Origin of the sequence: Pseudomonas sp. CFII64, from assembly GCF_000416235.1 — a bacterium.
Classification (GTDB): domain Bacteria; phylum Pseudomonadota; class Gammaproteobacteria; order Pseudomonadales; family Pseudomonadaceae; genus Aquipseudomonas.
This window is the reverse complement of the sequence record NZ_ATLO01000019.1, coordinates 1-48,458: the sequence shown is the minus strand read 5'-3', so window position 1 is coordinate 48,458 and position 48,458 is coordinate 1. Positions and strand designations below refer to the sequence as shown.

At 55.6% G+C, this 48,458-nt stretch carries 57 protein-coding genes and 4 tRNA genes; 52 read left to right on the top strand and 9 right to left on the bottom strand.

Features of this window, described 5'->3' with window-relative positions; genetic code table 11:
* The first annotated feature begins 145 nt into the window (after positions 1-145).
* The 49 genes from birA (at position 146) to bfr (ending at position 35,672) form a co-directional block, all read left to right on the top strand.
* Positions 146-1,105: a bifunctional biotin--[acetyl-CoA-carboxylase] ligase/biotin operon repressor BirA gene (birA, locus tag CFII64_RS10350; RefSeq protein WP_020290718.1), complete on the top strand. Its 960-nt coding sequence runs from the start codon at positions 146-148 to the stop codon at positions 1,103-1,105.
* Complete coding sequence (locus CFII64_RS10345; RefSeq protein WP_020290717.1) at positions 1,095-1,844, top strand: pantothenate kinase; 750 nt, start codon at positions 1,095-1,097, stop codon at positions 1,842-1,844. Before birA ends, CFII64_RS10345 begins: the two co-directional genes overlap by 11 nt.
* Before the next feature lie 7 nt (positions 1,845-1,851).
* Positions 1,852-2,283, top strand: a complete 432-nt coding sequence (locus CFII64_RS10340) for a hypothetical protein (RefSeq protein WP_020290716.1) — start codon at positions 1,852-1,854, stop codon at positions 2,281-2,283.
* A gap of 143 nt (positions 2,284-2,426) precedes the next feature.
* Positions 2,427-2,511: transfer RNA gene (locus CFII64_RS10335), tRNA-Tyr, on the top strand.
* A gap of 25 nt (positions 2,512-2,536) precedes the next feature.
* Positions 2,537-2,610, top strand: a tRNA-Gly gene (locus CFII64_RS10330).
* Between the two features lie 26 nt (positions 2,611-2,636).
* Positions 2,637-2,712, top strand: a tRNA-Thr gene (locus CFII64_RS10325).
* 306 nt (positions 2,713-3,018) lie between these two features.
* Positions 3,019-3,094 (top strand) — tRNA-Trp (locus CFII64_RS10320).
* A gap of 46 nt (positions 3,095-3,140) precedes the next feature.
* Positions 3,141-3,509, top strand: coding sequence for a preprotein translocase subunit SecE (gene secE, locus CFII64_RS10315; protein WP_020290715.1), 369 nt, complete (start codon positions 3,141-3,143; stop codon positions 3,507-3,509).
* 9 nt (positions 3,510-3,518) lie between these two features.
* Positions 3,519-4,052, top strand: coding sequence for a transcription termination/antitermination protein NusG (nusG, locus tag CFII64_RS10310; protein ID WP_020290714.1), 534 nt, complete (start codon positions 3,519-3,521; stop codon positions 4,050-4,052).
* Positions 4,053-4,170: 118 nt separating this feature from the next.
* Positions 4,171-4,602, top strand: a complete 432-nt coding sequence (gene rplK / locus CFII64_RS10305) for a 50S ribosomal protein L11 (RefSeq protein WP_020290713.1) — start codon at positions 4,171-4,173, stop codon at positions 4,600-4,602.
* A complete protein-coding gene (gene rplA, locus CFII64_RS10300) occupies positions 4,602-5,297 on the top strand; it encodes a 50S ribosomal protein L1 (RefSeq protein WP_020290712.1) in 696 nt (231 codons plus the stop codon). The genes rplK and rplA overlap by 1 nt, the downstream gene beginning before the upstream one ends.
* A gap of 194 nt (positions 5,298-5,491) precedes the next feature.
* Positions 5,492-5,992 (top strand): 50S ribosomal protein L10, encoded by a 501-nt coding sequence (gene rplJ / locus CFII64_RS10295; RefSeq protein ID WP_020290711.1) that lies wholly within the window; start codon positions 5,492-5,494, stop codon positions 5,990-5,992.
* Between the two features lie 78 nt (positions 5,993-6,070).
* Positions 6,071-6,436: a 50S ribosomal protein L7/L12 gene (rplL, locus tag CFII64_RS10290; RefSeq protein WP_020290710.1), complete on the top strand. Its 366-nt coding sequence runs from the start codon at positions 6,071-6,073 to the stop codon at positions 6,434-6,436.
* Between the two features lie 221 nt (positions 6,437-6,657).
* Complete coding sequence (gene rpoB, locus CFII64_RS10285; protein ID WP_020290709.1) at positions 6,658-10,731, top strand: DNA-directed RNA polymerase subunit beta; 4,074 nt, start codon at positions 6,658-6,660, stop codon at positions 10,729-10,731.
* A 63-nt stretch (positions 10,732-10,794) separates the two neighbouring features.
* On the top strand, positions 10,795-14,994 hold the full coding sequence (gene rpoC, locus CFII64_RS10280) for a DNA-directed RNA polymerase subunit beta' (RefSeq protein WP_020290708.1): 4,200 nt from the start codon (positions 10,795-10,797) through the stop codon (positions 14,992-14,994).
* A gap of 200 nt (positions 14,995-15,194) precedes the next feature.
* Complete coding sequence (gene rpsL, locus CFII64_RS10275) at positions 15,195-15,566, top strand: 30S ribosomal protein S12 (protein WP_002555494.1); 372 nt, start codon at positions 15,195-15,197, stop codon at positions 15,564-15,566.
* A gap of 124 nt (positions 15,567-15,690) precedes the next feature.
* A complete protein-coding gene (rpsG, locus tag CFII64_RS10270; RefSeq protein WP_002555493.1) occupies positions 15,691-16,161 on the top strand; it encodes a 30S ribosomal protein S7 in 471 nt (156 codons plus the stop codon).
* A gap of 30 nt (positions 16,162-16,191) precedes the next feature.
* On the top strand, positions 16,192-18,294 hold the full coding sequence (gene fusA / locus CFII64_RS10265) for an elongation factor G (RefSeq protein WP_020290707.1): 2,103 nt from the start codon (positions 16,192-16,194) through the stop codon (positions 18,292-18,294).
* A gap of 32 nt (positions 18,295-18,326) precedes the next feature.
* Positions 18,327-19,520, top strand: coding sequence for an elongation factor Tu (gene tuf, locus CFII64_RS10260; RefSeq protein WP_020290706.1), 1,194 nt, complete (start codon positions 18,327-18,329; stop codon positions 19,518-19,520).
* Between the two features lie 139 nt (positions 19,521-19,659).
* Complete coding sequence (gene rpsJ, locus CFII64_RS10255; protein ID WP_003186070.1) at positions 19,660-19,971, top strand: 30S ribosomal protein S10; 312 nt, start codon at positions 19,660-19,662, stop codon at positions 19,969-19,971.
* An 81-nt stretch (positions 19,972-20,052) separates the two neighbouring features.
* Positions 20,053-20,688, top strand: coding sequence for a 50S ribosomal protein L3 (gene rplC, locus CFII64_RS10250; protein WP_003186059.1), 636 nt, complete (start codon positions 20,053-20,055; stop codon positions 20,686-20,688).
* Between the two features lie 12 nt (positions 20,689-20,700).
* A complete protein-coding gene (rplD, locus tag CFII64_RS10245) occupies positions 20,701-21,303 on the top strand; it encodes a 50S ribosomal protein L4 (protein ID WP_020290705.1) in 603 nt (200 codons plus the stop codon).
* On the top strand, positions 21,300-21,599 hold the full coding sequence (gene rplW, locus CFII64_RS10240; protein WP_002555488.1) for a 50S ribosomal protein L23: 300 nt from the start codon (positions 21,300-21,302) through the stop codon (positions 21,597-21,599). Before rplD ends, rplW begins: the two co-directional genes overlap by 4 nt.
* Before the next feature lie 14 nt (positions 21,600-21,613).
* Positions 21,614-22,438: a 50S ribosomal protein L2 gene (rplB, locus tag CFII64_RS10235; RefSeq protein ID WP_020290704.1), complete on the top strand. Its 825-nt coding sequence runs from the start codon at positions 21,614-21,616 to the stop codon at positions 22,436-22,438.
* Positions 22,439-22,454: 16 nt separating this feature from the next.
* Complete coding sequence (gene rpsS / locus CFII64_RS10230) at positions 22,455-22,730, top strand: 30S ribosomal protein S19 (RefSeq protein WP_003232420.1); 276 nt, start codon at positions 22,455-22,457, stop codon at positions 22,728-22,730.
* 13 nt (positions 22,731-22,743) lie between these two features.
* Positions 22,744-23,076 carry a 50S ribosomal protein L22 gene (gene rplV, locus CFII64_RS10225; RefSeq protein WP_020290703.1) on the top strand — a complete coding sequence of 111 codons (333 nt, stop codon included), beginning with the start codon at positions 22,744-22,746 and terminating at the stop codon, positions 23,074-23,076.
* Between the two features lie 13 nt (positions 23,077-23,089).
* Entirely contained in the window at positions 23,090-23,776 is a 687-nt protein-coding gene (rpsC, locus tag CFII64_RS10220) for a 30S ribosomal protein S3 (protein ID WP_003176422.1), read from the top strand.
* A 12-nt stretch (positions 23,777-23,788) separates the two neighbouring features.
* Positions 23,789-24,202: a 50S ribosomal protein L16 gene (rplP, locus tag CFII64_RS10215; RefSeq protein WP_003444372.1), complete on the top strand. Its 414-nt coding sequence runs from the start codon at positions 23,789-23,791 to the stop codon at positions 24,200-24,202.
* Complete coding sequence (rpmC, locus tag CFII64_RS10210) at positions 24,202-24,393, top strand: 50S ribosomal protein L29 (protein ID WP_002555481.1); 192 nt, start codon at positions 24,202-24,204, stop codon at positions 24,391-24,393. The genes rplP and rpmC overlap by 1 nt, the downstream gene beginning before the upstream one ends.
* A 2-nt stretch (positions 24,394-24,395) precedes the next feature.
* Positions 24,396-24,662, top strand: coding sequence for a 30S ribosomal protein S17 (gene rpsQ, locus CFII64_RS10205; RefSeq protein WP_020290702.1), 267 nt, complete (start codon positions 24,396-24,398; stop codon positions 24,660-24,662).
* A gap of 23 nt (positions 24,663-24,685) precedes the next feature.
* The gene (gene rplN, locus CFII64_RS10200; protein WP_002555479.1) at positions 24,686-25,054 is read left to right on the top strand and encodes a 50S ribosomal protein L14; all 369 of its coding nucleotides are present in this window, start codon (positions 24,686-24,688) and stop codon (positions 25,052-25,054) included.
* Between the two features lie 11 nt (positions 25,055-25,065).
* A complete protein-coding gene (gene rplX / locus CFII64_RS10195; RefSeq protein WP_020290701.1) occupies positions 25,066-25,380 on the top strand; it encodes a 50S ribosomal protein L24 in 315 nt (104 codons plus the stop codon).
* A 20-nt stretch (positions 25,381-25,400) separates the two neighbouring features.
* Positions 25,401-25,940, top strand: coding sequence for a 50S ribosomal protein L5 (rplE, locus tag CFII64_RS10190; RefSeq protein WP_020290700.1), 540 nt, complete (start codon positions 25,401-25,403; stop codon positions 25,938-25,940).
* A 13-nt stretch (positions 25,941-25,953) separates the two neighbouring features.
* The gene (rpsN, locus tag CFII64_RS10185) at positions 25,954-26,259 is read left to right on the top strand and encodes a 30S ribosomal protein S14 (RefSeq protein WP_020290699.1); all 306 of its coding nucleotides are present in this window, start codon (positions 25,954-25,956) and stop codon (positions 26,257-26,259) included.
* A 214-nt stretch (positions 26,260-26,473) separates the two neighbouring features.
* Entirely contained in the window at positions 26,474-26,866 is a 393-nt protein-coding gene (gene rpsH, locus CFII64_RS10180) for a 30S ribosomal protein S8 (RefSeq protein ID WP_020290698.1), read from the top strand.
* A gap of 12 nt (positions 26,867-26,878) precedes the next feature.
* Positions 26,879-27,412 (top strand): 50S ribosomal protein L6, encoded by a 534-nt coding sequence (rplF, locus tag CFII64_RS10175; protein ID WP_020290697.1) that lies wholly within the window; start codon positions 26,879-26,881, stop codon positions 27,410-27,412.
* A gap of 10 nt (positions 27,413-27,422) precedes the next feature.
* Entirely contained in the window at positions 27,423-27,773 is a 351-nt protein-coding gene (rplR, locus tag CFII64_RS10170; RefSeq protein WP_020290696.1) for a 50S ribosomal protein L18, read from the top strand.
* 3 nt (positions 27,774-27,776) lie between these two features.
* Positions 27,777-28,277, top strand: coding sequence for a 30S ribosomal protein S5 (gene rpsE, locus CFII64_RS10165; protein ID WP_003186035.1), 501 nt, complete (start codon positions 27,777-27,779; stop codon positions 28,275-28,277).
* A 2-nt stretch (positions 28,278-28,279) separates the two neighbouring features.
* Positions 28,280-28,456, top strand: a complete 177-nt coding sequence (gene rpmD / locus CFII64_RS10160; RefSeq protein ID WP_003186033.1) for a 50S ribosomal protein L30 — start codon at positions 28,280-28,282, stop codon at positions 28,454-28,456.
* 3 nt (positions 28,457-28,459) lie between these two features.
* Complete coding sequence (gene rplO / locus CFII64_RS10155) at positions 28,460-28,894, top strand: 50S ribosomal protein L15 (protein ID WP_020290695.1); 435 nt, start codon at positions 28,460-28,462, stop codon at positions 28,892-28,894.
* Positions 28,895-30,223: a preprotein translocase subunit SecY gene (gene secY / locus CFII64_RS10150; protein WP_020290694.1), complete on the top strand. Its 1,329-nt coding sequence runs from the start codon at positions 28,895-28,897 to the stop codon at positions 30,221-30,223.
* Between the two features lie 28 nt (positions 30,224-30,251).
* Positions 30,252-30,368, top strand: a complete 117-nt coding sequence (gene rpmJ, locus CFII64_RS29295) for a 50S ribosomal protein L36 (protein ID WP_002555468.1) — start codon at positions 30,252-30,254, stop codon at positions 30,366-30,368.
* A 128-nt stretch (positions 30,369-30,496) separates the two neighbouring features.
* Positions 30,497-30,853 (top strand): 30S ribosomal protein S13, encoded by a 357-nt coding sequence (gene rpsM, locus CFII64_RS10145; protein WP_020290693.1) that lies wholly within the window; start codon positions 30,497-30,499, stop codon positions 30,851-30,853.
* Positions 30,854-30,883: 30 nt separating this feature from the next.
* Positions 30,884-31,273: a 30S ribosomal protein S11 gene (rpsK, locus tag CFII64_RS10140; RefSeq protein ID WP_002555466.1), complete on the top strand. Its 390-nt coding sequence runs from the start codon at positions 30,884-30,886 to the stop codon at positions 31,271-31,273.
* 18 nt (positions 31,274-31,291) lie between these two features.
* The gene (gene rpsD, locus CFII64_RS10135; RefSeq protein WP_020290692.1) at positions 31,292-31,912 is read left to right on the top strand and encodes a 30S ribosomal protein S4; all 621 of its coding nucleotides are present in this window, start codon (positions 31,292-31,294) and stop codon (positions 31,910-31,912) included.
* Positions 31,913-31,934: 22 nt separating this feature from the next.
* Positions 31,935-32,936 carry a DNA-directed RNA polymerase subunit alpha gene (gene rpoA / locus CFII64_RS10130; RefSeq protein WP_003176403.1) on the top strand — a complete coding sequence of 334 codons (1,002 nt, stop codon included), beginning with the start codon at positions 31,935-31,937 and terminating at the stop codon, positions 32,934-32,936.
* 42 nt (positions 32,937-32,978) lie between these two features.
* Positions 32,979-33,365, top strand: coding sequence for a 50S ribosomal protein L17 (gene rplQ, locus CFII64_RS10125; protein ID WP_008145500.1), 387 nt, complete (start codon positions 32,979-32,981; stop codon positions 33,363-33,365).
* A 237-nt stretch (positions 33,366-33,602) separates the two neighbouring features.
* Positions 33,603-35,051 (top strand): catalase, encoded by a 1,449-nt coding sequence (locus CFII64_RS10120; protein WP_020290691.1) that lies wholly within the window; start codon positions 33,603-33,605, stop codon positions 35,049-35,051.
* Between the two features lie 156 nt (positions 35,052-35,207).
* Entirely contained in the window at positions 35,208-35,672 is a 465-nt protein-coding gene (bfr, locus tag CFII64_RS10115) for a bacterioferritin (RefSeq protein WP_020290690.1), read from the top strand.
* Positions 35,673-35,750: 78 nt separating this feature from the next.
* Here bfr and uvrA read toward each other — a convergent pair whose 3' ends face one another.
* A complete protein-coding gene (gene uvrA, locus CFII64_RS10110) occupies positions 35,751-38,585 on the bottom strand; it encodes an excinuclease ABC subunit UvrA (RefSeq protein WP_020290689.1) in 2,835 nt (944 codons plus the stop codon).
* Positions 38,586-38,763: 178 nt separating this feature from the next.
* Here uvrA and CFII64_RS10105 point away from each other — a divergent pair, with 178 nt between their 5' ends.
* Both CFII64_RS10105 and CFII64_RS10100 read left to right on the top strand, forming a co-directional pair.
* Entirely contained in the window at positions 38,764-40,158 is a 1,395-nt protein-coding gene (locus CFII64_RS10105) for an MFS transporter (protein ID WP_020290688.1), read from the top strand.
* A gap of 9 nt (positions 40,159-40,167) precedes the next feature.
* The gene (locus tag CFII64_RS10100; RefSeq protein WP_020290687.1) at positions 40,168-40,704 is read left to right on the top strand and encodes a single-stranded DNA-binding protein; all 537 of its coding nucleotides are present in this window, start codon (positions 40,168-40,170) and stop codon (positions 40,702-40,704) included.
* Positions 40,705-40,758: 54 nt separating this feature from the next.
* Here the strand turns inward: CFII64_RS10100 and CFII64_RS10095 are convergent, their stop codons facing one another.
* The 8 genes from CFII64_RS10095 to CFII64_RS10060 form a co-directional block, all read right to left on the bottom strand.
* Positions 40,759-41,472 carry an RES family NAD+ phosphorylase gene (locus CFII64_RS10095; RefSeq protein WP_020290686.1) on the bottom strand — a complete coding sequence of 238 codons (714 nt, stop codon included), beginning with the start codon at positions 41,470-41,472 and terminating at the stop codon, positions 40,759-40,761.
* Entirely contained in the window at positions 41,472-41,876 is a 405-nt protein-coding gene (locus CFII64_RS10090) for a hypothetical protein (RefSeq protein WP_020290685.1), read from the bottom strand. Before CFII64_RS10090 ends, CFII64_RS10095 begins: the two co-directional genes overlap by 1 nt.
* 107 nt (positions 41,877-41,983) lie before the next feature.
* Complete coding sequence (locus tag CFII64_RS10085) at positions 41,984-42,463, bottom strand: nuclear transport factor 2 family protein (RefSeq protein ID WP_020290684.1); 480 nt, start codon at positions 42,461-42,463, stop codon at positions 41,984-41,986.
* 10 nt (positions 42,464-42,473) lie between these two features.
* Positions 42,474-43,076 carry a TetR/AcrR family transcriptional regulator gene (locus tag CFII64_RS10080; protein WP_044901285.1) on the bottom strand — a complete coding sequence of 201 codons (603 nt, stop codon included), beginning with the start codon at positions 43,074-43,076 and terminating at the stop codon, positions 42,474-42,476.
* Positions 43,077-43,126: 50 nt separating this feature from the next.
* The gene (locus CFII64_RS10075; RefSeq protein ID WP_020290682.1) at positions 43,127-44,080 is read right to left on the bottom strand and encodes a 2-hydroxyacid dehydrogenase; all 954 of its coding nucleotides are present in this window, start codon (positions 44,078-44,080) and stop codon (positions 43,127-43,129) included.
* Between the two features lie 35 nt (positions 44,081-44,115).
* Positions 44,116-44,880 (bottom strand): SDR family oxidoreductase, encoded by a 765-nt coding sequence (locus CFII64_RS10070; RefSeq protein ID WP_020290681.1) that lies wholly within the window; start codon positions 44,878-44,880, stop codon positions 44,116-44,118.
* A 29-nt stretch (positions 44,881-44,909) separates the two neighbouring features.
* Entirely contained in the window at positions 44,910-45,611 is a 702-nt protein-coding gene (locus CFII64_RS10065) for a fumarylacetoacetate hydrolase family protein (protein ID WP_044901287.1), read from the bottom strand.
* 171 nt (positions 45,612-45,782) lie between these two features.
* Positions 45,783-47,123, bottom strand: coding sequence for an MFS transporter (locus CFII64_RS10060; RefSeq protein WP_020290679.1), 1,341 nt, complete (start codon positions 47,121-47,123; stop codon positions 45,783-45,785).
* 375 nt (positions 47,124-47,498) lie between these two features.
* Between CFII64_RS10060 and CFII64_RS10055 the strand changes: the two genes are divergently transcribed.
* Positions 47,499-48,368, top strand: coding sequence for an AraC family transcriptional regulator (locus CFII64_RS10055; RefSeq protein ID WP_156883159.1), 870 nt, complete (start codon positions 47,499-47,501; stop codon positions 48,366-48,368).
* Positions 48,369-48,458 lie beyond the last annotated feature (90 nt).

Genomic DNA, 48,458 nt, shown 5'->3' with positions numbered 1-48,458 from the left:
TTCAGGGGTTTTGTTTGTCTGCTCGGAAAGTCGTTGTTATTGCTGGGTCATATCGGATGGCCTCTATCTAAAACTCATCTTGAGTTTCTATGCTTTGCTGGCGAGCATGGCTATGATGCGTGCCTCATTAACAGGCGATTTCTAAATGCTGACGTTGTTGAAGCTTCTTAAAGATGGAAAATTTCATTCCGGGCAGGACCTGGGGGCGGCTCTTGGAGTCAGTCGGAGCGCCGTTTGGAAGCAGTTGCAGCAGTTAGAGGTCGCTCTAGGCATTGAAGTGCATAAGGTGCGAGGTCGAGGTTACAAGTTGGTATACCCGATCTCCCTGCTTGATGAAGCCAAGATCCAGGCAGCGGCACCGCATCTGGGGTGGCCGGTTCAGCTATTTGATTCGGTGGACTCGACGAACGCAGAGGCCATGAGGTTAATCGCTTCCAGGTCTCCATTGCCCCTGGTTGTATTGGCTGAACGCCAGACTGCAGGAAGGGGGCGGCGAGGGCGAAAATGGGTAAGTCCGTTCGGCGAGAACATCTACTACAGTCTCGCCCTCAGGATCGAGGGCGGGATGCGTCAGCTCGAAGGCCTTAGTCTGCTTGTTGGGTTGGCAGTCCTGAAAGCCCTCCGGGAGAGCGGCGTGAAAGCCGCTGGCCTCAAGTGGCCTAATGACGTACTGGTGGGTCGGCGCAAGATCGCTGGGGTTTTGCTGGAGCTATTGGGTGATCCTGCGGACGTATGTCACGTAGTCGTCGGTGTGGGAATCAATGTGAACATGCGCGCCACCGATGAAGTTGATCAGGAATGGACGTCTGTTCATCTCGAGACTGGGGTTCCCTCTGACCGAAACGAGTTGGCGGCCAGGTTAAGCACCAACATCGCTGCGTATTTGGCTGTGCATCAGGTACAAGGGTTTGGCGCGTATATGGAAGAATGGGAAGAGAATCACCTCTGGCAAGGCCGCGCAGTGACTCTTCTAGCGGGTGCTGAGGCGATAGAAGGCGTTGTGCTGGGGATCGATGCTCGGGGAGCCCTGCAGTTGCAGGTTGGCGACGATAAGAAAAGCTACAGTGGTGGCGAGCTCAGCCTGAGGTTGCGTAATGATACTTGAGCTTGATTGTGGGAATAGTTTCATAAAATGGCGAGTTATTGTCAGTGATGACCCAAAGTCCTCTGTGGGTGGGGTCGCGGACTCTGACGATGCGCTCATTGCTACGCTTTCTGAGCTTTCTGCTGTGACACTGACTCAGTGTCGGCTGGTGAGTGTTCGCACTCGCGAAGAGACGGATAAGCTGATTTTAGCGCTCGCTTCGCGGTTTGCAATTGAAGTGGTATGCGCGGTGCCAGCTCAAGCGCTTGCGGGTGTCCAGAACGGATACGACGACTATCAGCTTTTAGGTCTGGATAGATGGCTGGCATTGGTAGGGGCATACAACCTTGCAGGAAAAGCCTGCCTGGTTCTGGATCTAGGCACTGCCGTGACTAGCGATTTCGTTGCCGCTGGTGGTCAGCATCTCGGTGGGTTCATTTGCCCGGGTATGACGTTGATGCGAAGCCAGCTCAAGAATCATACCCGCCGGATTCGCTACGATGATGCGGATGCCAAGCGCTCACTGGATAGCCATTCCCCTGGGCACTCGACAGTTGAGGCGGTGGAGCGTGGTTGCCATCTGATGCTGAAGGGGTTCGCCATCACTCAGTTGGAGCTGGCGCACCAATATTGGGGGGATGATTTCTTGGTTTTTGTAACCGGCGGGGATGCGGGGCTGGTGAGTGAATCATTGCCGGGGGCGCTGACTGTGCCGGATCTTATCTTTGTCGGACTTGCGCTGGCCTGCCCTTTGTCTTGAGGTTTTTATGCGTTGGTTGTTTCTGTTATTGCTGATGTTAAATGCCTTCTACTATATCTGGCATCAACAAGAGGCGCCGTTGCGAGCCAAGGAAGTGCTGCCTTTATCTTTGTATCGGGCTGAGCGGCAAGATATCCATCTTCTCAGCGAGTCAGATGCTTCGGGTGTGGCGCAAAATAATCCTGAAGAAAAATGCCTCTATCTTGGTGGGTCGAGTGCTCAGGAAGAAATTCGCACCGTCGAGCAGCGTCTGCTCAGCCTGGATATTCAGTCTCAGTTTGAGCCCTTGCAGTCTGGGGGACAAAATACCTTTTGGCTGAAAATCGCTCCAGGGAGCCGGCGCCTGATTAATCAGGAGCTGCTTGCGGGCCTGGTTCACGACTTCCCTCTGCTGAAAAACAAAATTATGTTGTGCTCAGGCATTGCAACGGCGGATTAGTTTGCATAGAATGGCGCCCGCTCAGCAGCGTAGGGTTAACTCCCAACAACTGCAGAGCTGCAGTCAACGTTTGTAACCTCAGGTTTTTAATGAGAAAAAGGTTGACAGAAGGGTAGCATGAGTTGAGAATGCTGCCTCGCTTAGGAGGGGTTCCCGAGCGGCCAAAGGGATCAGACTGTAAATCTGACGTCTACGACTTCGAAGGTTCGAATCCTTCCCCCTCCACCAAATTTAAGCCTGAACAGCAAGTTCAGCGGGTGTAGTTTAGTGGTAGAACCTCAGCCTTCCAAGCTGATGATGCGGGTTCGATTCCCGCCACCCGCTCCAAATTTGCTGTTTGTGCAAAGTGTTACGCTCTTGTAGCTCAGTTGGTAGAGCACACCCTTGGTAAGGGTGAGGTCAGCGGTTCGAATCCGCTCAAGAGCTCCATATAAAGGCAGATATGAAAATATCTGCCTTTGTTTTAATCAGTGTTTCGTTTGTTATTGTGGTTTGCCGAACGCTGAAAGTAAGTTGCTTCAAATCTAATGGTTGCAAAGCGCTCGGCTGTACATTGCTCGATTTTCTGTTGGTGGCGATGTAGGTGTGAGTGGGTTGAGGTCGTGATGGCAGGTGCGACAGGGTGATTAATTGACCCTGGTTATCTGTAGGTCAGGCCTGAATCAGGAAAAGAGTTGTGAGGTTGTTGAAAAATTCTTGTTGGGCTGGCATAGTGGTCGGCCTGATTTTGCTTTTAGGTCAGTAGCTCAATTGGCAGAGCGACGGTCTCCAAAACCGTAGGTTGGGGGTTCGATTCCCTCCTGACCTGCCAGATTCATTAAATTGTGTCTGGCTTTCTTTTCACAGGATCTCCGTAGATGACTCCCAAGACTGAAGTCCAAGAATCACGCTTCGATATGCTTAAGTGGCTGCTCGTGGTCGTGTTGGTGGTCGTAGGCGTCGTCGGTAATCAGTATTACTCGGCTCAACCGATCCTGTACCGTGTTCTTGTACTGCTGGTGATCGCTGCTGCAGCTGCCTTTGTAGGGTTGCAGACGGTCAAGGGCAAGGCGTTCTTTGTTTTGGCAAAGGAAGCTCGCGCCGAGATTCGTAAAGTCGTGTGGCCTACTCGCCAAGAAACCACGCAGACCACGTTGATTGTAGTGGCTGTTGTACTGGTTATGGCGTTGCTGTTGTGGGGGCTTGATTCCCTGCTCGGCTGGCTTGTTTCCTTGATTGTTGGCTAAGGGTGTCCCGTGGCTAAGCGTTGGTACGTAGTGCATGCTTATTCGGGTTACGAAAAGCATGTAATGCGCTCGTTGATCGAGCGTGTGAAGCTGGCTGGCATGGAAGATGGCTTCGGCGAAATTCTGGTTCCCACTGAAGAAGTGGTTGAAATGCGTAACGGCCAGAAGCGCAAAAGTGAACGTAAATTCTTCCCTGGCTATGTATTGGTCCAGATGGACATGAACGAAGGGACTTGGCACTTGGTCAAGGACACCCCTCGCGTCATGGGTTTCATCGGCGGCACAGCTGATAAGCCGGCACCGATTACTGATAAAGAAGCTGATGCTATCCTGCGTCGCGTCGCTGATGGTAGCGACAAGCCGAAGCCGAAAACGTTGTTCGAGCCAGGTGAAGTTGTTCGTGTCACTGATGGTCCGTTCGCCGATTTTAATGGCACGGTTGAAGAAGTTAACTACGAAAAGAGCCGGATTCAGGTCGCAGTGCTCATTTTCGGTCGCTCTACTCCGGTAGAGCTTGAGTTCAGTCAGGTCGAAAAGGTCTAACTGAGCGAGAATCCCACACCCCGTAGCCGTAGGCTGTGGGGTTTTTTCGTCACTGGGATAAACGTGCAAGTAACCGGGGAGCCTTGATTGGCGTTCGAACCCGTAATTGGAGTGCCTCATGGCCAAGAAGATTACCGCTTACATCAAGCTGCAAGTGAAAGCCGCTCAGGCTAACCCAAGCCCACCTGTTGGTCCGGCTCTGGGTCAGCACGGCGTGAACATCATGGAATTCTGCAAGGCTTTCAACGCCCGTACTCAGGGTCTTGAGCCAGGCTTGCCTACTCCTGTGATCATCACTGTTTACAGTGACCGTAGCTTCACTTTCGAAACAAAAAGCACCCCTGCTTCGGTTCTGCTGAAGAAAGCTGCTGGTCTGACTAGCGGTTCGGCACGTCCGAACACCGTTAAAGTTGGCACCGTGACTCGTGCTCAGCTGGAAGATATCGCAAAAGCAAAAAATGCGGATCTGACTGCTGCTGACATGGAAGCGGCCGTGCGTACCATCGCCGGTTCCGCTCGTAGCATGGGCCTTAACGTGGAGGGTGTGTAATGGCTAAGTTGACTAAGCGCCAAAAGGCAATTGCCGAGAAAATCGAGCCGGGCAAATCCTATAACTTCACAGACGCAGCAGCCCTGTTGGCTGAGTTGTCGACTGTCAAGTTCAGCGAATCGGTTGATATCGCGGTAAACCTGGGTGTTGACCCACGTAAATCCGACCAGGTCGTTCGTAGCGCTACTGTGCTGCCACACGGCACTGGCAAGACCGTCCGCGTTGCAGTATTCACCCAAGGCCCGGCTGCTGAAGCTGCCCTGGCTGCTGGTGCTGATCGCGTTGGTATGGACGATCTGGCTGCCGAAATGAAAGCTGGCGACCTGAACTATGACGTTGTTATTGCTTCCCCGGACGCGATGCGTGTTGTTGGTCAGTTGGGTCAGATTCTCGGTCCACGTGGTCTGATGCCTAACCCTAAAGTCGGCACTGTTACTCCTGACGTTGCTAACGCCGTCAAGAATGCCAAGGCTGGTCAGGTTCGTTATCGCACCGACAAAAACGGCATCATCCACACTTCAGTTGGCAAGGTCGGTTTCGACGCAGTCAAGCTGAAAGAAAACGTTGAAGCGCTGATCTCTGATCTGAAGCGTATCAAGCCAGCGTCTTCGAAAGGCATTTACGTCAAGCGCGTTACTTTGAGCACCACCATGGGCCCAGGTCTGGTTATCGACCAGGGTTCGTTGGACGCGTAAGACAAAATTGGCGTGTCAAAGCGCCAATGAAAGATTGGGGTCCCTGCCTGGCGGGGGCTATCCAAGACCGTAGGCGACGCAAGTCTTAAACCTCAAGCCTACGCAGATGGTGCTCCCGGTTCCTTACCGAATCAGACACCAAAACGACTTCCGGCCTCGGTTGGATGAAACGGTAACAAGCAGGAGTTAAACCCGTGGCAATTAAGCTTGAAGACAAGAAGGCCATCGTCGCTGAAGTCAACAAGGCTGCCCAAGTTGCTCTGTCCGCTGTCGTGGCTGATGCCCGTGGCGTAACAGTAAGCGCTATGACCGGACTCCGTAAAGAGGCTCGTGAAGCTGGCGTTTACGTACGTGTTGTACGTAACACCCTGCTCAAGCGCGCCGTTGCTGGCACTCAATATGACGTGCTCAACGACGTGTTCACTGGCCCGACCCTGGTTGCATTCTCTAACGAACATCCTGGCGCTGCTGCCCGTTTGTTCAAGGAATTCTCCAAAGGTCAGGATAAGTTCGAGATCAAGGCAGCTGCGTTCGAGGGCAAGTTCCTCGCGGCTAACCAGATCGACGTACTGGCAACCTTGCCGACCCGTGACGAAGCAATCTCCCAGCTGATGAGCGTGATTCAAGGCGCTACCAGCAAGTTGGCTCGTACTCTGGCGGCTATTCGCGATCAGAAAGAATCCGCAGCAGCCTAAGGCTGAGCGTTCCCTCTCGCGTTTTTTTGTTTATTTTGATGGCCGCCTAGGCTGTCCCCCAATTCAGGAATTAGATTCATGTCTATCTCTCAAGAAGATATCCTCAACGCAGTTGGCGAAATGTCCGTTCTGCAGGTTGTTGAGCTGATCAAAGCCTTCGAAGAAAAGTTCGGTGTTACTGCCGCTGCTGCTTCTGCTGGTCCAGCTGCTGCTGCCGCTGTTGTTGAAGAGCAAACTGAATTCAACGTCATGCTTCTGGAAGCTGGCGAGAAGAAAGTTAACGTGATCAAGGCTGTACGTGAGCTGACCGGTCTGGGCTTGAAAGAAGCCAAGGCTGTAGTTGACGGCGCTCCAGGCATCGTTCTGGAAGCAGTTTCGAAAGACGCTGCTGACAAAGCCAAGGCTACCTTGGAAGAAGCAGGCGCTAAAGTCGAGCTGAAATAAGTACCGACTTTGAGTGTCCAGCCCAAGCGTTAAGCGAAAGGCTGATGGCTGGTGGCTCTTGCCACCGGCCTTTTTCCGTTATAGACGATTGGCTTGTACAACGTCTCTGACGTGCAAAAAAGCCACCGGAATGGTGGAGCAAACCACGGGGTTTGCACGATTTTCTGGCTGCTCCCGTCGGGGGGAGCCAAACAAGCAGGTGACCAAGCTGGGGAACGCTGATGGCTTACTCATATACTGAGAAAAAACGTATCCGCAAGGACTTTAGCAAGTTGCCGGACGTAATGGATGTGCCGTATCTCCTGGCCATCCAGCTGGATTCGTATCGCGAATTCCTGCAAGCGGGAGCTACCAAAGATCAGTTCCGCGACGTCGGTCTGCATGCAGCCTTCAAATCCGTTTTCCCGATCATCAGCTACTCCGGCAATGCTGCGCTGGAGTATGTAGGTTATCGCTTGGGCGAACCGGCATTTGATGTCAAAGAGTGCGTGCTGCGCGGTGTGACTTACGCTGTACCTCTGCGAGTCAAGGTTCGCTTGATCATTTTCGACAAAGAATCGTCGAACAAAGCGATCAAGGACATCAAAGAGCAAGAAGTCTACATGGGTGAAATTCCCCTGATGACTGAGAACGGTACCTTCGTTATCAACGGTACCGAGCGCGTTATCGTTTCCCAGCTGCACCGTTCGCCTGGCGTGTTCTTCGACCACGACCGTGGCAAGACGCACAGCTCCGGCAAACTGCTTTACTCCGCGCGTATCATTCCGTATCGCGGTTCGTGGTTGGACTTCGAGTTCGATCCGAAAGACTGCGTATTTGTTCGTATCGACCGTCGTCGCAAGCTGCCTGCGTCCGTGTTGCTGCGCGCGCTCGGTTATACGACTGAACAAGTGCTCGATGCTTTCTACACCACCAACGTATTCCATGTGCAGGGTGAAAACCTTCGCCTGGAGCTGGTTCCTCAGCGTCTGCGTGGTGAAATTGCCGTTCTGGATATCCTGGACGACAAGGGCAAGGTCATCGTTGAGCAAGGCCGTCGTATTACTGCGCGCCACATCAACCAGCTGGAAAAAGCCGGGATCAAAGAGCTGGAAGTGCCTCTGGACTACGTCCTGGGTCGCACTACCGCCAAGGTCATCGTGCATCCGGCGACTGGCGAAATCATTGCCGAGTGCAACACCGAGCTGAATACCGAGATCCTGGCCAAGATTGCCAAGGCTCAGGTTGTTCGCATCGAAACGTTGTACACCAACGATATCGACTGTGGTCCATTCGTATCCGATACGTTGAAGATCGACTCCACCAGCAACCAACTGGAAGCTCTGGTAGAGATCTATCGCATGATGCGCCCGGGCGAGCCGCCTACCAAGGACGCAGCAGAAACCCTGTTCAACAACCTGTTCTTCAGCCCGGAGCGCTACGACCTCTCGGCTGTAGGCCGGATGAAGTTCAACCGTCGTATCGGTCGCACCGAGATCGAAGGTTCGGGCGTTCTGTGCAAAGAAGACATCGTTGCCGTTCTGAAGACGCTGGTTGATATCCGTAACGGTAAAGGCATCGTCGACGACATCGACCACTTGGGTAACCGTCGTGTTCGTTGTGTTGGCGAAATGGCCGAGAACCAGTTCCGCGTTGGCCTGGTGCGTGTTGAGCGTGCGGTCAAAGAGCGTCTGTCGATGGCAGAAAGCGAAGGCCTGATGCCTCAGGATCTGATCAACGCCAAGCCAGTCGCGGCAGCGGTCAAAGAGTTCTTCGGTTCCAGCCAGCTTTCGCAGTTCATGGACCAGAACAACCCGCTGTCCGAGATCACCCACAAGCGTCGTGTTTCTGCACTCGGCCCTGGCGGTCTGACTCGTGAGCGTGCCGGCTTTGAAGTTCGAGACGTTCACCCGACGCACTACGGTCGTGTTTGCCCGATCGAAACGCCGGAAGGTCCGAACATCGGTCTGATCAACTCCCTGGCAGCCTATGCGCGCACCAACCAGTACGGTTTCCTCGAGAGCCCGTACCGTGTGGTGAAAGACGCGCTGGTTACTGACGAGATCGTGTTCCTGTCGGCTATTGAAGAAGCGGATCACGTCATCGCCCAGGCTTCTGCGGCAATGAACGACAAGAAAGTTCTGATCGACGAGCTGGTAGCTGTTCGTCACCTGAACGAGTTCACCGTCAAGGCGCCGGAAGACGTCACCTTGATGGACGTTTCGCCGAAGCAGGTTGTGTCGGTTGCGGCATCGCTTATCCCGTTCCTCGAGCACGACGACGCCAACCGTGCGTTGATGGGTTCGAACATGCAGCGTCAAGCTGTTCCGACCTTGCGCGCTGACAAGCCGCTGGTAGGTACGGGCATGGAGCGTAACGTAGCGCGTGACTCCGGCGTTTGCGTCGTGGCTCGTCGTGGCGGCGTTATCGACTCGGTTGATGCAAGCCGTATCGTGGTTCGTGTTGCTGATGATGAAGTTGAGACCGGTGAAGCGGGTGTCGACATCTACAACCTGACCAAATACACCCGCTCCAACCAGAACACCTGCATCAACCAGCGTCCGCTGGTGAGCAAGGGTGATCGGGTTGAGCGCAGCGACATCATGGCTGATGGTCCGTCCACCGATATGGGTGAGCTGGCTCTGGGCCAGAACATGCGCATCGCGTTCATGGCATGGAACGGCTTCAACTTCGAAGACTCCATCTGCCTGTCCGAGCGTGTTGTTCAGGAAGATCGCTTTACCACGATCCACATTCAGGAACTGACCTGTGTGGCGCGTGATACCAAGCTTGGGCCTGAAGAAATCACTGCAGACATCCCGAACGTGGGTGAGGCTGCACTGAACAAGCTCGACGAAGCCGGTATCGTTTATGTGGGTGCCGAAGTCGGCGCAGGCGACATTCTGGTAGGCAAGGTCACTCCGAAAGGCGAGACCCAGCTGACTCCGGAAGAAAAACTGTTGCGTGCGATCTTCGGTGAGAAGGCCAGCGACGTTAAAGACACGTCCCTGCGTGTGCCTACAGGCACCAAAGGTACTGTTATTGACGTACAGGTCTTCACCCGTGACGGTGTTGAGCGTGATGCTCGTGCACTGTCCATCGAGAAGACTCAGCTCGACGAGATCCGCAAGGATCTGAACGAAGAGTTCCGCATCGTTGAAGGCGCGACCTTCGAACGTCTGCGTTCCGCACTGGTTGGCCGCAAGGCCGAAGGCGGCGCTGGCCTGAAGAAAGGTCAGGACATCACCGATGAGATCCTCGACGGTCTTGAGCATGGTCAGTGGTTCAAACTGCGCATGACTGAAGATGCTCTGAACGAGCAGCTCGAGAAGGCTCAGGCTTACATCGTTGATCGTCGTCGTCTGCTCGATGACAAGTTCGAAGACAAGAAACGCAAGCTGCAGCAGGGCGATGACCTGGCTCCAGGCGTTCTGAAGATCGTCAAGGTTTACCTGGCAATCCGTCGTCGTATCCAGCCTGGCGACAAGATGGCCGGTCGTCACGGTAACAAAGGTGTGGTCTCCGTGATCATGCCGGTTGAAGACATGCCGCACGATGCCAATGGCACGCCGGTAGATATCGTCCTCAACCCGTTGGGCGTACCTTCGCGTATGAACGTGGGTCAGATCCTCGAAACTCACCTGGGCCTCGCGGCCAAAGGTTTGGGCGAGAAGATCAACCGCATGCTGGAAGAGCAGCGTAAAGTTGCTGATCTGCGCAAGTTCCTGACCGAGATCTACAACGAAATCGGCGGTCGCCAGGAAAATCTGGAAGACCTGTCCGACAAGGAAATCCTGGATCTCGCGAAGAACCTGCGTGGCGGTGTGCCAATGGCCACTCCAGTGTTCGACGGTGCCAAGGAAAGCGAAATCAAGGCCATGCTGAAACTGGCAGATATGCCAGAAAGCGGCCAGATGCAGCTGTTCGACGGTCGTACCGGCAACAAATTCGAGCGCCCGGTCACCGTTGGCTACATGTACATGCTGAAGCTGAACCACTTGGTGGACGACAAGATGCATGCGCGTTCCACTGGTTCTTACAGCCTGGTTACCCAGCAGCCGCTGGGTGGTAAGGCTCAGTTCGGTGGTCAGCGTTTCGGGGAGATGGAAGTGTGGGCGCTGGAAGCATACGGCGCGGCTTACACTCTGCAAGAAATGCTCACAGTGAAGTCGGACGATGTGAACGGTCGTACCAAGATGTACAAAAACATCGTGGACGGCGATCACCGTATGGAGCCGGGCATGCCCGAGTCCTTCAACGTGTTGATCAAAGAAATCCGTTCGCTCGGTATCGATATCGATCTGGAAACCGAATAACACGTGACGCGAATCGAGGGTGGGTCGGTATGACTGCCCTCTGCTCCGCCAGGAGGAAAGGCCTTGAAAGACCTACTGAATTTGCTGAAAAACCAGGGTCAAGTCGAAGAGTTCGACGCCATCCGTATTGGATTGGCATCGCCTGAGATGATCCGTTCGTGGTCGTTCGGTGAAGTTAAAAAGCCGGAAACCATCAACTACCGTACGTTCAAGCCTGAGCGTGACGGCTTGTTCTGCGCCAAGATCTTTGGCCCGGTCAAGGATTACGAGTGCCTGTGCGGTAAGTACAAGCGCCTGAAACACCGCGGTGTGATCTGCGAGAAGTGCGGCGTTGAAGTTGCGCTGGCTAAAGTCCGTCGTGAGCGTATGGCTCACATCGAACTGGCTTCGCCGGTTGCCCACATCTGGTTCCTGAAGTCCCTGCCGTCCCGTATCGGCTTGCTGATGGACATGACCCTGCGTGATATCGAACGCGTTCTCTACTTCGAGAGCTATGTCGTTATCGATCCAGGCATGACCACCCTTGAAAAAGGTCAGCTGCTCAACGACGAGCAGTACTTCGAAGCGCTGGAAGAGTTCGGCGACGATTTCGATGCCCGCATGGGTGCCGAAGCTGTCCGTGAACTGCTGCACGCTATCGACCTGGAACACGAGATTGGCCGTCTGCGCGAAGAAATTCCGCAAACCAACTCCGAAACCAAGATCAAGAAGCTGTCCAAGCGTCTGAAGCTGATGGAAGCCTTCCAGGGTTCGGGCAACTTGCCTGAGTGGATGGTTCTGACCGTTCTGCCGGTTCTGCCGCCGGATCTGCGTCCATTGGTTCCGCTGGATGGTGGTCGTTTCGCGACTTCCGACCTCAACGATCTGTATCGTCGAGTGATCAACCGTAACAACCGCTTGAAGCGCCTGCTTGATCTGTCCGCTCCGGACATCATCGTGCGCAACGAAAAGCGTATGTTGCAGGAAGCTGTCGATGCATTGCTCGACAACGGTCGTCGTGGCCGCGCTATCACCGGTTCGAACAAGCGTCCTCTGAAATCCCTGGCTGACATGATCAAGGGTAAGCAGGGTCGTTTCCGTCAGAACTTGCTCGGTAAGCGTGTTGACTACTCGGGTCGTTCGGTAATTACCGTTGGTCCGACCCTGCGTCTGCACCAGTGCGGTCTGCCGAAGAAAATGGCTCTCGAGCTGTTCAAGCCGTTCATTTTCGGCAAGCTGGAAATGCGTGGTCTTGCGACCACCATCAAAGCTGCCAAGAAAATGGTTGAGCGCGAGCTGCCGGAAGTCTGGGACGTTCTCGCTGAAGTGATTCGCGAACACCCGGTTCTTCTCAACCGTGCACCAACGCTTCACCGTCTGGGTATCCAGGCATTTGAACCGGTTCTGATCGAAGGTAAGGCTATCCAGCTGCACCCGTTGGTCTGCGCCGCGTACAACGCCGACTTCGACGGCGACCAGATGGCCGTTCACGTACCGTTGACGCTGGAAGCCCAGCTCGAAGCGCGTGCGCTGATGATGTCGACCAACAACATTCTGTCGCCAGCCAATGGTGAGCCAATCATCGTTCCTTCGCAGGACGTTGTATTGGGTCTGTACTACATGACTCGTGAAGCGATCAACGCCAAGGGCGAAGGTCGTGTGTTCGCGGATCTGCAGGAAGTTGACCGTGTATTCCGTGCCGGCGAAGCCGCACTGCATGCCAAGGTCAAAGTCCGCATCAACGAAACGGTCAACGACCGTGACGGCGGCAGCGTGAGCGGCACCCGTATTGTCGACACTACCGTTGGCCGTGCGCTGCTGTATCAAGTTGTGCCAAAAGGCCTGTCGTACGACGTGGTCAACCAGCCGATGAAGAAAAAGGCGATCTCCAAGCTGATCAACCAGTGCTATCGCGTGGTTGGTTTGAAAGAGACCGTTATCTTCGCTGACCAGTTGATGTACACCGGTTTTGCCTACTCGACGATTTCGGGTGTTTCCATCGGCGTTAACGACTTCGTTATCCCGGATGAAAAAGCTCGCATCATCGATGCTGCTACCGAAGAAGTTAAAGAGATCGAAAGTCAGTACGCCTCAGGCCTGGTAACCCAGGGCGAGAAGTACAACAAGGTAATCGACCTTTGGTCCAAGGCGAACGACGAAGTCTCGAAAGCGATGATGTCGAACCTGTCCAAAGAGCGTGTTATCGACCGTCACGGCGTCGAAGTTGATCAGGAATCCTTCAACTCGATGTACATGATGGCTGACTCCGGTGCTCGGGGTTCCGCTGCACAGATCCGTCAGCTGGCGGGTATGCGTGGTCTGATGGCCAAGCCGGACGGCTCCATCATCGAGACGCCGATCACTGCGAACTTCCGTGAAGGTTTGAGCGTACTTCAGTACTTCATCTCCACTCACGGTGCTCGTAAGGGTCTCGCGGATACCGCGTTGAAAACAGCTAACTCCGGTTACCTGACGCGTCGTCTGGTTGACGTTGCGCAAGACCTTGTTGTGACAGAAGTCGATTGCGGTACCGAACACGGTCTGCTGATGACTCCGCACATTGAAGGCGGCGACGTTGTTGAGCCATTGGGTGAACGTGTACTGGGTCGAGTCATCGCCCGTGACGTATTCAAGCCTGGCACCGACGAAGTGATCGTTCCTGGCGGTACGCTGGTAGACGAGAAGTGGGTTGAGTTCATCGAACTGAACAGCATCGACGAAGTTATCGTTCGTTCGCCGATCAGCTGTGAAACTCGCTACGGTATCTGCGCCAAGTGCTACGGTCGTGACCTGGCTCGCGGGCATCAGGTGAACATCGGTGAAGCTGTCGGCGTTATCGCTGCCCAGTCCATCGGTGAGCCGGGTACCCAGCTGACCATGCGTACGTTCCACATCGGCGGTGCGGCAAGCCGGACTTCCGCTGCGGACAGCGTTCAGGTGAAGAATGGCGGTACTGTCCGTCTGCATAACCTGAAACACGTTGAACGTGTCGACGGTCACCTGGTTGCGGTTTCCCGTTCCGGTGAGCTGGCGATCGCTGATGACTACGGTCGTGAGCGTGAGCGCTACAAACTGCCGTACGGTGCAGTGATTTCGGTGAAGGAAGGCGACAAGGTCGACGCAGGTTCGATCGTGGCCAAGTGGGATCCGCACACTCACCCAATCGTTACCGAAATGAAAGGTACCGTGACCTACGTGGGCATGGAAGAAGGCATCACGATCAAGCGTCAGACTGACGAATTGACCGGTATGACCAACATTGAAGTACTCGACGCCAAAGACCGTCCAGCAGCGGGCAAAGATATTCGTCCGGCTGTGAAGATGGTGGGTGTTGATGGCAAGGATCTGTTGCTGCCAGGTACCGACGTACCGGCTCAGTACTTCCTGCCAGCTAACGCATTGGTCGGTGTAGCCGATGGTGTGCAGGTTGCGATCGGTGATGTTATCGCCCGTATCCCGCAAGAAACTTCGAAGACCCGTGACATCACCGGTGGTCTGCCGCGTGTTGCCGACTTGTTCGAAGCCCGTCGTCCGAAAGAAGCCTCTATTCTGGCTGAAGTCAGCGGCACCATCGCGTTCGGTAAAGAGACCAAAGGCAAGCGCCGTCTGGTCATTACCCCGAACGACGGTAGCGATCCGTACGAAGAGCTGATTCCAAAGTGGCGTCACCTGAACGTCTTCGAAGGCGAACAAGTGAACCGCGGCGAAGTTATCTCCGACGGTCCTAGCGATCCACACGACATCCTGCGTCTGCTGGGTGTGAGTGCGCTGGCCAAGTACATCGTCAACGAGATCCAGGACGTTTACCGTCTGCAAGGCGTGAAGATCAACGATAAGCACATCGAGACGATTCTGCGTCAGATGCTGCGTAAGGTTGAGATTGCCGAGTCGGGTGATTCCACCTTCATCAAAGGTGACCAGATGGAGCTGACTCACGTTCTGGTAGAGAACGAGCGTCTGGCTGGCGACGAGAAATTCGTTTCCAAATTCACTCGTGTGTTGCTGGGTATCACCAAGGCATCGTTGTCCACCGAATCGTTCATCTCCGCGGCCTCTTTCCAAGAGACCACCCGCGTATTGACCGAAGCTGCTGTTACAGGCAAGCGCGATTACCTGCGCGGCCTGAAGGAAAACGTTGTCGTGGGTCGTTTGATCCCGGCCGGTACCGGTCTGGCTTATCACAGCGAGCGCAAGCGTCGCCGTGAAGTAGACAAACCGTTGCGTGTCAGCGCTAGCGAAGTCGAAGCAGCATTGACTGAAGCGTTGAACTCCAGCGGTAATTAAGATAAGGCCTCGGTCTTTCTTTTCGGCGCGGCGGCAGGTAAATTCTGCCGCGGTGTCGGGAGGAGGGTCGGGGCTTTGCCTTGACTGGGGGCGAGATCCTCTTTAGACTCTTGTACCCCTAAATTTGGCGGGACTTATGTCCTGTCATTTTGCTTTTCTTGTAAGACAATAGCGTCGCAAGACAACAGTGGAGCTAGTAGATGGCAACTATCAACCAGCTGGTACGTCAGCCGCGTAAGCGTATCGTCGAGAAATCCGACGTACCTGCGCTGCAGAACTGCCCGCAACGTCGTGGCGTATGCACCCGTGTGTATACCACCACGCCGAAAAAACCTAACTCGGCACTGCGTAAAGTATGCCGTGTGCGCCTGACCAACGGTTTCGAGGTTTCCTCGTACATCGGTGGTGAAGGTCACAACCTGCAAGAGCACAGCGTGGTCCTGATTCGTGGCGGTCGCGTAAAAGACTTGCCAGGTGTTCGTTACCACACCGTCCGCGGTTCTTTGGATACTTCCGGCGTCAAAGGTCGTAACCAGGGTCGTTCGAAGTACGGTACCAAGAAGCCTAAGTAGTCTTTAGGGTTCCTGTGACAAAAATGCAGATTTCTATTTTTCTGAGTCGATAAGAGTAAGGTCGGGCGCACCCTCGATGGGTGGTGGTCCCGAGCTAACCTGAAGACCGTTTGAGGGCTTATCCATGCCAAGAAGACGCGTAGCAGCCAAGCGCGAAGTGCTTGACGATCCAAAATACGGCAGCCAGATTCTGGCCAAGTTCATGAACCACGTTATGGAAAGCGGCAAGAAAGCCGTTGCCGAACGTATCGTTTATGGCGCGCTGGAAAAGGTTAAAGAACGCAAGAACTCCGATCCCCTGGAAATCTTCGAGAAAGCTCTCGACGCCATCGCTCCGCTGGTCGAAGTGAAGTCGCGCCGTGTAGGCGGTGCTACTTACCAGGTCCCGGTCGAAGTTCGTCCGTCCCGTCGTAATGCGCTGGCAATGCGCTGGCTGGTAGACTTCGCGCGCAAGCGCGGTGAGAAGTCTATGGCTCTGCGTTTGGCTGGCGAACTGTTGGACGCCGCCGAAGGTAAAGGTGCTGCAGTTAAGAAGCGTGAAGACGTGCACCGTATGGCTGAAGCCAACAAAGCTTTCTCGCACTACCGCTTCTAATTTCAGCGTCACTAATTTTGCGAGGGCTTTATGGCTCGTACTACTCCGATTAACCGCTACCGTAACATTGGTATCGTTGCTCACGTGGATGCTGGTAAAACCACCACCACCGAGCGCGTCCTTTTTTACACTGGCGTAAACCACAAAATGGGCGAGGTGCATGATGGCGCCGCGACCATGGACTGGATGGTGCAAGAGCAGGAGCGGGGTATTACCATTACCTCCGCTGCTACGACTGCATTCTGGGCTGGCTCCGACAAGCAGTTCGACCGTCACCGCTTCAACATCATCGATACCCCGGGCCACGTTGACTTCACCATTGAAGTAGAGCGCTCCCTGCGCGTACTCGATGGCGCGGTCGTTGTGTTCTGCGGTACCTCGGGTGTTGAGCCTCAGTCGGAAACCGTATGGCGTCAAGCCAACAAATACGGCGTTCCGCGTCTTGTTTACGTAAACAAGATGGACCGTGCCGGCGCAAACTTCCTGCGCGTGATCGGTCAGATCAAGCAGCGTCTGGGTCACACTCCGGTGCCAATCCAGTTGGCTATCGGCGCAGAAGACAATTTCCAGGGTCAGATCGATCTGGTCTCCATGGAAGCTGTTTACTGGGACGACGCTGACAAAGGTATGGTTGCCCGTCGCGAAGCGATCCCTGCAGAACTGCAGGAATTGGCTGAAGAGTGGCGCAGCAACATGGTTGAAGCTGCCGCTGAAGCCAACGAAGAGCTGATGAACAAGTACCTCGAAGGTGAAGAGCTCACCATCGAAGAAATCAAGTCTGCTCTGCGTCAACGTACCATCGCTGGCGAAATCGTTCTGGCTGTGTGCGGTTCTTCGTTCAAGAACAAGGGCGTTCCCCTGGTTCTCGACGCAGTTATCGACTACCTGCCGGCTCCAGTCGACATTCCAGCCATCAAGGGTTCTGACCCGGATGACGAAGAAGTCGCAATGGAGCGTCATGCAGATGACAGCGAACCGTTCTCGGCTCTGGCTTTCAAAATTGCTACCGACCCATTCGTGGGTACCCTGACTTTCGCACGCGTTTACTCGGGTGTGTTGAGCTCCGGCGACGGCGTTTTGAACTCCGTAAAAGGCAAGAAAGAGCGCGTTGGTCGTATGGTGCAAATGCATGCGAACACTCGTGAAGAGATCAAAGAAGTACGCGCTGGCGACATCGCGGCTTTGATCGGCATGAAGGACGTCACCACTGGCGACACCTTGTGCTCTCTTGACAAGCCAATCATCCTCGTTCGCATGGACTTCCCGGAGCCGGTTATTTCGGTTGCCGTTGAGCCTAAAACGAAGGATGACCAGGAAAAAATGGGTATCGCTCTGGGCAAACTTGCTCAGGAAGACCCGTCTTTCCGCGTCAAAACTGATGAAGAGACTGGTCAAACGATCATCTCTGGCATGGGCGAGTTGCACCTGGACATCCTGGTTGACCGGATGCGCCGTGAGTTCAACGTCGAAGCCAACATCGGTAAGCCACAGGTTTCCTATCGTGAGAAAATCACGAAGGCTTGTGAGATCGAAGGCAAGTTCGTACGCCAATCCGGCGGTCGTGGCCAGTTCGGCCATTGCTGGATTCGTTTTGCGCCGGCTGACGAAGGTCAGGAAGGTTTGCAATTCGTGAACGAAGTGGTAGGTGGTGTGGTTCCTAAGGAATACATCCCGGCCATCCAGAAGGGTATCGAAGAGCAGATGAAGAACGGTGTTGTTGCCGGCTATCCGCTGATCGGCCTGAAGGCGACCGTTTTCGATGGTTCTTACCACGACGTCGACTCCAACGAGATGGCGTTTAAGGTGGCAGCCTCCATGGCGACCAAGCAACTTGCCTCCAAAGGTGGCGGTGTTGTTCTTGAGCCGATCATGAAGGTTGAAGTTGTTACACCTGAGGACTACATGGGTGACGTGATGGGTGACCTGAATCGTCGTCGTGGTCTGATCCAGGGTATGGAAGACACGGTTTCCGGCAAGGTTATCCGCGCCGAGGTTCCGTTGGGTGAGATGTTCGGTTATGCGACCGACGTCCGTTCCATGTCTCAGGGTCGCGCGAGCTACTCTATGGAATTCTCCAAATACTCCGAAGCTCCGTCGAATGTCGTCGAAGCTATCGTTAAAAAACAAGGCTGATTCAGCCCCCTTTAGGCTAGGAGTTCACTGTCGTGGCTAAAGAAAAATTTGAACGTAACAAACCGCACGTCAACGTTGGCACCATCGGTCACGTCGACCACGGTAAAACAACTCTGACTGCTGCTCTGACTCGTGTTTGTTCCGAAGTATTCGGTTCGGCCAAGGTTGACTTCGACAAGATCGATAGCGCCCCGGAAGAAAAAGCACGTGGTATCACCATCAACACCGCTCACGTTGAATACGATTCGGCCGTTCGCCACTACGCGCACGTTGACTGCCCAGGTCACGCCGACTACGTAAAAAACATGATCACCGGTGCTGCGCAGATGGACGGTGCGATCCTGGTTTGTTCGGCTGCTGACGGCCCGATGCCTCAGACTCGCGAGCACATCCTGCTGTCCCGTCAGGTTGGCGTTCCGTACATCGTTGTCTTCCTGAACAAGGCTGACATGGTAGACGACGCTGAGCTGCTGGAACTGGTAGAAATGGAAGTGCGTGACCTGCTCAGCACTTACGATTTCCCGGGTGACGACACTCCGATCATCATCGGTTCGGCGCTGATGGCTCTGAACGGTCAAGACGACAACGAGATGGGCACCACTGCCGTCAAGAAGTTGGTTGAGACTCTGGACAGCTACATCCCGCAACCAGAGCGTGCTATCGACAAGCCGTTCCTGATGCCAATCGAAGACGTCTTCTCGATCTCCGGTCGTGGCACCGTGGTAACCGGTCGTGTTGAGCGTGGCATCGTTCGCATCCAGGAAGAAGTTGAAATCGTTGGTCTGCGCGACACGACTAAAACTACCTGTACTGGTGTTGAGATGTTCCGCAAGCTGCTCGACGAAGGTCGCGCAGGCGAGAACTGCGGCGTTCTGCTGCGTGGTACCAAGCGTGACGACGTTGAGCGTGGCCAGGTTCTGGTTAAGCCAGGCACCGTTAAGCCGCACACCAAGTTCGAAGCTGAAATCTATGTACTGAGCAAAGAAGAAGGCGGTCGCCACACTCCGTTCTTCAAAGGCTATCGTCCACAGTTCTACTTCCGTACTACCGACGTAACTGGTAGCTGCGAACTGCCGGAAGGCGTTGAGATGGTGATGCCGGGTGACAACGTTAAAGTTGAAGTCACTCTGATCAAGCCAATCGCAATGGAAGACGGTCTGCGTTTCGCTATTCGTGAAGGCGGTCGTACCGTCGGCGCTGGCGTTGTAGCCAAAATCCTCGCGTAAGCGATGAGTCAAAAAAGGCCCCCGCTTGCGGGGGCTTTTTTATTGGGTTGACACCCTGTCAGCTCGTCTATAGAATTGCGCCTCCTTTTAACGGGCGTATTGCGCTCGGTGGGAACAGCAATCTGGAGTCTGAAATCCAATGCAAAATCAGCAAATCCGTATCAGGTTGAAGGCTTTTGACCATCGCCTGATCGACCAATCTACCCAGGAAATCGTGGAAACCGCGAAACGTACTGGTGCACAAGTGCGTGGTCCGATTCCACTTCCTACCCGTAAAGAACGGTTCACTGTTCTGGTTTCTCCGCACGTCAACAAAGACGCGCGCGACCAGTATGAGATCCGTACTCACAAGCGCGTTCTGGACATCGTCCAGCCGACGGATAAAACCGTTGACGCTCTTATGAAGCTTGATCTTGCGGCCGGTGTGGAAGTTCAGATCAGCCTCGGCTAAGACTCGGGTCTTAGTCGTGTAACGCTCTGAAATGGGCGGCCATAGCGGGTGAAAGCCCCGTACACTCATGAGGTTTACAACATGACTATTGGTGTAGTCGGTCGTAAATGCGGTATGACCCGTATTTTCACCGAAGAAGGTGTCTCCATTCCGGTTACGGTCATTGAGATCGAGCCGAATCGCGTCACCCAGTTTAAAACCGAAGAAACCGATGGCTATCGTGCAGTGCAAGTCACTGTCGGTGAGCGTCGCGCTTCGCGTGTTACAGCTGCTCAAGCTGGCCACTTCGCTAAAGCGAACGTTGCTGCTGGTCGTACCGTAATGGAATTCCGTCTTGAAGAAGGCGAGTACCAGGCCGGCGATCTGATCAACGCTGAAATCTTCGCTGCTGGTCAACTGGTTGATGTAACCGGTCAGTCCAAAGGTAAAGGCTTCCAGGGTACGATCAAGCGCTGGAACTTCCGCGGGCAAGATAATACCCACGGTAACTCCGTGTCCCACCGCGTCCCAGGCTCTATCGGCCAGTGCCAGACTCCTGGTCGTGTATTCAAGGGCAAAAAAATGTCCGGTCATATGGGCGCTGAGCGCGTGACCGTGCAGTCCCTGGAAGTAGTGCGCGTGGACGCTGAACGCAATCTGTTGTTGGTCAAGGGTGCTGTTCCTGGCGCTACTGGCGGCAATCTGGTTGTTCGTCCAGCAGCCAAGGCTCGCGGTTAAGGGGAAGCTGACATGCAATTAAATGTAAATGACGCTCAAGCAATCGAAGTTTCCGAACTGACATTTGGCGGCGAATTCAACGAGACGCTGGTACACCAGGCAGTCGTGGCCTACATGGCTGGCGGTCGTCAGGGCACCAAGCAGCAAAAGACCCGTTCCGACGTTCGTGGTGGCGGTAAGCGCCCGTGGCGTCAAAAGGGTACTGGCCGTGCTCGTGCCGGTACAATCCGTAGCCCAATCTGGCGTGGCGGTGGTACCACTTTCGCAGCACGTCCACAGGACCACTCTCAGAAGCTCAACAAGAAGATGTATCGCGCAGCACTGCGCTCCATCCTTGCTGAACTGGTTCGTACTGATCGTCTGGTCGTGGTTCAGGACTTCGCTGTTGAAGCACCGAAAACCAAAGATTTGCTTAACAAGCTGACTGGCATGGGCCTGACTGACGTCTTGATCGTGTCTGACGCTGTTGACCAGAATCTGTACCTGGCTGCTCGCAACCTGCCGCACGTTGATGTACGTGACGTTCAAGGTTCCGATCCAGTTAGTCTGATCGCATACGACAAAGTGTTGATCACTGTGTCGGCCGTGAAGAAATTCGAGGAGCTGCTGGGATGAACCAGGAACGCGTATTTAAAGTTCTGCTTGGCCCGCACGTTTCCGAGAAGGCTACGGTTCTGGCAGACAAAAAAGGTCAGTTCGTTTTCAAGGTTGCTACTGACGCAACCAAGCTGGAAATCAAGAAGGCCGTCGAAAGCCTGTTCAGCGTGAAAGTTGAGCGTGTTACTACCCTGAATGTTCTGGGTAAGAGCAAGCGCACTGCTCGCGGTCTGGGCAAGCGTAATGACTGGAAGAAGGCAGTTATCTCCCTTCAGCCAGGCCAAGATCTCGATTTCAGCAGCAGTGCTGAGTAAGGAAGGGGTGCATCATGGCAATCGTTAAATGCAAACCGACTTCCCCTGGCCGCCGTTTTGTGGTCAAGGTGGTCAACCAGGAGCTGCATAAAGGCGCTCCTCACGCACCGCTGCTCGAGAAGAAATCGAAGACTGGTGGTCGTAACAACAATGGCCGTATTACTACCCGTCACATCGGTGGTGGTCATAAGCAGCATTATCGTTTGGTCGACTTCCGTCGCAACGACAAAGATGGCATCTCTGCCACTGTTGAGCGCATTGAATACGATCCAAACCGTACCGCTCACATCGCCCTTCTGCTGTACGCAGATGGCGAGCGTCGCTACATCATCGCCCCTAAAGGCGTTAGTGCTGGTGACCAACTGATCGCAGGTGCCTTGGCGCCGATCAAGCCAGGTAACGCTCTTCAACTGCGCAACATTCCAGTTGGTAGCACCGTTCATGGAATCGAATTGAAGCCAGGTAAAGGCGCTCAGATCGCTCGTTCCGCTGGTGCTTCGGCTCAGCTGATCGCTCGTGAAGGTGTGTACGTTACCCTGCGTCTTCGCTCCGGTGAAATGCGCAAAGTGCTGTCGGAATGCCGTGCAACGCTGGGCGAAGTCTCGAACTCCGAGCATAGCCTGCGTTCCCTGGGTAAAGCTGGTGCCAAACGCTGGCGTGGCGTTCGCCCAACCGTTCGTGGTGTTGCCATGAACCCGGTTGATCACCCACATGGTGGTGGTGAAGGTCGTACCTCTGGTGGTCGTCATCCGGTATCGCCGTGGGGCTTCCCGACTAAGGGCGCGAAGACTCGTGGTAATAAGCGTACCGACAAAATGATCGTCCGTCGTCGCAAGTAAATAGAGGGATACGACAGTGCCACGTTCTCTGAAAAAAGGTCCTTTTATTGATCTTCACCTACTGAAGAAGATCGAAGTGGCGGCGGAAAAGAATGATCGCAAGCCGGTGAAAACCTGGTCGCGTCGTTCGATGATCCTGCCACAAATGGTCGGTCTGACCATTGCAGTACATAACGGTCGCCTTCATGTCCCAGTTCTCGTGAACGAAGACATGGTCGGCCATAAACTAGGCGAGTTTGCCGGTACCCGCACATATCGTGGGCACGTGGCAGACAAGAAAGCCAAGCGTTAAGGGGTAAGTGACGATGGAAGTAGCCGCTAAGTTGTCGGGCGCTCGAATCTCCGCCCAGAAAGCCCGCTTGGTCGCCGACCAGATCCGCGGGAAGAAGGTGGGCGAAGCGCTCAACCTGTTGGCTTTCAGTAACAAGAAAGCTGCCGAGATCCTGAAGAAAGTGCTGGAGTCGGCCGTAGCCAACGCCGAGCACAACGAAGGCGCAGACGTTGATGACCTTAAGGTTGCCACCGTTTTCGTCAACGAAGGGCGTTCGCTGAAGCGTATCATGCCGCGTGCCAAAGGCCGTGCTGATCGCATCGTCAAGCGGTCTTGCCATATCACTGTCAAGGTTGCTGACAAGTAACGGAGTCGAAGAGATGGGTCAGAAAGTACATCCCATTGGCATTCGCCTGGGAATCGTCAAGGAGCACACCTCCGTCTGGTACGCAGACGGTCGGACTTATGCGGACTATTTGTTCGCTGATCTGAAAGTGCGTGAGTACCTCCAAGACAAATTAAAAAGCGCGTCCGTCAGCCGTATCGATATCCATCGTCCGGCTCAGACAGCACGTATCACCATCCACACTGCTCGTCCAGGTATCGTTATCGGGAAGAAAGGTGAAGATGTTGAGAAACTGCGTCAGGACCTGACCAAGCAAATGGGTGTGCCTGTGCACATCAATATCGAAGAGATCCGCAAGCCGGAACTCGACGGTATGCTGGTTGCGCAGAGCGTAGCTCAGCAGCTGGAGCGCCGCGTAATGTTCCGTCGTGCTATGAAGCGCGCTGTTCAGAACGCCATGCGCATTGGTGCCAAAGGCATCAAAATCCAAGTGAGCGGTCGTCTCGGCGGTGCTGAAATCGCACGTACTGAATGGTATCGCGAAGGTCGTGTGCCACTGCACACCCTGCGTGCCGACATCGACTATGCCAACTACGAAGCTCACACCACTTATGGTGTGATCGGTGTAAAGGTTTGGATCTTCAAAGGCGAAGTAATTGGTGGTCGCCAAGAAGAACTGAAACCACAAGCACCTGCGCCTCGTAAAAAAGCTGCTAAGTAAGGGGTACGCCAAATGTTGCAACCAAAGCGTACGAAGTTCCGCAAGCAGATGACTGGCCACAACCGTGGCTTGGCACTGCGCGGTAGCAAAGTCAGCTTCGGCGAATATGCGCTGAAGTCTGTTGCTCGTGGTCGTCTCACTGCTCGTCAGATTGAGTCAGCGCGTCGTGCACTGACCCGTCACGTTAAACGTGGCGGCAAAATCTGGATCCGTGTATTCCCGGACAAGCCTGTAACCAAAAAGCCCCTCGAAGTTCGTATGGGTAAAGGTAAGGGTAACGTGGAGTACTGGGTTGCCCAGATTCAGCCAGGCAAAGTCCTGTATGAAATCGAGGGTGTTACTGAAGAGCTGGCGCGTGAGGCTTTCGCCCTGGCTGCTGCAAAGCTGCCACTCGCCACCTCCTTTGTTAAACGGACGGTGATGTGATGAAAGCGAATGAACTTCGTGAAAAATCAGCACAGCAGCTGAACGAGCAACTGCTCGGCCTGCTGCGCGACCAGTTCAATCTGCGTATGCAGAAAGCAACTGGCCAGTTGGGGCAGTCTCACCTGCTCTCGCAAGTTAAGCGCGACATCGCTCGCGTGAAGACTGTGCTCAACCAGCAGGCAGGTAAGTGATCATGGCTGAAGCTGAGAAAAATGTCCGTACGCTGACTGGCCGTGTTGTCAGCGACAAGATGGACAAAACCATCACCGTTTTGATCGAGCGTCGCGTAAAGCACCCGATCTACGGTAAATACGTTAAGCGTTCGACTAAGCTGCACGCGCACGACGAAACCAATCAGTGCCACATCGGCGACAAAGTCACTATTCGTGAAACTCGTCCGGTGGCCAAGACCAAGTCTTGGGCATTGGTTGATATTCTCGAACGCGCTGTGGAAGTCTAAGGACTAGGGGTCGGAGAAATTATATGATTCAGACTCAATCCATGCTCGATGTGGCCGATAACAGCGGCGCACGCCGCGTTATGTGCATCAAGGTGCTGGGTGGCTCCCATCGTCGTTACGCTGGTATCGGTGACATCATCAAAGTAACCGTAAAGGAAGCAATTCCGCGCGGTAAGGTGAAAAAAGGCCAAGTGATGACTGCTGTTGTAGTCCGCACTCGCCACGGTGTTCGTCGTGCTGACGGCTCCATCATCCGCTTTGACGGCAACGCTGCTGTTCTTCTGAACAACAAGCAAGAGCCGATTGGCACCCGTATCTTTGGGCCAGTGACCCGTGAACTTCGTACTGAGAAGTTCATGAAGATCGTCTCGCTCGCCCCAGAAGTGCTGTAAGGAGATCCGACATGCAAAAGATTCGTCGTGACGACGAGATCATCGTGATCGCCGGCAAAGACAAAGGTAAGCGCGGTAAGGTGCTCAAGGTTCTTGCTGATGACCGTCTGGTCATTGGTGGGATCAACCTGGTGAAGCGTCATACCAAGCCAAACCCGATGTCGGGCGTACAAGGCGGTATCGTCGAGAAAGAAGCGCCAATGCACGCTTCTAACGTCGCCATTTTCAACGGCGCAACCAACAAGGCTGACCGCGTTGGTTTCAAAGTTGAAGATGGCAAGAAAATTCGTGTCTTCAAGTCGACCCAAAAAGCGGTTGATGCTTGAACACTGCTAGGTAGAAGACCATGGCACGACTAAAAGAGATTTACCGGAAGGAAATCGCTCCGAAGCTTAAGGAAGAACTTAAGCTTTCGAACGTGATGGAAGTTCCGCGCGTTACCAAGATCACCCTGAACATGGGTCTGGGCGAAGCGATCGGCGACAAAAAAGTCATCGAGCACGCTGTAGCTGACTTGGAAAAAATCACCGGTCAGAAAGTCGTTGTGACTTACGCCCGTAAATCCATCGCTGGCTTCAAAGTCCGCGAAGGATGGCCGATTGGCGTTAAAGTTACTCTGCGTCGCGATCGTATGTATGAATTCCTGGATCGTCTGCTGTCGATCTCCCTGCCTCGGGTTCGCGACTTCCGCGGCCTGAATGCCAAGTCCTTCGATGGTCGTGGTAACTACAGCATGGGCGTTAAAGAGCAGATCATTTTCCCGGAAATCGATTACGACAAGATCGATGCTCTGCGCGGTCTGGACATTACTCTGACCACCACTGCTCGGACGGATGATGAAGGTCGCGCATTGCTGCGTGCTTTCAAATTCCCGTTCCGCAACTGATTGGAGTAGGAAAATGGCCAAGAAGAGCATGAAGAATCGTGAGCTGAAGCGTCAGCTCACCGTTGCCAAGTACGCCAAGAAGCGTGCCGAGCTGAAAGCTGTCATCGTTGATCTGAACGCAAGTCCAGAAGCGCGTTGGGAAGCTACCGTAGCTCTGCAGAAGCAGCCACGTGACGCAAGCGCTTCGCGCATGCGTAACCGCTGCCGCATCACTGGTCGTCCGCACGGCGTTTACCGCAAGTTCGGCCTTGGCCGTAACAAGCTGCGTGAAGCTGCAATGCGTGGTGACGTTCCAGGTCTGGTTAAAGCCAGCTGGTAAGTCGTCGTTCTCGCTGAGTTCCGGCCGGGCGCCTACGCGTTTGGTCGGAATGAAGCCTGAATTTGAATCAAGCCCCTATTGGGGCTTGATTCATTTCTGGGGTACGTCTAGAATTGCCGGCTCGCCTGAGCCCGTGTTTTTCATTTGCCCGGAGTTTCTCGGCGATAAGGTGTAGCCGTAAGGCTAATTATTTTGTATTAGGAGCGTCTAGCCCATGAGTATGCAGGACCCGTTAGCGGACATGCTAACTCGTATCCGTAATGCCCAGATGGCTGAAAAGCCCGTCGTAAGCATGCCATCTTCCACGTTGAAGGTAGCTGTAGCCAAAGTCCTGAAGGACGAAGGTTACATTGCGGGTTATCAGATCAGCAGCGAAACAAAACCGCTGTTGTCCATCGAGCTGAAGTACTTCGAAGGCCGTCCAGTCATCGAAGAAGTGAAGCGCGTCAGCCGTCCAGGCTTGCGTCAGTACAAGTCCGTCGATGATCTGCCAAAAGTTCGTGGCGGTCTCGGTGTGTCTATCGTCTCCACCAACAAAGGTGTGATGACGGATCGTGCTGCGCGCGCTGCCGGTGTCGGCGGCGAAGTGCTTTGCACAGTGTTCTAAGGGGGGATAAGCATGTCACGCGTAGCTAAGAACCCCGTTAAGTTGCCAGCAGGCGTCGAAGTTAAACTCGTCGGCCAGCAGCTTTCGGTGAAGGGTGCCAAGGGCACTCTAGATCTGAACATCCATTCGTCTGTTGAAATTGTTGAAGAAGCTGGTGAGCTGCGTTTCGCTGCTCGCAATGGCGATCAACAAACTCGCGCAATGGCCGGCACCACTCGTGCACTGGTTAACAACATGGTCCAGGGCGTAAGCCAAGGCTTCGAGCGTAAGCTCCAGCTGGTCGGTGTTGGTTATAAAGCGCAAGCAAAAGGCACAGTGCTGAACCTGGCTCTTGGCTTCTCGCACCCAGTGGATTACGAACTGCCGGAAGGCATCACCGCTGAGACTCCCAACCAGACCGATATCTTCATTCGAGGTATCGATAAGCAGTTGGTTGGTCAAGTGGCCGCTGAGATCCGCGACTTCCGCCGTCCTGAGCCGTACAAAGGCAAAGGTGTGCGTTACGCAGACGAAGTCGTCCGCCGTAAAGAAGCCAAGAAGAAGTAGGGCATAGCAAATGACCGACAAGAAAGTTACCCGACTGCGTCGCGCTCGGAAAGCACGCCTGAAAATGCACGAGCTAGAAGTCGTGCGTCTCTGCGTGTACCGCTCTTCGCAGCACATTTATGCCCAGGTCATCTCGGCCGACGGCAGCAAAGTCCTGGCAAGTGCCTCGACTTTGGACAAAGAACTGCGTGATGGTGCCACCGGCAACATCGACGCGGCCACTAAGGTTGGCCAGCTGGTCGCTGAGCGTGCGAAAGCCGCCGGTGTATCGCAAGTGGCTTTTGACCGTTCTGGCTTCAAGTACCACGGCCGCGTCAAGGCGCTGGCTGATGCTGCTCGTGAAGGCGGGCTGGAGTTCTAAGTTATGTCAAATAACGACCAAAAACGCGACGAAGGCTACATCGAGAAGCTGGTTCAAGTTAACCGCGTTGCCAAGACTGTAAAAGGCGGCCGTATCTTCACTTTCACCGCGTTGACCGTGGTTGGTGATGGTAAAGGGCGTGTTGGCTTTGGCCGTGGCAAGTCACGTGAAGTGCCTGCTGCGATCCAGAAGGCGATGGAAGCTGCTCGCCGCAACATGATCCAGGTTGATCTGAACGGCACTACCCTGCAGTACGCAATGAAGTCTGCCCATGGCGCTTCGAAGGTGTACATGCAGCCTGCTTCTGAAGGTACCGGTATCATCGCTGGCGGCGCTATGCGCGCAGTGCTGGAAGTTGCTGGTGTTCAGAACGTATTGGCTAAGTGCTATGGCTCGACTAACCCAGTAAACGTGGTTCACGCCACATTCAAGGGTTTGAAGGCTATGCAATCTCCTGAGTCTATTGCTGCCAAGCGCGGCAAAAGTGTCAAGGAGATCTTCTGATCATGGCTACCGTTAAAGTAACGCTGATCAAAAGCATGACCGGTCGCATTCCTAACCACAAATTGTGTGTTAAAGGTCTGGGTCTGCGTCGCATCGGTCACACTGTAGAAGTGCTGGATACTCCCGAGAATCGCGGGATGATCAACAAGGCTTACTACATGCTGCGAGTCGAGGGTTAATCGATGAAACTCAATGATCTGAGTCCAGCGCCGGGTTCCCGTCGCGAAAAGCATCGTCCGGGCCGTGGTATCGGTAGTGGTTTGGGTAAGACCGGTGGCCGTGGCCACAAAGGTCAATCCTCCCGCTCCGGTGGCACAATCGCTCCGGGCTTTGAAGGCGGCCAACAGCCGTTGCATCGTCGTCTGCCAAAATTCGGCTTCGTTTCCCTGAAGGCCATGGACCGCGCAGAAGTGCGTTTGTCCGAGCTGGCTAAAGTGGAAGGCGACGTTGTAACTGTGCAGTCCCTGAAGGATGCCAACGTGATCAACCAAAACGTACAACGTGTGAAAATCATGTTGTCCGGTGAGGTTACTCGCGCTGTCACCATCAAAGGTATCGCAGCCACCAAAGGTGCGCGTGCGGCTATCGAAGCAGCTGGCGGCAAGTTCGAGGAATAAATGGCTAAGCAAGGTGCTCTCTCAGCGCTCGGCAAAGGCGGTATGTCTGAACTCTGGGCTCGTCTGCGTTTTCTGTTCCTGGCGATTATCGTCTACCGAATAGGCGCACACATCCCGGTACCAGGTATCAATCCTGACCGACTCGCAGACCTGTTTCGACAGAATGAGGGGACCATTCTTAGCTTGTTCAACATGTTTTCCGGTGGCGCACTGGAACGGATGAGCATCTTTGCACTGGGGATCATGCCGTACATTTCGGCATCGATCATCATGCAGCTGATGACCGCCGTCAGTCCGCAACTGGAGCAGTTGAAGAAGGAAGGTGAGGCTGGTCGTCGTAAGATCAGTCAATACACCCGCTATGGCACCGTCGTCCTGGCCCTGGTTCAAGCTATCGGCATGTCCGTTGGCCTGGCCAGTCAGGGCGTTGCGTTTTCTGCAGATATCGGCTTCCACTTCGTGGCCGTCACCACCTTTGTGGCGGGGGCGATGTTCATGATGTGGCTGGGCGAGCAGATTACCGAGCGCGGTGTTGGTAACGGTATCTCGATGTTGATTTTCGCAGGTATCGTAGCCGGTCTTCCGAGAGCTATCGGGCAGTCTTTCGAGTCTGCTCGTCAGGGCGATATCAACATTTTCGCTCTGGTTGCGATCGGGTTGCTGGCAGTAGCGATCATCGGTTTCGTGGTGTTCATTGAGCGTGGTCAGCGTCGTATTGCTGTTCACTACGCCAAGCGTCAGCAGGGCCGCAAGGTCTTCGCTGCGCAGACAAGCCACTTGCCGCTGAAAGTGAACATGGCTGGTGTTATTCCTGCCATCTTCGCGAGCAGCATTTTGCTGTTCCCGGCTTCGTTGGGTTCCTGGTTTGGTCAGTCTGAAGGTATGGGCTGGTTGCAGGACATCTCGCAGTCGATCGCTCCTGGTCAGCCGTTGAATATTCTGCTGTTTAGTGCAGGGATTATTTTCTTCTGCTTCTTCTATACGGCGTTGATGTTCAATCCGAAAGACGTAGCGGAAAACCTGAAGAAGTCCGGTGCCTTTATTCCGGGTATTCGTCCAGGCGAGCAGTCGGCGCGCTATATTGATGGCGTTCTGACCCGCTTGACCATGTTCGGTGCTCTATATATGACGGCCGTGTGTCTGCTTCCCCAGTTTCTGGTGGTCGCAGCAAACGTACCGTTCTACCTTGGCGGGACCTCGTTGCTGATCGTGGTAGTGGTTGTGATGGACTTCATGTCGCAAGTACAATCGCACCTCGTTTCGCACCAGTATGAATCCCTGATGAAGAAAGCCAACCTGAAGGGCTACGGCAGCGGCATGCTGCGCTGAAGCACCCATAAGGTTCGAGGAGTTGGTGATGAAAGTTCGTGCATCGGTGAAAAAGCTGTGCCGTAACTGCAAGATTATTCGCCGCGAAGGTGTTGTTCGAGTAATTTGCAGCGCGGAACCACGTCACAAACAGCGCCAAGGCTGAGTGTGATCTGCTTAAGCCCAGCAGCTAGTGCGCTGCTGGGTTGATTATTTGTTATTACAGCGATATTATCTCGCGCCCTATTTCTTGGCTTCCGGGGCGTAGGTAGCTGTCAATTGGAGTCCCACTGAATGGCCCGTATTGCAGGCGTTAACGTTCCAGATAACAAGCATACTGTTATCTCGTTGACCTACATCTATGGTGTTGGTCGCACCACGGCACAGAAAATTTGTGCAACCACCGGGGTAAACCCGGCGGCGAAGATCAAAGATCTGAGCGACGAGCAGATTGAACAGCTGCGTGGCGAAGTGGCGAAGTTCACCACTGAAGGTGACCTGCGTCGCGAAATCAACATGAAAATCAAGCGCTTGATGGATTTGGGCTGCTACCGCGGTCTGCGCCATCGTCGTGGTCTTCCAGTGCGCGGTCAGCGTACCAAGACCAACGCGCGTACTCGCAAAGGTCCGCGTAAGCCGATCCGCAAGTAATCGCACCAGCGCAACGACAGGAATTTAGTCATGGCAAAACCTGCTGCTCGTCCTCGTAAGAAAGTTAAAAAGACAGTGGTTGATGGCATCGCCCACATCCACGCGTCGTTTAACAACACAATCGTCACTATCACCGATCGTCAAGGTAACGCGCTTTCTTGGGCTACCTCCGGCGGTTCGGGTTTCCGCGGTTCACGTAAGTCCACCCCGTTCGCTGCTCAAGTAGCTGCTGAACGTGCTGGTCAAGCTGCGCTGGAATATGGTCTGAAGAACCTCGACGTTAACGTCAAGGGTCCAGGTCCAGGTCGTGAGTCCGCTGTCCGTGCTTTGAACGGCTGTGGCTATAAGATCGCCAGCATCACCGACGTGACGCCAATCCCGCACAACGGGTGCCGTCCGCCGAAGAAGCGCCGCGTGTAATCCAGGAGACTGTAAGAAATGGCTCGTTACATTGGTCCAAAATGCAAACTTGCTCGTCGTGAAGGCACCGATCTCTTTTTGAAGAGCGGCGTTCGCGCTATCGAATCCAAGTGCAACATCGAAGCAGCTCCAGGCATCCACGGCCAACGCCGCGGTCGCCAGTCCGATTACGGTACTCAGCTGCGTGAGAAACAAAAAGTACGTCGCATCTATGGCGTTCTCGAACGTCAGTTCAGCGGTTACTACAAAGAAGCTGCCGGCAAGAAAGGCGCTACTGGTGAGAACCTGCTGCAACTGCTCGAATGCCGCCTGGATAACGTCGTATACCGCATGGGCTTCGGCTCGACACGTGCCGAATCCCGTCAATTGGTTTCGCACAAGTCGGTCAGCGTCAACGGCAAAACCGTTAACGTTCCTTCGTACCAGGTTCGTGCTGGTGACGTGGTTGCTATCCGCGAAAAGGCTAAGAACCAACTGCGCATTGTCCAAGCTCTCGATCTGTGTGCCCAACGTGGCCGCGTAGAATGGGTAGAAGTAGACATTGAGAAGAAGTCGGGCGTCTTCAAAAACGTTCCTGCTCGCAGTGATCTGTCCGCCGACATCAACGAAAGCCTGATTGTCGAGCTCTACTCCAAGTAAGGGCTAGAAAATAGGTGCATCCATGCAGATTTCGGTAAATGAGTTCCTGACACCCCGCCATATTGATGTGCAGGTTGTCAGTCCAACCCGCGCTAAAATCACTCTCGAGCCTCTCGAGCGTGGTTTTGGCCATACCCTGGGCAACGCGCTGCGCCGCATCCTGTTGTCCTCCATGCCCGGCTGTGCAGTAGTCGAGGCCGAGATTGACGGTGTACTCCATGAGTACAGCGCCATCGAAGGTGTACAGGAAGATGTCATTGAAATCCTGTTGAACCTTAAAGGTCTGGCTATCAAGCTGCACGGTCGAGACGAAGTTACGCTGACCTTGTCGAAGAAGGGTTCGGGGGTGGTTACCGCTGCCGATATTCAGCTGGATCATGATGTCGAGATCGTTAATCCCGATCACGTAATCGCTAACCTGGCGTCTAACGGCGCCCTGAACATGAAGCTCACCGTAGCTCGTGGTCGTGGTTATGAACCGGCAGACTCGCGTCAGAGCGATGAAGACGAAAGCCGCAGCATTGGTCGCTTGCAGCTCGATTCTTCGTTCAGCCCGGTTCGCCGTATCGCATACGTGGTGGAAAACGCCCGTGTCGAGCAGCGTACTAACCTGGACAAGCTGGTTATTGATCTGGAAACCAACGGTACTCTGGATCCTGAAGAGGCTATTCGCCGCGCTGCAACCATTCTGCAACAGCAGTTGGCTGCGTTCGTCGACCTCAAAGGTGACAGCGAACCAGTGGTAATCGAACAGGAAGACGAGATCGATCCGATCCTGCTCCGTCCGGTTGACGATTTGGAACTGACTGTACGTTCGGCCAACTGCCTCAAGGCGGAGAACATTTACTACATCGGCGACCTGATTCAGCGCACCGAAGTAGAACTGTTGAAGACTCCGAACCTTGGCAAGAAATCCTTGACTGAGATCAAGGACGTCCTGGCCTCCCGTGGTCTGTCCCTCGGCATGCGCCTCGACAACTGGCCGCCGGCAAGTCTTAAGAAGGACGACAAGGCGACTGCCTGATCGTCGTAATCACCGAACGTTGTGTTTGGTAAGGAATGAACCATGCGTCATCGTAAAAGTGGTCGTCACCTGAGCCGGACTAGCTCCCACCGTAAGGCCATGTTTCAAAACATGGCGGTGTCGCTGTTCGAGCACGAGCTGATCAAAACTACATTGCCGAAAGCCAAAGAACTGCGCCGCGTTGCTGAGCCGCTGATCACTTTGGCCAAGACAGACAGTCTGGCTAACCGCCGTCTGGCTTTCGACCGTACTCGTTCGAAAGCAATCGTTGGTAAGCTGTTCAACGATCTGGGCAAGCGTTATGCAACCCGTGAGGGTGGCTACCTGCGCATCCTCAAGTGCGGTTTCCGCACTGGCGACAACGCGCCTATGGCGTATGTCGAACTGGTTGATCGTCCAGCCGGCGGTGAAGCTGTATCCGCTGAGTAAGACGTCAGTCTGAAACAAAGAACCGGGCCTTGTGCCCGGTTTTTTGTTTCTGCAAGAAAAGCACGGTTCGTACAAGTTTCCCTTTCGGGCTCTGGGCATGATGCGCACGGGGAGTGAGTTAGTTATTTTCTATCGGCGCCGACGAATTAATGAATTTGTAGGTGTAACGTCGATGATCAATACTCCCTTCCAGCCAATTAGCCGGCAGTTCAAAGACTGACAGAGGAAGTAGATTGCATGAGCCAGAATAAAACGCTTACAACCGCCAGCGGCGCACCTGTCGCCGATAACCAGAATTCCCGCTCTGCCGGCCCGCGTGGCCCGCTGCTCCTCGACGATTTCCATCTGCTTGAGAAGCTTGCTCACTTCAACCGCGAAAACATTCCGGAACGCCGCGTTCATGCCAAAGGCTCGGGCGCTCACGGTACTTTTACGGTCAGCCGTGATATCTCGCAGTACACCAGCGCCAAACTGTTCGACACCGTTGGCAAGCAAACCCCCATCTTCCTGCGCTTTTCCACAGTGGGTGGCGAACGTGGTTCGGCCGATACCGAGCGTGACCCACGTGGTTTCGCCCTGAAGTTCTACACCGAAGAAGGCAACTGGGACATTGTTGGCAACAACACGCCAGTGTTCTTCATTCGTGATCCGCTGAAGTTTCCGGATTTCATCCACACCCAGAAACGCCTGCCGCAGAGCAATCTGAAAAGCGGACAGATGATGTGGGACTTCTGGTCGCATTCGCCTGAGGCGTTGCACCAGGTCACGATTCTGTTTTCTGATCGCGGCATTCCGGACGGCTATCGTCACATGCATGGCTTCGGTAGCCACACGTACAGCTTGATCAGCGCGGCTGGTGAGCGTCACTGGGTCAAATGGCACTACAAGACCCAGCAAGGCATCAAGAACCTGGCTCCGGCTGATGCCGCGCGCATTGCCGGTACCGATCCTGATTACGCTCAACGGGACCTGTTTGGCGCTATCGAGAAAGGCGATTTCCCCAAGTGGACCGTCTGCATCCAGCTGATGACCGAAGCCCAAGCGGCGGCGCATCACGAAAATCCGTTTGATGTGACCAAAACCTGGTCGCAGAAAGAGTATCCGCTGATCGAAGTGGGCGAGCTTGAGCTCAATCGCAATCCGCAGAATTACTTTGCCGAAGTCGAGCAAGCCGCATTTGGTCCGAGCAACATGGTGCCGGGCGTAGGCCTTTCGCCGGACCGCATGCTGCAAGGTCGCGTGTTTGCTTACGCTGATGCCCACCGCTATCGGGTAGGCACCAATCACCAGCAACTGCCGATCAACGCGCCTCGTAACCCGGTTCACAGCTATCAGCGTGACGGTTCCATGGCGTTCGGCAGCAACGGCGGGTCGGCGCCAAACTACGAGCCGAACAGCTACGCCGATGCGCCGAAGCAGGATCCTCGTTACGCAGAACCTGCGCTGGCATTGAGTGGCGCGGCTGATCGTTACGATCATCGCGAAGATGGCGATTACTACAGTCAGGCGGGCAAGTTGTTCAACCTGATGAACACTGACCAGAAAGCGTTGCTGATCAGCAATATTGCCGGAGCCATGGCTGGGGTTTCCAGTGATGTGGTGCAGCGTCAACTGCAGCATTTCTTCAAAGCCGATGCCGCTTATGGCCAGGGTGTGGCTGACGCTTTGGGCGTTCAGCTGGGCTAACTCGAAGTGATAAACAGAACCGCCCTCATTTGGGCGGTTTTTCGCATCCGGTTGTCCGACTTTCGCTGCTTTTGACCACTTATTTGCAGTTTGGCAAGTGACCTTGGCGCGCGGCTGGTTCAAACTCCACACTTTAAAGCAGGGAGATTTAGGGCGATGCAAGGTCACCCGGATGTAATCGATTATCTCAAGACGTTGCTGGTTGGCGAACTGGCAGCGCGTGACCAATATTTCATCCATTCGCGGATGTACGAAGACTGGGGCTTCAGCAAGCTCTACGAACGTATCAATCACGAGATGGAAGAAGAGACCCAACACGCCGACGCATTGATGCGCCGCATCCTGATGCTCGAAGGCACGCCGCGCATGCGTGCGGATGACCTGGATATCGGCACCACAGTCCCTGAGATGCTCGCCAGCGATCTTCGCCTGGAATACAAGGTGCGTGCCGCGCTGTGCAAAGGCATTGAGCTCTGTGAGCTGCACAAGGATTACGTCAGCCGCGATATCCTGCGTATCCAGTTGGCAGACACCGAAGAAGACCACACCTATTGGCTTGAACAGCAACTGGGTCTGATCAAGCGCATCGGTCTGGAAAACTATCTGCAATCGCAGTTCTGATCCGCACCGTTCGTCACGCATGAAAAAGCCCCTGCACATAATATGACAGGGGCTTTTTATTGCCTCGCGGTCAAGCCGTTAGGCTTTATCCCGCAGCAGCAGAGGCTTGAGGTAATGCCCGGTGTAGGATTGCTCCATCTCGGAGACCTGCTCAGGCGTACCCACCGCGATGATCTGCCCACCCTTGGAACCGCCTTCTGGCCCGAGGTCGACCAGCCAGTCCGCCGTCTTGATCACATCCAGGTTGTGCTCGATGACCACCACGGTGTTGCCGTGGTCGCGCAAACGATGCAGCACGTCCAGCAACTGCTGAATATCCGCGAAGTGCAGGCCGGTGGTCGGCTCGTCGAGGATGTACAGCGTCTTGCCGGTATCGCGCTTGGAAAGCTCGCGGGACAGTTTGACCCGCTGGGCTTCACCACCGGACAAGGTCGTCGCCGACTGGCCGAGCTTGATGTAGGACAAACCCACATCCATTAGCGTTTGCAGTTTGCGCGCCAGGGCCGGGACGGCATCGAAGAACACACGTGCTTCCTCGATGGTCATTTCCAGCACTTCGTGGATGTTCTTGCTCTTGTACTTGATCTCAAGGGTTTCGCGGTTGTAGCGCTTGCTCTTGCACACGTCGCACGGCACATAGATGTCCGGCAGAAAGTGCATTTCGACCTTGATCAAGCCGTCGCCCTGACACGCCTCGCAACGGCCGCCCTTGACGTTGAACGAGAACCGCCCGGGACCGTAACCACGGGAGCGCGATTCCGGAACGCCAGCGAACAGCTCACGAATCGGCGTAAACAGCCCGGTGTACGTCGCCGGGTTGGAGCGCGGCGTACGACCAATCGGGCTCTGGTCGATGTCCACGACTTTATCGAGGTGTTGCAAGCCGTTGATGCTGTCGTGGGTCGCCGCTTCCAGCGTGGTCGCGCCATTGAGCGCGGTGGCGCTGAGCGGGAACAGCGTGTTGTTGATCAGCGTAGATTTGCCCGAACCGGAAACCCCGGTGACGCAGGTCAGCAGGCCGATGGGGATTTCCAGATCCACGTTGCGCAAGTTGTTGCCCCGAGCACCCTTGAGGGTCAGCGACAGCTTCTTGTTGCGCGGTGTGCGCTTGGCCGGGATTGCGATCTTCACGCGACCGGAAAGGTATTTGCCAGTCAGCGAGTCAGGATGGGCCATCACTTCGGCGGGAGTGCCTTCGGCCACGATGTGACCGCCATGCACGCCCGCGCCCGGGCCGATATCGACCACGTAGTCCGCAAGGCGAATGGCATCTTCGTCGTGCTCGACCACGATCACGGTGTTGCCGATGTCACGCAGATGCTTAAGCGTGCCCAGCAAACGGTCGTTGTCCCGTTGATGCAGACCAATGGACGGCTCATCGAGGATGTACATCACCCCGACCAGGCCTGCGCCAATCTGGCTGGCCAGACGAATCCGTTGCGCCTCGCCACCGGACAAGGTGTCGGCACTGCGATCCAGGGTCAGATAATCGAGGCCGACGTTGACCAGAAATTGCAGGCGCTCGCGAATTTCCTTGAGGATCTTGTCGGCGATTTCCCCGCGTCGGCCGGTCAGTTTCAGCACGCCGAAATACTCGGTGGCGTCGCCAATCGGCATGTTGGTCACCGCCGGCAGGGTTTTCTCACCGACCCAGACGTGACGCGCTTCGCGACGCAAGCGGGTGCCGCGACAATCCGGGCAAGGCTGCGTGCCGAGGAACTTGGCCAGTTCTTCACGAACGGTTGCCGATTCCGTTTCCCGATAACGACGCTCCAGATTGGGCACGATGCCTTCGAACGGATGCGCGCGTTTGACAATGTCGCCACGGTCGTTCAGGTAGCGGAAGTCCACGCTCTGCGAGCCGCTGCCGTTGAGCAGGATCTTCTGCTGTTCGGCGGGCAGCTCTTTGAATGGCACTTCCAGGCTGAAGCCGTAATGCTTGGCCAGCGATCCGAGCATCTGGAAGTAGTAAACGTTACGGCGGTCCCAGCCGCGTATCGCACCTTCAGCCAGGGTCAGTTCGCCATTCACCAGACGCTTGATGTCGAAGAATTGCTTCACGCCCAGGCCGTCACAGGTCGGACAGGCGCCAGCCGGGTTGTTGAACGAGAACAGCTTGGGTTCCAGCTCGCTGATCGCGTGGCCGCAGATCGGGCAAGCAAAGCGTGCAGAGAAAATCATCTCTTCGCCCGGCTCGTCGTCCATCGGTGCTACCCAGGCGATACCGTCCGCCAGCTTCAGCGCGGTCTCGAACGACTCCGCCAGCCGCTGTTGCAGGTCAGGGCGCACCTTGAAGCGGTCGACGACCACATCAATGGAATGCTTCTTCTGCTTGTCCAGCTTGGGCAACTCGTCGAGTTCGCACAGCCGACCATTGACTCTGGCCCGCACGAAACCCTGAGCACGCAGTTCTTCGAACACCGAAAGGTGCTCGCCTTTGCGCTCACGAATCACCGGCGCCAGCAGCATCAACTTGCTGCCTTCGGGTTGCGCCATGACCAGGTCAACCATCTGGCTGACGGTCTGCGCTTCCAGCGGAATGTCGTGATCCGGGCAACGAGGCTGACCGACCCGCGCGTACAGCAGGCGCAGGTAATCGTAGATCTCGGTGATGGTGCCGACAGTGGAGCGCGGGTTGTGCGACGTGGATTTCTGCTCGATGGAAATCGCTGGCGACAGGCCTTCGATGGTGTCGACGTCCGGCTTTTCCATCATCGAGAGGAATTGCCGGGCGTATGCGGAAAGGGATTCGACATAGCGCCGCTGCCCTTCGGCATACAGCGTGTCAAAGGCCAGCGACGATTTGCCAGAGCCGGAAAGCCCGGTGATAACGATCAGCTTGTCGCGTGGCAGGGTAAGGTCGATGTTTTTCAGGTTGTGGGTTCGGGCCCCACGAATCAGGATCTTGTCCAAAGTGGCCTCGCTCGGCGGGCATCGAAAACATGGGAGTATACGGTCAAATACTGGATGGATGCACACTGTCGCGCCCTAACATGAAGACCATGTCATCTATGCGCGGCAAAGCGTCGCGATATACCCCGTCAACCGATGGGACTGGTAGAATCGCCGCCGGTTCACATGAGGTTTTTCCATGCACGATCCCCACAGCGAGCGAATGAGTGGCGGCGAGACCCGCGCGGCAGGTGGTCTGGCCCTGGTGTTTGCGTTTCGCATGCTTGGCATGTTCATGGTTTTGCCGGTCCTGGCTACCTACGGCATGGACATGGCGGGCGCCAGTCCGGCGCTGATCGGCCTGGCCATTGGCGCGTACGGCCTGACCCAGGCGGTGTTGCAGATTCCGTTCGGCGTTCTTTCCGACCGGATCGGCCGACGCCCGGTGATTTATTTCGGGCTGATTATTTTTGCCTTGGGCAGCGTGCTCGCGGCCAACGCCGACTCGATCTGGGGAATTATCGCCGGACGCATCCTGCAAGGCGCAGGCGCAATTTCGGCTGCGGTGATGGCCTTGTTGTCAGATCTGACCCGGGAACAGCATCGCACCAAGGCCATGGCCATGATCGGCATGACCATTGGTCTGTCATTTGCGGTGGCGATGGTGGTCGGCCCGTTGCTGACCCGCGCATTTGGTTTGTCCGGACTGTTTCTCGCCACTGGCGCGATGGCCTTGCTTGGAATCTTGATCGTCGCGTTCGTGGTTCCGAAAAGGACCGGCACCTTGCAGCACCGCGAATCCGGTGTCGCACGCCAGGCGTTGGGGCCGACGTTGCGCCACCCAGACCTGCTGCGCCTGGATTTAGGTATCTTCGTGTTGCACGCAATGCTCATGTCAAGCTTCGTCGCGCTGCCGCTGGCGCTGGTCACCAAAGCCGGTTTGCCCAAGGAACAGCACTGGTGGGTCTATCTCACAGCGCTGCTGATTTCATTTTTCGCAATGATTCCCTTCATCATTTATGGTGAGAAAAAGCGTCAGATGAAGCGCGTGCTGATTGGTGCCGTGGGCGTGCTGATGCTCACTGAGCTATTCTTCTGGGCGTATGGCGATACCTTGCGAGCGCTGGTCATCGGGACAGTGGTATTCTTCATCGCGTTCAATCTGCTGGAAGCTTCACTTCCGTCACTGATCAGCAAGGTTTCACCGGCTGGCGGAAAAGGCACGGCGATGGGAGTTTATTCCACGAGCCAGTTCCTTGGTTCGGCCGCAGGTGGGATACTCGGCGGCTGGTTGTTCCAGCATGGCGGGCTCGATGTGGTTTTCCTCGGCGGCGCGGCCATGGCTGCGATCTGGCTGGCCGTCGCAGTCACCATGCGCGAACCGCCTTACGTCACGAGTCTTCGCTTGCCGTTGTCGCCGCAAGCGCAGCGTGACACAGGCCTGGCAGCGCGGTTGATGGCTGTAGCAGGTGTAACGGATGCAGTGGTGGTTGCTGAAGAGGCAGCCATCTATATCAAATTAGACACAGCACTATTGGATCGCGCGTCTCTGGAACGAATGGTCAATCCATCGACCGAAACGTGCGAAGCCTAGGAGAACGTTATGGCCCGTGGGGTTAACAAAGTCATATTGGTCGGCACTTGCGGCCAGGATCCCGAAGTTCGCTACTTGCCTAACGGTAACGCCGTGACCAACCTGAGTCTGGCGACCAGCGAACAGTGGACCGACAAGCAAACCGGTCAGAAAGTCGAAAAGACTGAATGGCACCGCGTTTCGATGTTCGGCAAAGTCGCTGAAATTGCCGGCGAGTACCTGCGCAAGGGCTCTCAGGTCTACATCGAAGGCAAGCTGCAAACCCGCGAGTGGGAAAAAGACGGCATCAAGCGTTACACCACTGAAATCGTCGTCGACATGCAAGGCACCATGCAACTGCTGGGCGGTCGTCCTCAAGGCGAAGGCGCTCCACAGGGGCAAGGTGGCGGTGGTTATCAGCAGAATTCTGCACCGCGTCCTCAACAGTCGCGTCCGCAGCAGTCCGCGCCTCAAGCCCAGCCACAACGCGAATCGCGTCCGGCTCCGCAACAAGCGCCGCAACCGGCTGCAGATTTCGACAGTTTTGATGATGATATTCCGTTCTAGGCCATGCCTTGAAACGTAAAAAGGGCCCGTGACTTCACCGTCATGGGCCCTTTTTTATGGGGCGGGATCTGCTTTGGTCGCTGACACTTCGCTGATTTTGCTGACGCTGGTGATCTGGCCGTTCCAGACCATCTCGTAATGCGCGGTCTGGATGATCGATGAAACCGGCCGGGGTTTCATAAGTGCCCAGCAGTATTGGCCGTGGGCCCTGACCGAGCGGTAACGCAAACCGTTGCTGCCCGTGGCTCTGACTTCCCGGCCCAGTCGGTGCGAGTCGGTGTAATCGTCCGGATCGTAAATGGGATCGGTCAGCGGCACGGACACCGCGTCCAGCATCCCGGCCTCATTGAAGGTGCAGGACAGCCCTCGGAACACAAACCGTTCGTAGCTGAGGTTTTGCACGTTCGACCAGTATTTGTTCTGGTGATGCTGAACTTCAGCCAGCGCCGTATCCAGGGTGTCCGCCAGATACAACACTCCATAACTGCCATCACTGAACCGCGAGCCGCTCGGGTTGATATGGGTAAAGGGCGCAGTCGCGTAAGAGCAGCCGGTGATGCCGAACGGGATTTGCGCAAGCGGGATCAATTCCAGACGTCCGGCTTGATTCAATAACCTCGGATTGGTCAGCGCCTGAATTTGATACAGGGCTTCAAACTCGTCGGCGCTGGCGACATCATCGAACAGTTCGATGGGCGGGAATTTGGAGTTGACCAGTCGATAGGCTTGGCGTTGCTCGTCATTCAGGCTCGGCAACTGGCTGAGCATCACCACAAGCCTCCGCGCAGGACATCGATGCGCCGGAAGGTTTCGTACAGGGAAATCATGTCGCCCTGGGCCATGATTTCCAGCGGCGAGCGGCCGTTGAAGAACTCGTTATGGTTAGCCATTGCCGGGAAACCGTAGACGTTATCCGGATTATCAAACACCAGGCGCAGGGCGGCGTGGATGTTGAGGACGAAGCTGATGCGTTGCATCTGATCCGCGTCCAGACTCACGGACCACGCGGGGTCCTGCTGGTTGGCGCGTACGTAAGTGCTGCGTGATATACGCAGGATGCGACACGTTTGATCACTGGAGGCTCGCCACTTTTCAAGAATGGCGACGGCGGCACGCAAGCCTGCAGCGCATTGCGCCTTGGTGAATGCCTGGAGTTGAAGGACTGCCGACATGGCAATGACCTCTCTTTGAGTCTGTAGATACATTTAATGTCAAATATAGTCCATAGACTCAAATCCCGCCAGTGTCCGTTATCCGTTGGGCCGAGTTGCGATAGCTCCTACAACCCCAATTCCGAAAGCCCAGGATGATCATCCGGACGTCGGCCCAGCGGCCAGTGGAATTTGCGTTCCGATTCCTTGATCGGCATGTCGTTGATGCAGGCAAACCGGTTGGCCATCAAACCGTTCTCGGCGAACTCCCAATTTTCATTGCCGTATGAACGAAACCAGTTGCCCGAATCGTCGTGCCATTCATAGGCGTAACGCACGGCGATGCGGTTATCGGTGAACGCCCAGAGCTCTTTGATCAGTCGATAATCCAGCTCTTTGGCCCATTTGCGTGTGAGAAAGCCCTTGGCTTCGTCGCGATTGGTGGCGAATTCCGTGCGATTGCGCCAGCGGGTATCCAGGGTATAGGCCAGCGCTACTTTCTCCGGGTCGCGACTGTTCCAGCCATCTTCAGCAAGGCGGACTTTCTGGATGGCCGATTCGCGGGTGAACGGTGGCAGAGGAGGACGTGTTTCGGTATTGGACGACATGACGAGACCTCTAGACGATGGGCGTGAGGAGTGGCGGTTCATTGATCCGGGCAGATTTGAGCAGCAACTCGGCCACATCCCGCGCGCTGTACGCCGCGCTGTGATCGGCCATGACCCGCGCCAGCGTGATGGCGCCGTCGATGAGGATCAGCAACTGTTTGGCCAGCATCTCGGGTTGCGCGACGCCCAACGGCTGACACAACTCGAGGACGTAATCGAATAGCTTTTGCTTGTGGGCCTTGGCCAGTTGGCGGACCGGATCGGCAGGGTCGCCGATTTCACCTGCGGTATTGATAAATGCGCAGCCGCGAAAACCTTCCGACTCAAACCAGCCCTTGAGCACTGCGAACATATTCAGGATGCGCGCTTCGGGAGTTGGCGCCTTGTCGGTCTCGCTGCGAAACCAGGCCATCCAGCGGATATCCCGCGCGCTCAAGGCATGCACCGCGACTTCATCCTTGGTGGCGTAGTAGCGATAAATGCTTTTGCGGGCGACGCCCGACGTGCGTACCAGCAAATCCATGCCCATGGCATGAATCCCGTTCTGGTAAATGAGCTGCTCGGCGGTTTGCAGGATTTTGTCCTGCACGGTTGTAGTCGTTGGTGTGTTCATGGAGAGAAAGGTAGAACGATCGTTCTACCCCGTCAAGCGTTGAATTCAGATCAAAGAACAGCAGCGCTCGGCTTTTCTCCCGCCAGACCTTGCGCAAGGCTGGCCAGGACCATTTCGCCCATTCGCGTGCGGGTCTGCACGGTTGCGCTGGCGCGGTGGGGCTGGAGCACGACGGATTCCAGTTCGAACAGCTCGCTTGGCACATTCGGCTCATCGACGAAAACGTCCAGGCCCGCACCGGCAATCGAGCCCGTTTTGAGCGCGGCGAGCAGGTCCGGTTCATTGACCAGGCTGCCGCGTGCCACGTTGATCAGATACCCTTCGTCGCCCAGCGCTGCCAACACTTGCGCGTTGATGATGCCTTTGGCCTTGTCGGCTGCGGCGGCGACGATCAATGCGTCGCTGTGTCGAGCCAGTTCGATCAGATCGGCGACGAAGGTATAAGGCACGTCGTCCATGGCCTTCAGATCGGTGTAGCTGATCGGGCAACCGAAGGCCGCCGCACGGGTGGCGACAGCGCGACCGACGCGACCCAGGCCGACGATGCCGATTTTCATGCCGCTGAACTGGCGGGCCAACGGGATCGGTGCCAATGGCGTCGGGCTTTGCGGCCATGCGCCACTGCGCACGTAGCGGTCGGCGGTGCACAGGCCACGGCAGGCAGAGATCAGCAGGCCGATAGCCAGGTCAGCCACGTCTTCGGTCAGCGCGCCAATGGTTGCGGTGACATGAATGCCACGGTCGCGAGCGTAGGCCAAGTCCACTGCGTCAGTGCCGACGCCATTGACGGCAATGACTTTCACGGCAGGCAATTGCTCCATCACCGCGCGGGTAATGCCCGTGTGGCCGCCCGTCACCACGCCGCTGATGTTGGCGCCGTGTTCGCGCAGGTAAGCGGCCTTGTCGGTCTGCTGGAAGTACGGGCGAACGGTGTACAGCTCGTTGAGCCGCGCGTTGATCTCGGGGATCAGGATCGGGCTCAGTTGCAGGATTTCAGGTTTCATGGCGTTCTCGCTCAAGCAAAATTCAGAAGGAATGATCAGCCACGGCCGACGAAGGGCATGTTGGTGGCCATGACCGTCATGTTCAGCACATTGGCTGATAGCGGCAGGTTGGCGATGTAACGCACGGCATCGGCAATGTGCTTGACGTCGATCATCGGCTCCACGGCGGTCTCGCCATTGGCCTGGCGCACGCCTTTGGTCATGCGCACGGACAGTTCGGTCAGCGCGTTGCCGATGTCGATCTGGCTGCAGGCGATGTTGAATTCGCGGCCGTCCAGCGCCAGGCTCTTGGTCAACCCCAGTACCGCGTGTTTGCTGGCGGTGTAAGGCCCGGTGAACGGGCGCGGGGTGTGGGCGGAAATCGAACCGTTGTTGATGATGCGTCCGCCCTGGGGCGACTGTTTGCGCATCAGGCCGAAAGCGCCACGGCTGCACAGGAAAACCCCGGTGACGTTGGTGTCGATCACGTTCAGCCACTTCTCCACCGGCAGTTCGTCCATCGGCACGGCTGGAGCGTTGACGCCGGCATTGTTGAAGATCACATCGAGTCGGCCATAAACCTCTTCGATGGTGGCGAACAGGGCATCGACGCTGGCTGGATCGCGCACATCAGAGGACACCGCCAGCGCTTCGCCGCCTTGCTCGGCGGCCAGTGCCACCAATTCCTCAAGCGGTTCCAGACGTCGTCCGGTGACCACGACCTTGTAGCCATCAGCCAGCAGACCGAGCGCAACTGCACGGCCGATGCCGCTGCCAGCGCCGGTGACCAAGGCGATTTTCGGGAGGGAATTGTCAGTCATTGTTATATCTCCGCTTCATCATTTCTGGATCAGGCAGCGCAACGGCCGCCAATACGTACTTCGAATTTGCCGATACCCGCGATGCCCGCGCTGATCACATCACCGGATTGCAGGACATCGACGCCGGGCGGCGTGCCGGTCATGATCAGGTCGCCGGGGATCAGCCGGATCGACTGCGACAGGCGGCTGACGATTTCAGCCACCGACCAGATCTGGCTTTCAAGGTCCGAGCGCTGGCGCTCGACGCCGTTGACGTTCAGCCACAGCGCGCCCTGGTTGGGATGTCCCAGCGTGCTGGCGGGCTGGATGGGGCTGATGGGCGCCGAACCGTCGAAGGCCTTGGCCGCTTCCCAGGGCTGGCCCACCGCTTTGGCCGCCATCTGCAAATCGCGGCGGGTAAGGTCCAGACCGGCGGCGTAGCCCCAGACGTGGTCCAGCGCCTGAGCTTCATCGATGTTGAAACCGCCCGTGCCGATGGCGACCACCAGTTCGATCTCGTGGCAGAACTGTTCGGTCAGCGGCGGAAAGTCCAGCTCGCCCACGGCATCGATCACCGAGGTGGCGGGCTTCATGAAGAACGCGGGCATTTCTCGTGGGGCGTTTTGCGAGTCGCCCCAGTGATAATTGCGCCCCAGGCAAAACACGCGCGCGACCGGAAAGCGTGCGGGGCTATTGGCCACGGGCAAACTGCGGATCAGGCCAGGTTCGAACACGTAATCAATCATTGTTATTCCTTGAGCTAGAGCCTTCTTGACGATCAGCCTACGGGATCGGCAGCGGCCAAAGTTGGACAAAGCGGTGTTCAAACTGGAGTAAACACGGCGAATGCGCGCCATAAAAAAGGCGTACTTGCGTACGCCATTGCCAAGAGGAGGCATAAGGTCACACACATTCTTTTTGCGTTAGCGGGTCTTCAATTCAATGCGGTAGATCTTGCCCAGCAGCAACGAATACGAGAGCGTGCCGATCAGCGCGACACCGCCGATGAACCAGAACGCGTAGGCAAACGACCCGGTAACGTGCAGGATCTGGCCGATGACAATCGGCGTGACGATCCCGCCGATGTTGGCCGCCAGGCTGGTCACGCCGCCGGTCAGGCCAATCAGTTCCTTGGGCGCGATTTCCGACACCGCCGCCCACGACGACGACGCGATGCCTTGGGCGAAGAAAGCGATGGTCAGCAGCGCAATGCACACTTCGTTGGAGTCGGTGAAGTTGACCAGCATGATCGACATGCCCAGCGCCGAGCCCACCACCAGCGGTAACTTGCGGGAGAACGACAGGGAATAGCCGCGACGGATCATCCAGTCGGCAATCGCGCCGGCCAGCAGCACCCCAACGGTGGCGCCGATGAAGGGCAGCACAGCGAAGATCCCCACTTTGACCATGGTCAAATGACGCTCTTCGATCAGGTAAGTCGGGAACCAGGTCAGGAAAAAGTACAGTGCCGACGTGCTGGCAAACTTGCCGATGCAGATCGCCCAGATCTGGCGATACTTCAGCAGTTCGGCGATTTGCCCCCACTTGAATTTGTTCTTGTCCTTGCTGGCTTTCACCAGGCCGCCGCCGTCCTCGATGTATTGCAGTTCTTCCTTGCTGACCTTCTTGCAGAACAGCGGGTCGCGATACAGAAACAGCCAGGCGATACCGAAGAGGATGCCCGCGATGCCGGTGCTGTAGAAGACGTGGCGCCAGTCATAAGTGGTCGCCAGCCAGAGCAGCAGGCCAGTGAAAAGTGCCGTGCCCAGATACTGGCCACAGACATAAATACTGCTGGCCAGGCCACGTTCTCTGGCGGGAAACCAGACGGTAACGGCGCGACTGTTGGCGGGGAAGGCGGGCGCTTCCATGGCACCGATGGCCAGACGCAAGCCGAACAGCGAGGCGAACCCGCCCGCCATGCCTTGGCACACCGTGACCGCAGACCATGAGATCAGCGATACGCCGTAAGTGATTCGTGAACCGAATCGGTCAGCGATGAAGCCCGCGGGCACCAGGGCAAACGCGTAGGTCCAGGCAAAGGCGGAGAAGATAAGGCCCATTTCGACTTTATCCAGTCCAAGATCCTTGGCCATGAAGGGTGCGGCGATAGAGATGTTTACCCGGTCCACATAGTTGATGATCGTGGCGATCAACAACAGCGACAGCATGAACCAGCGACGGCGGGAAGGCAGACGAACCGGTGCGGCTGCGGGTGCGGCGACACGGGCGTCGATCGCCTGGATATCAGGGGAGCTCGACATGAGAATTCCTCATTGTTTTTATTGGTATCGAGTTAAGTTGCAGCCCCAAAGTGATCGTACGACGATGTAAAAACAACCAAACGCTTAGACTGTTTATTAATTTGCAGACGGCCTGCTCAGTATTTGTCCAAGAAAATTACACCGCGCGCGAAGCCGCGATAAATAGCCAAAATTGGACAAAACATGCGAAGTAGAGCGCTTGCAGAATTTGACGTGATGGATTTGCTTTTGGACATCGCAAGACAATAGCTTGAAAATATTTTTACGGATTTAAGTCATAGGACGACTGACAATAAACGTGCGGCGTAGAGCCGCAGCCGTATTTGCACACGAGGTATCGATATGGATTCAGCAACGCCAGCGCCGACCTATGGCATGCAGCAACGCAGCGAGCGGGCCGATTTCTACATCCGTGACAAGCATGCCCGCAGCGCCGAAACCGGGCCGCATCGGCATGAGTATTTTCAGATTCAGATCAATCTGGGCGGAGACACCGTGCAGCACATCGGCGGCGTGATCCGGCCGTTCCCGCGTCATGCCCTGGCGTTTATCCTGCCGCACAAACTGCACCTGATTCCGCATCCGGACGCTGGCAATTTCCTGCTGATCAACTTTGCCCAGACCTTCCTGCTGCCGCAATTGCAGTGCGATCCGCTGGATCTGGAGGACGTGCCTATCGCGCTGGCGCCGGAGTTGTCGCCGTTTCGCTTTCAGGAAAGCCTGGATTTCATTCTCGATGATGCCGACTTCGGTGAGATCGAGACCTTGCTGATCCGTATGCGCAGGCTGGATCAGCAGCGCCAGTTCGGCACCCGCGAAATCCTCAAGGGCTGTTTGTTGCAGCTGATCGGCACGGTCTGCGAGCGGTTCGCCGAGCAGATCAAAATCCTCGCCGATGACAACGCTGCCGAGCGCAGTCGTCGTGATGCCCTGGCGCGGATGTCGGAGTACGTGCGCAAGAACCTCAGCGATCCGGATCTGAGCCTGAAAAAAGCGGCCTCTGCTGCGTTTCTATCGCCCAATTACCTGACGCACTGGTTGCGCAAGGAAGTGGGCAAGACCTTCAGCGAACTGGTGCTGGAACGACGCATGCACCTGGCCCGCACGCTGCTGCTTACCGGCACCAAACCTGTAGGCGAAGTCGCCAGACTTTGCGGTTTCGCCGACGAAGCCTACTTCTCCCGCCGCTTCCGCAACGCCCACGGCATGCCACCTGGGCAGTTTCGCAAACAGCGGGATTTGTAAAAGGCGCAATCGCAAAACCCGTTAGAGCGACGAACCAGGCATACCGCTTCACGACACATAGGATCCGTAGGACCGGCTTTAGCCGGGAGG

Coding starts and splice junctions, on each gene's coding strand:
- rplB (WP_020290704.1), top strand. CDS start 21,614: ATGGCAATCGTTAAATGCAAACCGACTTCCCCTGGCCGCCGTTTTGTG.
- rplP (WP_003444372.1), top strand. CDS start 23,789: ATGTTGCAACCAAAGCGTACGAAGTTCCGCAAGCAGATGACTGGCCAC.
- CFII64_RS10060 (WP_020290679.1), bottom strand. CDS start 47,123: ATGTCGAGCTCCCCTGATATCCAGGCGATCGACGCCCGTGTCGCCGCA.
- CFII64_RS10070 (WP_020290681.1), bottom strand. CDS start 44,880: ATGACTGACAATTCCCTCCCGAAAATCGCCTTGGTCACCGGCGCTGGC.
- rpmJ (WP_002555468.1), top strand. CDS start 30,252: ATGAAAGTTCGTGCATCGGTGAAAAAGCTGTGCCGTAACTGCAAGATT.
- rplK (WP_020290713.1), top strand. CDS start 4,171: ATGGCCAAGAAGATTACCGCTTACATCAAGCTGCAAGTGAAAGCCGCT.
- rpsE (WP_003186035.1), top strand. CDS start 27,777: ATGTCAAATAACGACCAAAAACGCGACGAAGGCTACATCGAGAAGCTG.
- bfr (WP_020290690.1), top strand. CDS start 35,208: ATGCAAGGTCACCCGGATGTAATCGATTATCTCAAGACGTTGCTGGTT.
- rplW (WP_002555488.1), top strand. CDS start 21,300: ATGAACCAGGAACGCGTATTTAAAGTTCTGCTTGGCCCGCACGTTTCC.
- CFII64_RS10105 (WP_020290688.1), top strand. CDS start 38,764: ATGCACGATCCCCACAGCGAGCGAATGAGTGGCGGCGAGACCCGCGCG.
- rplN (WP_002555479.1), top strand. CDS start 24,686: ATGATTCAGACTCAATCCATGCTCGATGTGGCCGATAACAGCGGCGCA.
- rpsD (WP_020290692.1), top strand. CDS start 31,292: ATGGCTCGTTACATTGGTCCAAAATGCAAACTTGCTCGTCGTGAAGGC.
- rpsK (WP_002555466.1), top strand. CDS start 30,884: ATGGCAAAACCTGCTGCTCGTCCTCGTAAGAAAGTTAAAAAGACAGTG.
- secY (WP_020290694.1), top strand. CDS start 28,895: ATGGCTAAGCAAGGTGCTCTCTCAGCGCTCGGCAAAGGCGGTATGTCT.
- rpsQ (WP_020290702.1), top strand. CDS start 24,396: ATGGCTGAAGCTGAGAAAAATGTCCGTACGCTGACTGGCCGTGTTGTC.
- CFII64_RS10120 (WP_020290691.1), top strand. CDS start 33,603: ATGAGCCAGAATAAAACGCTTACAACCGCCAGCGGCGCACCTGTCGCC.
- rpsN (WP_020290699.1), top strand. CDS start 25,954: ATGGCCAAGAAGAGCATGAAGAATCGTGAGCTGAAGCGTCAGCTCACC.
- rpsJ (WP_003186070.1), top strand. CDS start 19,660: ATGCAAAATCAGCAAATCCGTATCAGGTTGAAGGCTTTTGACCATCGC.
- CFII64_RS10095 (WP_020290686.1), bottom strand. CDS start 41,472: ATGCTCAGCCAGTTGCCGAGCCTGAATGACGAGCAACGCCAAGCCTAT.
- rplD (WP_020290705.1), top strand. CDS start 20,701: ATGCAATTAAATGTAAATGACGCTCAAGCAATCGAAGTTTCCGAACTG.
- CFII64_RS10085 (WP_020290684.1), bottom strand. CDS start 42,463: ATGTCGTCCAATACCGAAACACGTCCTCCTCTGCCACCGTTCACCCGC.
- CFII64_RS10340 (WP_020290716.1), top strand. CDS start 1,852: ATGCGTTGGTTGTTTCTGTTATTGCTGATGTTAAATGCCTTCTACTAT.
- rplE (WP_020290700.1), top strand. CDS start 25,401: ATGGCACGACTAAAAGAGATTTACCGGAAGGAAATCGCTCCGAAGCTT.
- CFII64_RS10090 (WP_020290685.1), bottom strand. CDS start 41,876: ATGTCGGCAGTCCTTCAACTCCAGGCATTCACCAAGGCGCAATGCGCT.
- rplA (WP_020290712.1), top strand. CDS start 4,602: ATGGCTAAGTTGACTAAGCGCCAAAAGGCAATTGCCGAGAAAATCGAG.
- rpsM (WP_020290693.1), top strand. CDS start 30,497: ATGGCCCGTATTGCAGGCGTTAACGTTCCAGATAACAAGCATACTGTT.
- rpoB (WP_020290709.1), top strand. CDS start 6,658: ATGGCTTACTCATATACTGAGAAAAAACGTATCCGCAAGGACTTTAGC.
- fusA (WP_020290707.1), top strand. CDS start 16,192: ATGGCTCGTACTACTCCGATTAACCGCTACCGTAACATTGGTATCGTT.
- rpsL (WP_002555494.1), top strand. CDS start 15,195: ATGGCAACTATCAACCAGCTGGTACGTCAGCCGCGTAAGCGTATCGTC.
- rplV (WP_020290703.1), top strand. CDS start 22,744: ATGGAAGTAGCCGCTAAGTTGTCGGGCGCTCGAATCTCCGCCCAGAAA.
- CFII64_RS10345 (WP_020290717.1), top strand. CDS start 1,095: ATGATACTTGAGCTTGATTGTGGGAATAGTTTCATAAAATGGCGAGTT.
- rpsH (WP_020290698.1), top strand. CDS start 26,474: ATGAGTATGCAGGACCCGTTAGCGGACATGCTAACTCGTATCCGTAAT.
- rpmD (WP_003186033.1), top strand. CDS start 28,280: ATGGCTACCGTTAAAGTAACGCTGATCAAAAGCATGACCGGTCGCATT.
- rplR (WP_020290696.1), top strand. CDS start 27,423: ATGACCGACAAGAAAGTTACCCGACTGCGTCGCGCTCGGAAAGCACGC.
- rplX (WP_020290701.1), top strand. CDS start 25,066: ATGCAAAAGATTCGTCGTGACGACGAGATCATCGTGATCGCCGGCAAA.
- rpoA (WP_003176403.1), top strand. CDS start 31,935: ATGCAGATTTCGGTAAATGAGTTCCTGACACCCCGCCATATTGATGTG.
- rplL (WP_020290710.1), top strand. CDS start 6,071: ATGTCTATCTCTCAAGAAGATATCCTCAACGCAGTTGGCGAAATGTCC.
- rpsG (WP_002555493.1), top strand. CDS start 15,691: ATGCCAAGAAGACGCGTAGCAGCCAAGCGCGAAGTGCTTGACGATCCA.
- rplF (WP_020290697.1), top strand. CDS start 26,879: ATGTCACGCGTAGCTAAGAACCCCGTTAAGTTGCCAGCAGGCGTCGAA.
- rplC (WP_003186059.1), top strand. CDS start 20,053: ATGACTATTGGTGTAGTCGGTCGTAAATGCGGTATGACCCGTATTTTC.
- rplO (WP_020290695.1), top strand. CDS start 28,460: ATGAAACTCAATGATCTGAGTCCAGCGCCGGGTTCCCGTCGCGAAAAG.
- rplQ (WP_008145500.1), top strand. CDS start 32,979: ATGCGTCATCGTAAAAGTGGTCGTCACCTGAGCCGGACTAGCTCCCAC.
- birA (WP_020290718.1), top strand. CDS start 146: ATGCTGACGTTGTTGAAGCTTCTTAAAGATGGAAAATTTCATTCCGGG.
- CFII64_RS10055 (WP_156883159.1), top strand. CDS start 47,499: ATGCAGCAACGCAGCGAGCGGGCCGATTTCTACATCCGTGACAAGCAT.
- rpmC (WP_002555481.1), top strand. CDS start 24,202: ATGAAAGCGAATGAACTTCGTGAAAAATCAGCACAGCAGCTGAACGAG.
- rpsC (WP_003176422.1), top strand. CDS start 23,090: ATGGGTCAGAAAGTACATCCCATTGGCATTCGCCTGGGAATCGTCAAG.
- CFII64_RS10075 (WP_020290682.1), bottom strand. CDS start 44,080: ATGAAACCTGAAATCCTGCAACTGAGCCCGATCCTGATCCCCGAGATC.
- secE (WP_020290715.1), top strand. CDS start 3,141: ATGACTCCCAAGACTGAAGTCCAAGAATCACGCTTCGATATGCTTAAG.
- CFII64_RS10080 (WP_044901285.1), bottom strand. CDS start 43,076: ATGAACACACCAACGACTACAACCGTGCAGGACAAAATCCTGCAAACC.
- CFII64_RS10100 (WP_020290687.1), top strand. CDS start 40,168: ATGGCCCGTGGGGTTAACAAAGTCATATTGGTCGGCACTTGCGGCCAG.